The following is a 57,671-nucleotide window of genomic DNA, read 5'->3' as shown; positions in this document are numbered from 1 at the left end:
AAGGCGAGAAGGCGCTCGGACTTCTGCAGGCGCGCGTAGAACAGGTCTCCGATGGAGTCGCTGACCTTGATCAGCAGCAGCGGCCACGCCAAGGAACTGTGGAGCTGATCCGGAACGCTGATGACCAGTCCGATGATGATGAGCGCGGACAGCCCGACCGTTGATAAGCGGCATCCGAGATAGATCTGCCACCGTACTCGTCTCTGCAGGGTGACGAAGAGGCTGCGCAGCCCCAACTGGGATGCAATGAAAACAGGCGTCATCATGGCGATGAGTGTGGAATAGCGGCCGACGGCGGTCGGACCTGCCTGTTGGGCGAACAGCCAGATGATGTACCACTGGGCGCCTGCAACGGCGATGTTTCCCACAGCCACAAGGAAGAGGGCTGAACGATAGCTATTCACCTGCGGTGTCCTCCTGCTCCTCTTCCGTGTAGGTCGGCGGTTCCCTGCGAATCCGCGGGGCCGGTCTCCAGTATGTCGCCGGAAGGCCGTCGGGAGTCCCAGGTGGCATCGTCATTGCGGGAGCGGGCGCGACTCGTGCGGCATTCCGTGCTTTCTGCGCGGGGAACCGTAGTGACTCACGCTTCCAGGTTACGAACAGGCCGGCTCTCACTAGGCTGAACATGTGAGCACGAGCCCCGGACATCGAGCCTCGCCGCGATGTCGTTTCCTGCCGGTTCACCGGCCCGATCGAAAATGACGCCTGATGAAAATCACACAGTTCCTCCGCCTTCTTCGCCGGCATCTCGTCCTGCTCGTCGCCATGATCTTCGTCGGTGGGGCGGCCGGCTTCGGGATCACTGCTCTGATGCAGCCTTCCTATTCGGCACGGACCGAACTGTTCGTGTCCGTGCCGACTTCGGGTGATCCCTATGAGATGCGAATGGCCTCCGACTTCATCAAGGAGAGGATCCAGACCTACGTGGGAATGGTCGGCACCAAATCGGTCCTCGAGCCTGTGATCGCCGATCTTGATCTCAACACGACTCCGGGTGAGTTGGCCTCGCGTGTGGAGGCAATCAGCGATCCGGAGACCGTGCTCATCACAGTTCAGGCCAAAGCCGGCGATGCCGACAGCGCCGCCCGACTGGCAACGGCCGTGTCACGGAGCCTGACGGAGCGGATCAGCACGCTGGAGAATCCGGGAAAGACCGATTCTTCGGCCATCGACCTCATCGAAGCGAATCAGGCGGTGCCGCCTTCAGAACCCGACGGACCACCGCAGTGGCTGTACATTCCCCTCGGCGCACTGCTCGGTCTGGCGGCCGGAATCGCCGTCGCGGTAGTGCGCGGAACCTACGACAACGTCGTCCGGACGAAGAACGACCTGGCGGCGGTCACCTCGGCGCCTCTCCTGGCCGCTGTTCCCGAAGACCGTGAAATCACCTACCGGTCGAACAGGGACGAACCTGCGATCGGCGGCGTTCGAGGCGAATCCATCCTCAGGCTGCGGACAAATCTCCGCTTCGCTCATGTGGACGAAGACAGCACCGTGCTGCTCGTCTCGTCGTCACATCCGGGAGAAGGAAAGACCACGATCGGGATCGACCTGGCCATTGCCAGCGCGCGTGCAGGTCAGAGCGTTGTCCTCGTCGATGCCGACCTGCGTCGGCCCACGGTGGCGTCACGGCTGGGGCTCGAAGGCTCAGTCGGACTGACGACTGCCTTGGTCAGCAGACTCCGTGTCGATGAGCTGCTGCAGACCTGGGGCGAAGACGGCCTGCACGTGCTGGCTGCGGGGGAGATCCCGCCCAACCCCACGGAGCTTCTCGAAACCCGCGCAATGACCGAGCTGGTGTCCGAGCTCGCGGGCAGATTCGACCTCGTCATCATGGACGGTCCCCCGCTGCTGCCGGTGGCCGACGGCCTCGTGCTGTCAAAACTCGCGCATAGGACGCTTCTCGTCGCAGCAGCGGGAAGAGTCAGGTCGCGGACCGCAGCAGAGTCGGTTCGAGCATTGGACGAACTGGGAGCCCCGATCGGTCTTGTGCTCAACCGCGCAAAGATGTCGAGTGCAGAATTCGATCGGCACAGAGCCTACGGTATTCGCGCTGTGGTTCCGGCAATTCCGGAAGACGCGGACTGTCCGGACGGTACGGTGGATCAGGACGGATCGGCCGCCTCGGTGCCGGAAGCAGATGAGGCATCGGCAGAACCGCCGGCCGAGGCATTCGAAGGGCCGGAGACGCGGCCGATGCCCCTGGTCCGCGAAGACGGAGGCGTCTCCCGATCATGATCGCCATCTGGTTCGCCCTGACGACTGTCTGGGTGGTCATGTTGGTCCTCAGTTGGGCGATCCCGAAGTTGCGGCATTGGAGCAATGCCGTGCTCCCACTGGTGTCCCTCGTGCTCATCAACACGGTCGTCGCAGCAGTGAGCAATTATGAGATCTCCGACAAAGCGATCTATTCGATGGAGTTCCGGATCCTCAGCTTCGCCCCCGCCGACGAAATCTTCTACACCTACACCGGGGAGGGGCGAGAACCCGCCTTCCTGATCCTCAGTTGGCTCATCGGCCTGTTCAGCCATGATCCGCAAGTCTATTTCTTCGTCGTCGCACTGTTGGGCTCGACGATCATGGCTTTGGCGCTGCTGTGGCTGCTGCGCTCTGCGTGGCAGGTCACTCTCGTGTACTACATCACTTTCTGCTTCGGGTTCTTCACCGGATATTCGAGCTATCTCCTGCGGCAGGGCCTGTCATTGGTGTTCCTCATTCTCGGGATCGTTGCGCTGTGCCGGCACACCCGGCTGTGGAAGTTCCTCGTGCTGCTGGCCGTTGCCTCGCTCTTCCACTGGTCGGCGATCCCCGCAGCACTGATCATCCTCGGCGTCCGACTGTTGCCGAGGGTCCGAACCATCTTCCTCCTCGGGGTCTGGGCGCTGTTCTCGCTGCTGTTCCTGTCCGGTCTGAACGGCGCGCTGCTGGCACCGTTCGCATCGTCGTCCGAAGAGCTTGCGACCTACACGGATCCAGAGAACGCTGAACTCTACACGGGTGGGACGAACAGGTTGGACTTCTGGGCGCTCGGCCTCTGCGTCGTGATCTTCGGCTTCATCGTGCTGCGGAAGTTCGACAATCTGCCGAACTGGTACGCGCCGCTGTTCCACGCTTTCATTCTGCTCAACACGTATTACCTCGCTCTGGGATTCGTCTACTACAGCGACAGGGTGGCGGGGTACTCCTGGTCGCTCGTCCCGCTGGTCCTGACAGTGCCGGTGCTCTCGCTCACCGGGTGGAGACAGGGGTGGGGCAGCGTGGCCCTCATGATCGCTTTCATTGGATGGAGCGATTACATGGGCGTCGTCGATCGCCTGCTCGCCATGTGAAACCGTCCGACTGAATGCGGACCTGTGCGAGGCACTGGCCGAGAGTCTGAACGAGTGTCTGGGACGGGCCGGGTGCTGCGGCGTCGCGGCTCAGGCCGGTTGCGCAGCCCTGCGCAACCGGCGTTTCTGCACAGCCAACAGCCATGTGAGGGCGAACAGCGAGCGGTGTCCGATGAGGTTGTATGCGGTCCCGAAGGCCTGCTGGATCGCGCTCAGGCCAGCGGTGTTCACATGCGGTGCCGAATCCCGATAGCTTCGGGCTGTCGTCAGTTTCCTCCGCAGCGGCAGGGGGCACCCCCGGTGGTGGAGGTCTCGGGTCGACGACACTGCGTTCTTGGCGCGAATATATCCGGCCGCGGCTCGCAGCCTGGCCGAACCCAACTCGTCTGCGAATTCGGCGAGCGCATCGTTGACGGTCATCAGCTCCGCATGCTTGCCGAGATGGAACTGGCGGGTCACGGATGCCGAATTGTTCTGCCGATAGTAGTACCCGAGAAGTGGCAGATGGAGTGCGGCGACCGCCCCACGAGCGACGGCGAGGTTGAACAGCAGATCTTCGCCGAGGCGGACCCCGACGGGGAATCGTGCACCGGACATCTCCACGGTCCGGCGGCGGTACGCCTTGTTCCACACGGTGTTGAGCGACTCGTCGACGACCCTCGGGGCCAGATAGTCGGGATCGAGCACGCGCCGGGGAGGACCCTCCGAGACCTTCTCACCAGCACACACATGCCGGGGAATCAGAGCTAGGTCGTGCGACTCGGCAAGGTCATGCGAGTCGCCGGATGTCTCGAACGTGACGATGTCGACTCCGGAGCTCTTCACCCCGGCAACGGCGGTGAGGAGACAGGGGCTGAGCATCTCGTCATCTGCATCGACGAACATGATCCATTCTCCGCGGGCGATGTCGAGCGCAGCATTGCGTGCCCTCGCCGCTCCGCCGTGGTCGGCGAGAAGACTCACCACACGATCATCACGTGTGGCGAATCCTTCGATGATCGCCGGTGTGGAATCGGTGGAGCCGTCGTCGACGACGATGAGTTCGAGCTGCGGATGACACTGGTTGAGGACCGATCTCAGGCAATCCGCGAGGAACCCCTCACCGTTGAAGACGGGGACGATGACCGAGATCAGCTCATTCGCCATGGGGAATCGTCTCTGCGCCAGGCGGCACGCTTTCGCTTCCGACGAGAGTCGGCAGGAAGCGGCGTATCCCATCGGCAGCATGCGAGCAGTCGAGAAGGCTGCGGTCGAAGGGCATCGGGTCGAGCAGTCGTCCTGCGGTCCAGTCAGCGGCGATCCGAGCGGCCAGCTCGGTGGTCGCGCCGTCGGGCGCGAATCGTGCCAAGGGGATGTCGCGCACGCCTTTGACATCGAAGGCATAGCTGGGACATCCCATTGCCAGACTCTCCAACATGACTCGCGGCAGTCCCTCCCACTGCGCGGTGTGCACCAGGGCATGACTGCGTTCGATCGCTGCGGCGGCATCGCCGGGTCCGTTCGCAGTCACGATGCCTGACAGACCCCGGCTCCTGATCTCTGCGCCGATATCGGTGCGGAGCGGTCCGTCACCGAGCATCTCCAAGCGGAAGCCGATGCCGTGGTCTCGCAGCTGAGCCGCGATCTCGAGGGGGAGGTGCGGGCGCTTCCGGGGAGAGAGCTCTCCGATCCAGCAGAGCCGGAGGGGCCCCTCAGGCACCGGCCTCACCGGGAAGTCGAGCAGGTCGAGACCGACCCCGAACGACAGATGCAGGTGAGGTCGGCCGCCGAATCGGGAGGCGAACCAGCGCCGGTCGTCGGAGTTCAGAGAGATGACTCCGGCAGTGCGCGACAAGAGCGCGCGTTCGATGAGAGGCCAGACCCGATCGCCGATCGTGCGGGTCTCATTCCAGTGGAGGCCGTGGCAGAAGTAGACGACCGGGGCTGGTGTGCGAGCCAGTCTCACCAGCGCCGAGGCGGTCGCCGAGTTCGTGACGATGACGTCGAGGTTCTCGCGTTCCGACCACCGCCGCAGCCCGCCCAGAGCCTTGACCATGCCCACGTCGGGTCTGCGGGAGAGCCCGGGGATCACGGTCGCTCGAGCGGCCGACATCGGTGATCCGGCGGCGAAGCTGACATCATGGGCGTGAGCACGCCATGACTCCGCGATCTCGATGAAGAAGGAGTCCAACATCCCGCCAGTGCTGGCTAACAGTCCGATTCTCACTTCGCGCCACCATCCTTCATTCTGCGCACCCTCCGACCTCCTCAGAATATGGGTCTGACGAAGCGGGACGGCGTCGGAGCAGAGCGAACTGCGGGCTCCCGCAGGCCCGGTGCGGTTCACCCACGGAACTCAGCCATATGACCGCCGCCAAGCCTCTGACCAGCAGTTCTGGTCCCCGCTATGCTCGAGCCTGGGCGGAGATCAGGGGGCTGAGTACCGAGCGCCAGTGATGACCCGTGCGTGACAGAGTAATGACGCGAAGCTGTCCGGAGTCGACCCCCTAGTGACCGAGATGTCGGTGGGGAACTCTGGGCCTCGTGAAAACTCTCAATGGACTCCCAGAACCCCTGTCCGCTCCCGGCGACAAACGACGTCGCCGGCTCTACTCCAGCTCTCTCGGGCTCGCCTGCATCGACGCGGCAGCCGTCGTCGTGTCGTGGTTCCTCGTCGTCTCCCTCTTCGGGCGGGTCTGGGGAGGCGAGTTCTTCCTGCTGCTGCCGATGCTCATCATCGGTCAGCTCGCCCTCGGCTATCTGCTCTCGCTCTACCGGAATCGCTACGAACTCGGCTCCGACCACGAGCTGCGCAACCAGGGAATGGCTGCGGCCGTCCTCTTCACCGGCGCTGCTCTGGCAGGGGTGGTCCCCGAATATCGTGAGGACATTCCCTGGCTGCTGCTGGCTCTCCTCTTCGCGCAGGCGCTCATGGTCTTCACCCGGCAGCTCATCAGAGTCGTCAGGCAGCTGCGCCTCGTGCCCGTATCCGGAGAACCCGTCGTCATCGTCGGCGCCGGGGATCTCGGTGCATCGCTCGTCTCACAGATGATGGCTGATCCGCTCAGCCCGTATCGGCCGGTGGCGATCGTCGATGACGATCCCACCAAGGTCCGCCAGCTCATCCACGGCGTTCCGGTGCGAGGCACCACCCGCTCCATCGCCGAGGTAGTCGCTTCCTCCGGAGCCGACGGAGTGATCGTCGGCATCGCCGATGCCCCTGCGAAGGTGTTCGCGTCGCTGGTGCAGCGTCTCGATTCGGAACAGATCTGGGTCAGAGCCGTGCCCTCACCGTTGGACATGCTCTCTTCGGACGTCGGCATCGCCGACATCCGCGACCTCGACGTCACCGACCTCATCGGCCGGCCGGCGGCAGAGCCCGAGAGCGAGCAGATCTCTCAGCTCGTCGAGGGCCGCACCGTCCTGGTCACCGGTGCGGGTGGATCGATAGGCTCGGAACTGTGCCGGATCATCTCCCGCCACGGTCCCCGCCGCCTGATCATGCTCGACCGTGACGAGTCCGAGCTGCACTCACTGTGCATGAGCCTCGAGGGCCGTGCACTGATGGACTCTCCCGACCTCGTTCTCGCGGATATCCGCGATCTTCAGGCGCTCGATCAGGTCTTCGCCGAGCTCAAGCCGGACATCGTCGTCCACGCGGCTGCTCTCAAACACCTGCCGATGCTCGAGAGCTACCCGGCCGAGGGGTGGAAGACCAATGTGCACGGGTCCCTGAATGTGCTGAAAGCGGCGCAGAAACATGGTGTGGGACGGTTCGTCAACATCTCCACGGACAAAGCGGCGAATCCCAGCAGCGAGCTCGGCCGATCGAAGTTCGTCGCGGAGCGATTCACTGCTCATTTCGCTGCGGCAACCGGTCTTCCCTACGTCTCGGTGCGGTTCGGCAACGTCCTCGGCTCGCGCGGATCGGTTCTCATCTCGTTTGCGGATCAGATCCGCCGCGGTGGACCGCTGACAGTGACGCATCCCGATGTCACGCGCTTCTTCATGACGATTCCCGAAGCCTGCCTGCTGGTCCTGCGCGCCGCCGCTCTGGGCGGCAGCGGGCAGACGCAGGTGCTGGATATGGGCGAACCTGTGCGCATCGTCGATCTCGCCAAGCGGCTGATGGCGGTGGCGGGACGAACTTGCCCCATCGTCTACACAGGACTGCGCGCCGGCGAGAAGATGAATGAAGAGCTCTTCTCCCCGGAGGAACTTGGCCGAACTTCGGAAAACGGCGTGTCGTGGACCGTTGACGTGCCTCCTCTGGACCCCGAGGCAGTACCCGATCCAACGGCGTCGCTCGAGGCCATTCGCAACAGCTACCTCATCGCGGTCGATGCCGCAGGGACACCGCAGACTGCGGCCGCAGCCGCTGATGGGCATGGTGACACCGGCCCCCGGGAACCAGCGGCCGTCTCAGAGGCGCTGCCCGACATCGACCTCGACCGCGGAGCCGAGGCTCTCGGGCTGACCGCACAGGGAAGGGCATGACGGAGATGAGGATTCCCCTTTGCCTCCCCTCTGTAGGGGAGTTGGAAGAACAGGCGATCGTCACTGCTCTGCGGTCAGGCTGGGTCGCCCCGGCGGGTCCTCAGCTCGACGAATTCGAGTCGCGACTGGCAGCAGTCACCGGCCGCTCACACGTAGTGGCGGTGAGCTCCGGCACCGCCGCGCTGCACCTGGCGCTGCTGTCGCAGGGGATCGGACGCGGCGACCGGGTGGCGGTTCCGACCCTCACCTTCGCGGCGACGGTCAACGCCGTGCACTATGTGGGCGCCGAACCGGTCTTCATCGACTGCGACGAAGCGGGGCTGATGGATACGTCCGTCCTAGAAGTGGCATGCTCTGACGCGCAGTCCTCGGACCGGCCGATCCGCGCGGTTCTGCCTGTCGATCTGTATGGCAGGCCGGCCGACTATCGGCGGATCGTCCGAATCGCCGACACGGTCGGCGCCGTCGTCATCTCCGACGCTGCGGAGTCGTTGGGAGCAGGAACAGATGCCGCACCGGCCGGATCCTTCGGAGCCGTCGCGGCACTGTCTTTCAACGGCAACAAGATCGTCACGACCTCATCGGGCGGGGCGGTTCTGTGCTCCGATCTGGAGACGGCTGAACGTGTCCGCTATCTCTCGACTCAGGCGAGACAGCCGGTACTTCACTATGAGCACACCGAGGTCGGGTACAACTACCGTCTGTCGAACCTCCTCGCCGCTTTGGGCACTGCTCAGCTCGACCGGCTCGACGCGATCGTGGCGAAGAAACGCGAACATTATCAGAGCTATGCCCGGGCACTGGCGCACGTTGCAGGACTTGACCTGCTTCCCGCTGCCGACGGCAACTGTTGGATGAGTGTCCTCGTCGTCGGGCCGGAATCGGGCACAGACGCGTCAGCGCTGGGGGAGACTCTGCTGCAGCGCGGAATCGAAACACGCCCGGTGTTCAACCCGATGCACCTGCAGCCCGTTCATGCCGGTTGCGATCTGCGCTATATCACCGGTCGCGCCGAAGCGCTGTACCGCACAGGTCTGGCACTGCCGTCGAGTACCGATCTGACCACGGATGACAGAAGCACGGTTGCCGCTGAGATAACGTCGGCCATCGGAGAGGCGGTCGCAGTATGAGGAAGCGTACTGCAGTCCTGTGCGCAGGGCTCACGGTCGTCGCGCTGCTCGTCTTCGGTGCCGGGATCGGTGCCTACTACGGGTATCTCGCGATGTCCTGGAATCGGGGCGTGACGACGATCAGCGATCCCGATCTGACCGAACAGCTGAGCTCGCCGACCGAGACAGGGAAATCTCGGGATTCCTCGGCCGTCGACATACTCCTCATCGGCACCGTGAATCCGCAGGGCGATGCGGGATCTGCGGATGACGGCGCGATCGATGCCGATCTCGTCATGCTCGCCCATATACCGGCCGACCGCAGTGGAATCCAGGTCGTCTCGATTCCGGAAGACGCCTCGGCGAGTCTGCCGGGAGGCGAGAATGAGACGATCGGGTCCGCTGTCTCACTCGGCCTGCCGATGAGTGTGCGCGCCGTGTCGAACCTCCTCGGAACCGACATCGATCACGTGGTCCTCGTCGATCTGGCCATGCTCGACGTCCTGGCGGACCTCCTCGGAGGCGTCGAGGTCGAGTCGACGGCGGCATTCGAGTCAGACGGCCACGACTTCACCTCGGGTCTGAACCTGCTCGACAGCTCCTCCGCGCTCGCGTTCTTCAGCGGTCATGGTGCGCTCCCGGAAGGGGAGCTGCAGCGCGTCGCCAACCGACAGGAATTCATCCGTTCCGCCGGTTCGGAGCTGGTGTCGACGGGTCACCTGTCCGATCCGCTGAAGCTCTCGGCCGCGGTCAAGGAGATCAGCCCCTATCTGAGTGTGGACTCGGGATTCGACGCCAGCACGCTCGTGGAGCTCGGCTCGCAGCTGGGAGCTGTCCATGAGGACGACATCGACTTCATCTCTCTGCCGGTCGCTGGCGATGTCGCCGCGGTCGATGACGGCGGACAGCGTCTGGCAGACCGATACGACTTGGAGGAATTGAAACGATTCATCGCTGCCGATTCCGTCGGCGACTTCGCTGCTGGAGCGACGGTGCGACATCGATGACCAACCAAGCCGCACTGCGACTGACCGCGGACCAGTTGCGGGACCGATTCGATCTTACGCAGGATGAGGCCTCTGCCCTGCAGATCGCCAGTGGTGGCTGGGCGACTTTGGCCGGAGCCGCCGTCGACGCTGTCGAACACAGCGGACGAGGGCTGACCGAGCTCGTGAGTTCCACGGCACTGGCGGACTTCGCAGTAGCGCAGACTGACGAGTTCTCGCTGTCGCTCTCAGGTGCGGACCACCGTGCGCTCGGGGTGCTGTCACTGCTCGACGGATTCGATGACGATGTTGCCGAGGTCGCTCTGGACGTGGCCCTCGACCAATGGCCCGAGCATCTGCGCACCGACGGTCCAACACTGCTGCTGCACTTGCAGATTTCGGGTGCGGTGACCCAGGGAACCGGGGGCGCGCCGTGGCGCGTTCCGGTCCTCATCGCGGCGTGGGCTCGCAGAGTCCTCACCGAGAGCACAGCGGGTGACGGGTGCGAGACCGCGGAGATCTCCCTGGCCGAGGCGCTCACCGCACAGGTGGAATTGGCAGGGTCTCCGGAGGCCCTGCTGCTGGACAACGCGGTCACCCTCGCCCGCAGGACTCGTCAATGGAGGCTGCTCGACCGGATATTCCTCACCTGCGGGTATCCGATCTTCTACCTCTACCCCCGGTCCAGCGTGCCGGCATTCGCCCGTCTTCCGGCCTCTGCCCTGCGAGCCGTCCCGGAACTCGAAGAGATCACGACGGTGGCGACCAATGCCCAAGAGGCCCTGCTCAGCCCCGGCACCAGCGCCGAGATGGAGTTCCCGGATTCGGTCCGCGCCTGCGTGGCTCGCCTGACCGCGCCCAGGACATCTCAAGCCAAATACACAGTACAGCCAGTGCAAGGCGGCTCGGACGACGAGTCCCAGCCAGTCGAGGAGATCGGAACTTCCATGAGATTCCATACAGTTATGGACGAGATGGCACGCCTCGGAAGTGATGGGGAGCACCGCATCGCAGCTGAGTCGGGAGCTTCCTGGACCACCGGCGGAGTGGCTCGGCGTTCCTACCGGGTCGTCCGTCTGCAAGCATCCATTCACAGTGTGCTGGCCGACGATCCGGGCCGCGCGCTGGCGCTGCTGCGGTCGATCGAAGACGAAGTGAAAGAGGAAGCGGCACCGGGAGATTTTCTGGCCCCGGCAGTCATCGCATGGTCTGCTCTGGCGTCGTATCTCGCCGGAGATCAAGAGCGTGCCGATGCTGTTCTCGCTGAGTTCGCACTGTTCGACTCCCCTCCGTTCGTACAGGAGCAGATGTTCCGACCCACAGTGCTCGTCGTTCAGGCATACCGCAGTCTCGACGCCCTCAATCTTGCAGATGTCGAAGCAGTGGTGCAGCGTATGCGCGAGTATCCGGACATGGGCGAACTGTGGTACCACGTGCCGATCATCGAACGGTCGCTCATTCAGCTCGTCGCGACCACACGGTCGACTCTGCTGCGGGCAGAGGAGTCGATCGATGTGCACGCACACAGAGCCGCTGCCACGGAAAGACGGATCGAGTCGCTGGCCGCCTCACGCATCGGCATGCTCATCAGCCTCGGGCAGCTGCACCGAGCGGAGAAGCTCCTGGAGACGATCAGCGGGCCCCACGGCATCGGGCAGGTGCTCCATGCTCGTGGTGAACTAGCGGCGGGCCGCAACGGCGCGGCTGTGAGAATCGCCGAGGCACAGTACTACGAGAACCACATCTGCACTCGGGACAGGGCCGAACTCACCGGTATCAAGGCTGCGGCACTGCTTCGCCTCGGCGACAAGGAGGAGGCGCTAAACTCCTTCGCGGAACTGCTGGAGCTCTCAGCGCTCGTGGGGTCGCTGCTGCCGGTCGTTCAGATGCCCATCGTCGAACGACGTGAACTTCTCCGCGCGAGCGCAGACCGGTTGGTGTGGCAGAAGATCGTGAAGATCGTATCACCGTCGGACGGCGACGAACTCACCGCCGGAGGCGCGCCGGAGCGCTTGATCGAACGGTTGGGCAATCTCGGTTCCGCAGTGATCGGTGTGGTGGACTTTCCGACGCTCGCGCCCCGCGAGATGGTCCTGCTCGAAGGTCTCGAACGCGGCGCGAGCGTTGCCGAAATCGCCCACGATCTCATGCTGGTTCAGGGTACGGTCAAGAACAATCTCTCGTCGCTCTATCGCAAGCTCGGAGTCAACAGCCGTGATGCGGCGGTCGCGCGGGCCCGGAATCTCGGGTACCTCGACTCCGGAGGTGCGTAGGAGGAGTCGGCCGGTCCGCGCTCACTGAGCAGGGACCGGCACGCGCGCTTTCAACGTCTGCCGATCGAGTAGGTCGACGACTAGTTTCTCGGCGACTTGGCCGGCCAGCGAGAGGATTCTGGCAACGCTCTCGATGTGCCAGTAGGCGGCCGTACCATGAGCGTGGCCGGCGATGAGCGGCCCGAGGACGTAGATCCCGGAGGCAGCTCTGAACGATGAGTCCAGGACCAGGCCCGTTCGTGATGCGGAGGCACGGACGACTCCGGAACCGAGCATCTGTCGCAGCAGGGCTGAACGGGTGTCGGTCACCCGCTCGAATCCCATCCCGTTGACGACGACAGCATAGTGCGGAGCAGGTACGGTCGACGAGGACTCCACCGCCGGTGTCGAGTCGGCCGGTGGATCGACTGTGACCTGTACGCGGTTGTCCGTGATCCGAGCTTCGCGGAAGCGACCGGGAACGAAATCGATGGTGCCGTTTTCGACGCCTTCGACGAGGAGGTCGAGAGAATCACCGCCGGCACGACGCAGGAGGTCGTTGATGATCAGTCCGTACTCGGTGGCCATCGAGCATCGCTCGTAGTTGTCCATATAGGCGAGGGAAGAACCGACTGCACCGATGAGCACCGAGATCGTGGAATTGACGTTTCCGTTGTCTATTGCTGCGGTGAGTTCTGCTTTGACCGTGCGGCTGAGCTCGAGCGCACGTAATGGCTCACCCGCTCTGGCGGCGGCGAGCAGTCGGTCGAGCAGCGGCGTCGAGGCCGTCTCTCCCGGTCTGTCGTGGTGCCAGTAGTGCGGTCGTCCACGTGAGCACAGGATATGAAGACGAGACGCAGTGGCCCGGCGGAGTCGGTGCGAGGCGAGGATGAATTCCAAGGCATCGGCATTGCCGCCGACGAGGAGGATGTCGCGCTGGTCCTTCGGCAGCGAGTCGAGTCTGGCCCAGGTCCGCTCGATGACGTGTTCAAGACTCGGTTCGTGGAGGTCAGCAATGATGCCCGATTCGAGTCGGACCCCGTCGGTCACCGCACTGTCTGGGCTGGCATTGTGTTCGCCGGCGACCACGGAGAGCTCTTTGACGGGAGGCGAACCGATCGCCAGAAGCAGAGAGCGGGCATGAATCTCGAAACGGGTCGTGCCCGGTCCGTCGTGTTGGCTCAGAAGCACATCGCCATCTTCGGTGTGGGTGATTTCATCTATGTCTGCGTGGACGAATTCGACATCGGCGAAGTCGCGGGCTGTCTCGACTGCTTCGGTGACGAGCTCGGCAAGATGCTGACCGTAGAGCCGTCGGGGCAGATAGAGGCGCTCCCAGCGGCCATCTCGGATGTCGTCTTCATGGCGGAGGATCCACTCGATTTCCATGGCTTCGGCGAGAGGGGAATCCGGGGTCGATCCTTCGATAGCCCACCGCAGCATCACTTCACGTCGCTGCTCCAGCCAGGCGATGAATGCGCTGAGTTCGCGGTCGGGAAGGAAATGCTGAAGTTCTGAGATCAGTAGCGAAGATCGTCCGGAGCGATGTCCGTAGGGCAGCCCTGAGTGGAACTGCCGGTCACGATCGATGACGGTGATGCGCACGGGTGCGAGGAGCGATGCCCTGTTGTCCGATATCCGAGAGAGGATCTTCAGGAGACCGTGGGTCCCTGACGCACCGGAGCCGAGGATTGCGATATCCGTCAGATATGGAACTGAACTGCTCATCATGGTGGTCGCCTCTTTGGTGGAGTGCATTCGGCAGAGTGCGCTCAATGCGGGAGAAGCCGTCGAGGACGGCCAAGATGCTACTAGCGTAGTTCTCTGAGAAGTCATTTCGGGTGACGAATCCATACCGATACCTCGTTCTGAGGATGACTTCGCCCGGGTGCCACCGCAATCACGCCGTGACGAGATCCCGTCTCCGGAACCCGACCATGCCGGCTCCGACGAGGACGACCGTGATCGCCAGGAACGTCAGCACCGCCTCGGCGGAGATGTCCTCGGCCGGGTACTGGCCGATGTGGTTGAACACGGAGAGGTCGAGGACGGCCCCGTCGAGTTGGAGGAGCCCGCCGAACAGAGCGAGCACCGCGGAACCGGCGAAGACGATCCAGGTCAGACCCAGCAGTCGCGGCGCGAACCCGTACAGCAGGCAGGCGAGGCCGATCAGCACCCACACGGCGGCCGACTGCACGAGATGGCCGAGCACCGTCGGGCCCAGCAGGTCCCAATCGTCCAGCGAGGCGGCCGCGCCGATGCCCTCACCGATACCGGCCAGCAGCATCAGCCAGGCGGATCCGAGCAGCGTCACCGTTACCCAGGAAGCCATCCACCCGCCCCGTGAGACCGCGGTCGCGAGCACGGGCTCGGTGTGGAAGTCCTGTTCCTCGGAGCGCAGCCCTCCGACGGTGATGAGCGCGAAGGCGGCGACGATCATGGCCATGTAGAGCGCCATATAGCCGAGATAGCCGTCGACGATTCCCAGCGGTCCGCCCATGAGCTGCGTGATCTGCTCGGGCATGCCGTCGGCGCCCTCGGCCATCGCTCCGGCGAAGGACCCGAAGATCGCAGCCATGACGAGGATCCCCAGCGACCACCAGATCAGCGTCGAACGCTGCAGGCGGAAGGCGAGTCCGAACGCGGTCGACAGGCCGCGACCTGCGTGAACCCGTCCGGGTCGCTCCGCAACGATGCCCGCGCCGAGGTCGCGGCGCGACTGCACAGCCAGGGCGATGAGCAGGAGCACGACGAGGGCGGCGACTGAGTACAGCAGCGGCCACCAGCGGTCGAGAGTGAACGGAGCCGTCTGCTGAGACCATCCCAGAGGGGACAGCCAGGACAACCAGTCGAGGTCACCGCCGGCGACGGCGGACATGTCACCGAGCCCGCGGACGACGAAGCTCAGCGCCAGCACGGCTCCGGCCATTCCCGAGGCCGCCCGCGAGAACCCCGTCAGCTGCACCGTCACGGAGGTGACCCCGACGAAGACACAGCCGACCGCCGTCATCCCGGCCCCGAAGAGCAGACTCGAGGTCGCCGGATCGGGGTCAGCCTCGGAGAACTGAAGTGCCGCGGCCATGAGTGCCCCTGCCACGACGTTCATGATCACCGTGAGGATGACCGCGGCGAACAGCTGGGCATGTCGTCCCGTGACATTCGCGCGGATGAGCTCGGCTCTGCCCGTCTGCTCTTCGGCGCGGGTGTGACGGGTGACGGTGGTGATCGACATCAGACTGATGCCGATCATGAGGAACACGGCGTACATGCCGACGATGAACCGCGGCACCGTGATGTCGTCGAGCCCGTAGCCGGGTCCGGTGATGAGACCCATCACCGGATTCTTCGCGAACACGGTCATCGTCTGCAGGGTATCCGAGTCCATGACCAGAGCGATCGCATTCGCGAAGTAGGCCGTGAGTGCGGTCAGGGACAGCACCCAGATCGGCATCCGCAGCCGGTCGCGCCTGAGCATGAACAGCAGCAGGTGTCCCAGCCCGGTGAGGCCACCCCCGCCGAGGCGGCCGTCAGTTCCGCGGGGACGGGCCCTTCTGTGTGCCTGACGATGGTCGGCGGTCGAGTCCCCTGGACCCGCCTCGGTCGATGCCAGCAGATTCATGATCCGGCCTCCTTGCCGTAGTGGCGCAGCAGCAGCTGCTCGAGCGTCGGCGGCGTGGCCGTCAGCGACTCGACGTCGTGCTCGCCGAGGGTGCGCATGATGTCCGGCAGGTGAGCGGCGTCGGCGCTGAAGTGCAGCTGCGCTCCCTCGCGGACGAGGTCGTGGACTCCGGCCATCCTCGTCAGAGCGGGGATGTCCCGCTCCACTTGGGCGGTGATCGTCGTCCGCGACAGGTGGCGCAGATCCGACAGAGTGCCGGTCTCGACGATGCGGCCGGCCCGGATGATCGAGATCCGATCGGCCAGCGCCTCGACCTGGGCGAGGATATGGCTCGAGAGCAGCACCGTGCGGCCGTCCTCCTTCGCCTCGCGGATGCACTCCTGGAACACGGCCTCCATGAGCGGGTCGAGGCCCGCGGTCGGTTCGTCGAGCAGCAGGAGCTCGACATCCGAGGCCAGGGCGGAGATGAGCGCGACCTTCTGCCGGTTGCCCTTCGAGTACGTCCGGCCCTTCTTTCTGGGGTCGAGGTCGAAGCGTTCGATGAGTTCGTCGCGCTTGCGGACATCGACCCCGCCGCGGAGCCGGGAGAACAGGTCGATCGCCTCACCGCCGGTCAGCCCCGGCCACAGCTCCACGTCCCCCGGGACGTAGGCGAGTCGCCGGTGGAGTCGAACCGCATGCGACCACGGGTCCTCGCCGAGGAGGCGGATCCGTCCCGCATCGGCGCGGAGGATGCCCAGCAGGATGCGGATCGTCGTCGATTTGCCGGCGCCGTTGGGACCGAGGAAGCCGTGGACCTCACCGCGGGCGACCTCGAGGTCGAGGCCGTCGAGGGCACGTGCGCGACCGAAGGATTTGACCACCTCGGCGAGGGTGATCGCGGGTGCCTCGTCCCCGGTCCGTCGGCTGCGGGCCGTCGGAGCTGTCGTCGTTCTCATCGCTTCTCGTCTCCTTCGTCGGTGCGGTGTGCTGTCGGTGTCTCGGTGCGGTCGGAAGCCGCGGAGTACGCGGATGCGGTGTCGGGGGCGGCGGTGATGACGCCGTGGAAGTAGAGGTCGTAGAGGTGGGGTGCGAGCCGGGACATCGTCTCGGGGAAGTCCGCGGTCCCCAGCGCCATCTGCAGGCGGGACCCGAGGATCGACGGGGCCAGCGCGAGGGCGGCGATCGTTGCCGCCTGACCGCGGACGTCAGTGTCGCTGGTGCGGAATTCGTAGCCGGCGAAGCCGTGCCGGATATAGCCCTCGACGAGGTCGACGTAGTGGTCGAAATAGCGCTGACCATGATCCGAGGGATCGAGCAGCGACTTGGTGAGGTAGTCGATGTTCAGCGACATGTCGCTGCTGGCGAAGATCGCTCGCACCGCCTCGGTCGCGTAGTCGGCATTGGCCGCCTTGGCGTCCGCGATCGCCGAGAAGACGAAGTCATCGCAGGCGCGGCGCAGTCCGTCTTTCGACCCGAAGTGGTGGATGACGAGCCCGGGGGAGACGTCGGCGGCGGCGGCGATCGCACGGATCGTCGACTTCGCGAAACCGCGTTCGGCGAAGGTCTCGATCGCAGCGGAGCGGATCCGGACCGCGGTCTCCGGGGACGAATTGGGTGATCGGTTCGCTCGCGAATCCGAAGAGGTTGAACGCATGTTTAATATTAAACGCGTGTTCAATCGTCGATGTCAATGGGCGGGCTCAGAAAGTTCGTCCTCAGTCATTTACATACAACCATCTAGTTGTATGATTGGGCGCATGAAAGCCGTTCTCGACGACGAGGTCGATGCGCTGTTCCATGCATTGGCCGACCGCACCCGGCGCGATATCGTGCGCCGAGTCGCAGGGGAAGGGGTTTCGGTGTCCGATCTGGCCGCCGGCTACGACATGAGCTTCGCCGCAGTGCAGAAGCACGTCGCTGTCCTCGAACGTGCAGGACTGGTGACGAAGCGCCGAGCAGGCAAACGGCAGATCGCCCACGCAGAGGTGGGTCCGCTTCGCACCATCAGGAGCATGCTCGCCGAGCTCGAAGACCACTGGGTCGAACGAGTGCAGAGAATCGACGACCTTCTGGCCGGGCACGAACAGGCCGGGTCGTGAAGCCAACCACCACAATGCTCAGGGAGCAGCCATGCCGGTCATCGACACATTTCATGACGAAGAGACACTGACGCTGACGATCGTCGCCGAATTCGCAGCGCCGCTCGAACGAGTGTGGGAGGTCTACGCCGACCCCCGCCAGCTCGAGCAGATCTGGGGGCCTCCGACGTACCCTGCCACGGTCGTCGACCATTCGCTCGCACCCGGCGGCAGAGTCACGTACTACATGACGAGCCCGGAGGGCGAGAAGTTCTGCGGGTTGTGGGAGCTGACCGCCGTCGATCGTCCCACGCGTTTGGAGTTCCGCGATTACTTCGCCGATGAGGACTTCACGGTTGTCGAGTCGATGCCCGGAAGCAGCTGCGTCTACCGCTTCGAGGCAACCGAGACCGGGACGCGTGCCACCTATGAATCGGTCTTCGACTCGGTGGAGGGACTGCGCACAGTCCTGGAGATGGGTGTCATCGAAGGCTCGACCGGGGCGATCAACCAGATCGACGGGCTGCTGGCTCGCAGCGGAACCGCCAACCGAGCGAACTCGCAACCGAGCGAGCTCGCATAGGGCGATTCCGCGGGAGAGGAATGTTGATTCTCGCCGCTGAAATCAACATTCCTCTCCCGCAGAATGGCGCGCGGGTTCCGCATCAGGGTCGGGCTAAGCCTTCTCGCGGGCCTGCATGGAGTGGGCCGGGGCGTCCGGGCGGACGGGGATGATGAGCGCCAGGCCAACAGCCAGAACGATGAGGATGCCCAGCGTTCCCGCCCGCTGGAAGCCGAAGATCGTGATCGCCAAGGCGAACATCGCGGGCCCCAGGAAGCTCACGGCCCGTCCGGTCGTGGCGTAGAGACCGAAGTTCTCCCCGGCCGACTCCGGCGGAGTGATGCGGGCCAGGAACGACCGGCTCGACGCCTGCACCGGACCGACGCAGAAGCTCAGGATCAGGGCGCAGACCCAGAACACGGCCGCCTCGGCGCTGAAGAGGATCGGCAGCCCACCTGCGATGATGACGATGAGACCGGCGATGATGACGGGTTTCGGCCCGAGCCGATCGTCGAACCACCCGGCGATCATCGCACCGGCACCGGCGGCGACGTTCGCTGCCACACCGAGGATGATGATCTCCGAGGCGGAGAACCCGTAGCTGCCGGCGGCGAGGACCCCTGCGAAGGAGAAGATCGCGGCCAGGCCGTCCCGGAAGACCGCCGAGGCGATGAAGAACCGCAGCGTCTGATGCTCGGTCGACCACATCCGGACCAGACGACGCACGAGGCCCGCATAGTCGGAGACGAAGGCGCGGATCGGGTGTCCGCCCGAGGTGCCTTTGGCCTTCGCGCCGGGAGCCGAGAACAGGACCGGGATCGCGAAGATCGCGAACCACACCGCCGCGAGGACAGCGACGATGCGGAACCTCAGTCCCTCGGCGTCGCTGGCGCCGAGGATGCCGACCTCGGGTTGGATGACGAGGACGAGGAGGAGGACGAGGAGGACCAGCCCTCCGACATAGCCCATGCCCCACCCGAATCCGGAGACCTTGCCGACATTGTCGGGGGTGGTGATGCGGACCATGATGCCGTTGTAGGACACCTCGGCGAATTCGAAGAACACGCTGCCCACAGCCAGAAGCAGCAGACCCAGCCAGAGATAGTCGGGGGAGTCGCGGACGAAGAACAGGCCGAACATCGTGAGCACGACGATTCCGGTGTGCACGCCCAGCCACAGGCGATGCCGACCCCCGGCATCGGCCCGAGTGCCAGCTGCCGGAGCGATGACGGCGATGACGAATCCGGCCGCGGCCATCGACCAGCCCAATGCCGAGGAGCCGGCTTCCTCGGTGGCGGCGACGGACTTCGTCAGGTACGGAGCGAACACGAAGGTGATGATCACGGCATTGAAGGACGCCGAACCCCAGTCCCACAGCGCCCAATTGAATATGCGCAGGCGGGTTGCTGCTGGTGACGGCGGGGATGCGGGCATGGTGTCACTGTACTGAATCGCTGCCCGATCGGGATGAAAACTGCGAAAATAGCAGGGGAAAGCTGAATGCGACGTTGAAGCAGTCCGTGAATTGCGGCAAAGTAGATAGACGGATCTGAACTCGAAGCGAAGGGCATTATGAGCGACCCCAACGCGGACGACGGCTCCGCGACCGGCCAGCAGGCCGGCGCGACCGTTGAGGCGGACGCGGCACCAACCACCGGTGCCGACGATACGACCGCCTCCACACCGTCCGAAACCGAACATTATCTCATCGGCGAACCCGACCCCGTAGCGCTGCATCTTCCGGAGAAGCTGCATATCGGCGAGGGCGACTCCGATGCGGAGATCACCGAGAAGCTGCGCCGCCAAGGTGTGCGCATCGGCAAGGGCATGATCGCCCCGGCCGTCTTCTGGCCGGCACTGATCATCATCGTCGGAGTCGCCGCATTGGCGATTGCGCTCCCAACGTCGACCGGCGACGTGATCTCTGCGATGCAGGGCTGGGTCGTCGCCGACCTCGGCTGGTACTACATGCTGGTCGTCGGGCTGTTCGTCGTCTTCGCCATCGTCGTCGGATTCTCCAAGTACGGCAGAATTCGGCTGGGCAAGGATGGCGACCGACCGGAATTCAACATCTTCTCGTGGTTCGCGATGCTCTTCGCCGCGGGCATGGGCATCGGCCTCGTCTTCTACGGCGTCGCCGAACCGCTGACCTACGCGACGACCGGGGCGAAGCCGGGATGGCCCGACAACGAGATCGACGACGCGAAGCTGGGCATGGCCCAGACCTTCGTCCACTGGGGTCTGCACCCGTGGGCGCTCTACGCAGTGCTCGGCATGGCACTTGCCTATGCGATCCACCGCCGTGGTCGCCCCCTGTCCATCCGCTGGGCCCTCGAACCGCTCCTGGGACGTTTCGTCAAGGGGTGGGCCGGTGACGTCATCGACGTCATCGCGATCTGCGGCACGGTCTTCGGCATCGCTACCTCTCTCGGGCTCGGCGTGCAGCAGATCTCGGCCGGACTCAAACACATCGGGGTCGTCGGCGAGTACGACAACATGTTCCTCGTCATCCTCATCGTCATCATCACCTTCCTCGCCACCGCCTCGGTGGTCTCGGGCGTGGGCGCCGGCATCAAGTGGCTGTCGAACATCAACCTCACGATGGCCGGCATCCTCCTCATCACGGTTCTCGTGCTCGGGCCGACCCTGTTCCTGTTCCAGAACTTCGTCGAGTCGATCGGCGTGTATCTGGCCAATGTCTTCGACATGACGTTCGACATCGGTGCCTACACCGGTGACGAAGGCGCGGAGTGGAACTCCTCCTGGACTCTGTTCTACTGGGGCTGGTGGATCTCCTGGGCACCCTTCGTCGGCGTCTTCATCGCCCGCATCTCGCGTGGCCGCACCGTGCGCGAATTCATCGCCGGTGTGCTTCTCGTGCCGTCGATCGTCGGCTTCTTCTGGTTCTCCGTGATGGGCGGCACCGGCATCCACCGTCAGATCTTCGGCACCGGCGACCTCGTCGACCCGGAGGAAGGCGTCGTGGCCGAGCGCGTCCTCTTCGACGTGCTCGGAGACCTGCCGCTGGGCGCAGTGATGTCGGTCATCGCCATCATCCTCGTGGCGATCTTCTTCATCACTTCCTCGGATTCGGGTTCGCTCGTCGTCGACATGCTCGCCTCGGGCGGCCACCCGAACCCGCCTCTGTGGTCGCGTGTCCTCTGGGCGCTGATGGAGGGTGCACTGGCGATCGGTCTGCTCATCGCCGGCGGACTCGGAGCGCTGCAGGCCGGGTCGCTGCTCACGGCGCTGCCGTTCAGCATCATCCTCGTCCTCGTCTGCGTGTCCACGCTCAAGGCCTTCGGCAAGGAAGCGCAGAGGACGGCGGCGATCGAGCGTGCCGCGCGGTTCCGTCAGGTCGGTGAGCACCTGGCCGATGACTTCGACGAGTACCTCGGTGACAAGGTCGATGAGCGCATCGACTACCGACTCACGCGCAGTCGCGGCATCGGCGATCGGATGAAGTCGCGCTCCGGCGGAACCAGGGAGTCGCGCAAGTCCGGCCGCGACAAGGGGACGTCGACCCCCGCGGACTGACACGGCACCGTCGACGGACATTGCGCCGCCGACGGATCGAGGGCCCGTGTGACCGACTGCGAGTCGGTCACACGGGCCCTTGTCGTACCAGATCTCATCGCAGATCTCCGGCCCCGCTGTCGGCGGCTTCTGCGGCGCCAGGCGGAACGAGTAGGCTGGTGGCGAACGAGTACACCGACCCATCGACCAAGGAGCGCACATGCCCATCGCCAGCCCCGAAGTGTATGCCGAGATGATCGACCGCGCGAAGACCCAGGGCTTCGCCTACCCCGCGATCAACTGCACCTCCTCGCAGACGATCAACGCCGCCATCCGCGGCTTCGCCGAGGCCGGATCCGACGGCATCGTGCAGATCTCCACGGGCGGCGCCGAATACATGTCCGGCCCGACCGTCAAGGACCGCGTGCGCGGTGCCATCGCGTTCTCCGTCTTCGCCGCCGAGGTGGCCAAGAGCTACGACGTCAACATCGCACTGCACACCGACCACGCCCCGAAGGACGCCGTCGAAGCGTGGGTCAAGCCCCTGCTGGCCGCATCGACCGAGCGCGTGAAGAACGGCGGCGAGCCCTACTTCCAGTCGCACATGTGGGACGGCTCGGCCGTACCCCTCGACGAGAACCTCGTCCTCGCCGAGGAGCTGCTCGAGCTCTCGACGGCCGCGCACTCGATCCTCGAGATCGAGGTCGGCGTCGTCGGCGGCGAAGAGGACGGCGTCGAGAACGAGATCAACGACAAGCTCTACACCACCGTCGAGGATGGGCTGGCCACCGCGCGTGCCCTGGGCACCGGCGAGAAGGGCCGTTACCTCACGGCTCTGACCTTCGGAAACGTCCACGGCGTGTACAAGCCCGGCAATGTGAAGCTGCGCCCCGAACTCCTCGGTGAGATCCAGGAGAAGGTCGGCGCCGAAGTCGGCAAGAAGGCGCCGTTCGATCTCGTCTTCCACGGCGGTTCGGGATCGAGTGCGGAAGAGATCGCCGAGGCGGTCCGCCACGGCGTCGTGAAGATGAACATCGACACCGACACCCAGTACGCCTTCACCCGCCCCGTCGTCGAGCACATGTTCCGCAACTACGACGGAGTGCTCAAGATCGACGGTGAGGTCGGCGACAAGAAGCTCTACGACCCGCGCTCCTTTGGCAAGGCCGCAGAGAAGGGCATGGCCGAGCGCATCGTCGAAGCCTGCCAGAACCTCGGATCGGCCGGCACCAGCCTGCATAAGTGAGTCTCAGCCGGCTCAGCTAGTGGGCCGGAGCGCAGCAGGGTCTGCCTCACGAACCGACAGCGGCCGTCGCCCGATTCCGGGCGGCGGCCGCTGCGCATGCCGAACCGTCGAGAAACGGGCCAAGCGTCGAGAAACGGGTGTGGACCCCCGTGTCTCGACATTCAGCCCGTTTCTCGGTGAGATGCCACTGTGAATGGCACGAGGCCCGGGACGCCATTGTCCCGGGCCTCGTATCGTCCTGCAGATCGGCGGACGACTTGTCTGCCGATCGGACTGCCTGCCGAGTGGCCCGCAGCCCGATCGCGCTTCGCGTCAGCCTTTCGGCACCGCCTCGCCGGCCTTGAGGCGAGCCACCCGCTGATCCCAGAAGTCGGCGTTGCGCACACCGATCTTCTCGGGCTCGAACACCGGGTCCAAGCCGAGCTTGGCCTGGCGTTCGAAGTCGCGCAGGAGCTTGAACGCCGGCTGCTGCAGGATGAGGATGCCGATGATGTTCAGCCAGGCCATGAGGCCCACGCCGATGTCACCGAGCGCCCAGGCGCTGCCGGCCGTCGACATCGCCCCGACGGCGACGGCGACGAGGATGAGCAGCTGCAGAATGCGCTTGCCGACCGCGAGCACCATGGTGTTCTTGGCCTTGCCGAGCAGATACACGAGGTTGGTCTCGGCCATGTAGTAGTAGGCGACGATCGTGGTCAGCGCGAAGAGGAAGATCGAGATCGCGATGAACCCGGCGCCGAGACCGTGGATCATCGAGTCGAGCCCCGCCTGCGGCCACTTCTCGCCCGGGGTCGCTGCGATCTCCTCGGCCAGCTGGCCGCGGCCGGTGCCGATGATCGTGGTCCCGTCGGCGTCGAAGACCTTGTACATGCCGGTCGAGAGGATCATGAACGCCGTCGCCGAGCACACGAAGAGGGTGTCGATGTAGACCGATCCGGCCTGCACGAGTCCCTGCTTCGACGGGTGGGAGACCTCGGCGGCCGATGCCGCGTGCGGCCCGGTGCCCTGTCCGGCTTCGTTCGAGTAGATGCCGCGCTGGACGCCCCACTGGACCGCCATGCCGATGATGCCGCCGAAGGCCGCTTCCGGTCCCGCGTCGATGCCGAAGGCCGAGGTGAACATCAGCTGGAGGACCGGAACGATCTGATCAGCATTGATGATGGTCACGGCGATGGCCGCAATGATGTAGATGACGGCCATGAAAGGCACAGCCAGCGAAGCGAAGTGTGCGATGCGCTTGATGCCGCCGACGACGATGAAGCCCATGATGATGACCAGAGCGATTGCGGTGCCCCAGGTCGGAATGCTCCAAGCGTTCTCGACGGCGCCGGAGATCGCATTGGACTGGATGCCCGGCAGCATGAACGACATGGCGATGACGGTCACGGCGGCGAAGACCATGCCGTAGACCTTGAACAGGCCGCGAGCCTTGGTGTGGCGGTAGGCCTTCTCGATGTAGAAAGCGGGGCCGCCGCGGTACTCGCCGGTGCGAGGGTCCTGCTCCTTGAAGATCTGGCCCAGCGTGGACTCGACGTAGGACGTCGAGGCACCGAGGAGAGCCGAGATCCACATCCAGACGACGGCGCCGGGGCCGCCGAAGCCGATGGCGGTGGCGACACCGGCGATATTGCCGACGCCGACGCGACCGGCGAGCGAGATCGCCAGAGCCTGGAAGGACGAGACGCCCTCATTGGAGCTCTTGCCCCTGAACATCTGCCTGAAGATGGCGGGGATCTGGCGGATCTGCACAACCCGTGAGCGGATCGTGAAATAGACACCCGCGCCGAGGCACAGGTAGACGAGGGCGGACGACCACACCACCCCATTGAGCCAGTCGATGAAAGCGGACACGCTTCTCCATTCGTTCTTCCGTATCGGGATCGCCGACACGGTGTTGCTTGTCTAGCGTCTGTGCCGGAGCGCCGGCCCGCTGCTGAGCGACCGGAATCACGAGAGGTTCCCTAGCGGTCTCTGTGATGCACCTCATTAGTGAAGCCGATTGTCATCGGTGACGCAAATCGCATTCGCCGAGGCGGCTTCCCGTCGCGCTGCGCCGGGGCAGGACCGCCTCGGCGAATTGTTGCGAAGTCATTGCGAAGCGGATCACTTCATGTGCGTCAGTTCACTATTTGGGACGGGAACCGTATGATGTGGTGCGGATCTCTTCGAGCAAAGAAGACACGAAGAGCACTTGTGAAAGACAGGAACACCATGAAACGACGAACTGGCGCTAAGGCCGCAGCCATCGCTGCGGCGGGCGCACTGCTCCTCTCCGCCTGCTCGACCTCGACGACCGGAGGCGGTGGCGGAGACGACGAGGGCGGCATGCTCACGGTCGGAACCACGGACAAGGTCGTGGCGCTCGACCCGGCTGCGGCGTACGACAACGGAAGCTCGCTCGTCGAACAGCAGATCTACCCGTACATCCTCGCCTACAAGCCGGGCACGGCCGAGCTCAACCCCTCGATCGCCGAATCGGCTGACTTCACCGAGCCGACGAAGTACGAGGTCAAGCTCAAGGACGGGCTCAAATATGCCAACGGAAACGAACTGACCTCCTCCGACGTGAAGTTCTCCTTCGACCGGCAGCTGAAGATCCAGGACCCCAACGGACCGTCCTCGCTGCTGGGCGGCCTGAAGTCCGTGGAGACCCCGGATGAGAAGACGGTCATCTTCAACCTCAAGCGCGAGAACGACCAGACCTGGCCCGGTGTGCTGGCCAGCGCCGCCGGACCGATCGTCGATGAAGACGTGTTCTCGGCCGACAAGGTCACGAAGGACCAGGAGATCGTCGACGGCAAGGCCTTCGCCGGGCCGTACACGATCGACGGCTTCAAGTTCAACGAGCTGATCACCTACAAGGCCAACCCGGACTACACGGGCTTCATCGAGCCTGCGAAGACCGAGACCGTGCAGATGAAGTACTACTCGGACGCGAACAACATGAAGCTCGACGTCCAGGAGAACACCATCGACGTGGCATGGCGGTCGCTGTCTGCCACGGACATCGAGGACCTCGGCGAGAACGAGGACCTCAAGGTCCACAAGGGTCCCGGCGGCGAGATCCGCTACATCGTGTTCAACTACGACACGATGCCCTTCGGCGCGAAGACCGATGACGCCGACGAGAAGAAGGCGCTCGCCGTGCGCAAGGCCATGGCCGACTCCGTCGACCGGAAGGCGATTGCCAGCCAGGTCTACAAGGACACCTTCACCCCGCTGTATTCGCACGTGCCCGACGGGCTGCCCGGCTCCGACGAACCGCTGAAGTCCGAATACGGCGACGGCAAGGGCGGCGCCGATGTCGCGAAGGCGAAGAAGGCGCTCAAGGACGCCGGTGTCGAGACTCCGGTCGAGCTCAAGCTGCAGTACAACCCGGACCACTACGGTCCCTCCTCGGGCGACGAGTACGCCCTGGTGAAGGACCAGCTGGACAAGACCGGGCTGTTCGATGTCAAGCTGCAGTCGACCGAGTGGGTGCAGTACTCGAAGGACCGCACCGACGACGTCTACCCGATGTACCAGCTGGGCTGGTTCCCGGACTACTCGGATGCCGACAACTACCTCGTGCCGTTCTTCTACGACACGGACGAGACCCCGTCGTTCCTCGCCAACCACTACCGTGACGAGACGATGAACAAGGAGCTCAACGCACAGTCCTCGATCGCCGATGAGGGCAAGCGCGAAGAGGCTCTGAAGAAGATCCAGGGCCAGCTGGCCGACGAGCTGCCGACGCTGCCGCTGCTGCAGGGCAATCAGATCGCCGTGTCCGGCAAGGACGTCAAGGGCGTCGACGACACCCTCGACCCCGCGTTCCAGTTCCGTCTGGCACTGCTGAGCAAGTGATCACCCACACGAGGTGCAGGTGAGCCGATCGGGCCGCCTGCACCTCGTGGCGCGTTCGCGGTCAGCTCCGTACACCTGCGGTGACCCTCACCGAGGTGGCCGCTGTCCGTCACTCGGCCGCGAGCGCATCGAAACACATCCCAGAAGGAACACATGTCTGCTGCCATCAGCGAACCAGGGGCTGAGGCCGCCGAGACTTCGGTCGCGGTCAAGAAGCCCGCTGGGGGCGGACTGGGACGTTACGTCCTCATCCGCTTCCTCCTCATCATTCCCACTATCTTCATTCTCACCACTTTGGTGTTCTTCCTCATGCGCATCACCGGTGACCCGATCACCGCAGCGCTGGGCGGACGCCTGACGAAGGCGCAGCTGGCCGAGCGCGTCCACGCCGCCGGCTATGACCGGCCCATCCTCGTCCAGTACTTCGAATACCTGGGCAACCTGCTCAAAGGCGACTTCGGCACCGCGGTCTCCGACGGGCAGCCGGTGTCGTCGATCCTGCTCAACTACGGGGCAGCGACCGTCGAACTCGTCTTCTACGCGCTCATCGTCGCGTTCATCCTTGGCATCCCGCTGGGCATGCTCGCCGCCTACCACCGCGACAAGGCCCCCGACGCCGCGCTGCGTGTGCTCGCGATCCTGGGCTATGCGACTCCGGTGTTCTTCGCCGGCATGATCCTCAAACTCATCTTCGGCGTCTTCCTGCCGATCCTGCCGGTCGCCGGCCGTGGCACCACGGAGACCGAATACATCATGTCCGGTGTCGTCGGGCCCACGCACTTCTATCTCATCGACGCTCTGCGCATCGGCAACTTCTCCGTCGTGGCCGACGTGCTCGCTCATGCCGTGCTGCCGGCGATCGCCCTCGGCGTGCTCACCGCAGGGGTGTTCCTCAGGCTCGTGCGCACGAACCTCATCGGCACGCTCGAACAGCAGTACATCGACTCCGGCCGCTCCCGCGGAATCTCCGAATACCGCCTGGTCACGAAGCACGCCTACCGCCCAGCGCTGATCCCGATCATCACGGTCATGGGCATGCAGATCGCGCTCATGCTCGCCGGCGCCGTGCTCACCGAGACGACGTTCGAATGGAAGGGGCTCGGCTTCAAACTCGCCGAGTACCTCACCGCCCGCGACTTCGTGGCCGTCCAGGGAATCGTCGTGTTCCTCGCCGTCATCGTCGCGGTCACGAATTTCCTCGTCGACGTCATCGCCGCATTCATCGACCCGAGAGTGAGGTACTGATGTCCACTCCAGACAACCCGCAGAACCCAAGTCCGGATGAGCCGACCCAGACCGTCGCCGAGGCGGCTCCCGGCTCCGGAGCACCGACACTCGCGTTCGACGACAGAGCCAAAAAATCCTGGTTCTCCCGCCTGCCGATCGTCTCCCATCTGCGCCAGTCCGTCGGCCTGCAGCGCGGAATGCTCATCACCGGACTCATCCTCAGCGGAATCGTCATCATCTGCGCGATCTTCGCTCCTCTCATCGCCCCCTACGGCTTCAACCAGCTGGGCACCTCCGAAGGCAACTTCGGATCGAAGCTGCCTCCCGGCGGCACCCATATCTGGGGCACCACGGTCGGCGGCTACGACGTCTTCTCCCGTGTCGTCTGGGGCGCGCAGACCGCGGTCGCCGTCATCGTCGTGGCCGTGGTCATGTCCCTGTTCGCCGGTGTCATCCTCGGGCTCATCTCCGGCTACATCGGAGGCTGGCTCGACCGCATCCTCGTCGTCATCGCCGATGCCGTCTACGCATTCCCGACCCTGCTGCTGGCACTGGTCATGTCGATCGCCATCTCCGGCGGACAATCGAGTGCCTGGGGCGGAATCGCGGCGGCCGCGTTCTCGATCACGGTCGTCTTCATTCCGCAGTACTTCCGCGTGGTGCGCGCCGAGACCCTGCGGCTGAAGGCCGAGCCCTTCGTCGAATCGGCGATCGTGCTCGGTGCTTCGAAGACGCGCATCATCTCCAAGCACATCTTCCGCAACGCCACCCGCACCCTGCCGTTGATCTTCACGCTCAACGCCTCCGAGGCGATTCTCACTCTCGCCGGGCTCGGGTTCCTGGGCTTCGGAATCGAACCCACCTCGGCGTCGGAATGGGGATACGACCTCAACAAGGCACTGCCGGACGTCACCTCCGGCGTGTGGTGGACGGCGGTGTTCCCGGGCCTGGCCATCGTGCTCACGGTGCTGGGAATCACCCTGGTCGGTGAGTCGATGAACGACCTCAACGACCCGCGCCTGCGCGTGCGACGCAAAGCCAAGGTCAAGAACACCAAGCCCGCGGAGGTCACGGCATGAGCAAGCAGAAACACGAGCAGACCGCCTCGGCGACCGGCAGCATCCTCGACGTCGACGGCCTCGACGTCACCTTCTCCACCGATGGTGGGGACGTTCACGCCGTCAAGGACGTGTCGCTGTCCGTCTCGCCCGGTGAGGTGCTGGCGATCGTGGGCGAGTCGGGGTCCGGCAAGACCGTGACCGCCCGGTCCATCCTCGGCCTGCTGCCCGAGACGGCGCAGCGCTCGGGTGCTGTCGTCATCTCGGGTGCGAACGTGCTCAGCGTCTCCGCCGAAGAGCTGCGAGCCATGCGCGGCCGCGATGTGGCGATGGTCTTCCAGGAGCCGTCGACCGCGCTCAATCCCGTCTACACGGTCGGCTGGCAGATCGCCGAAGGCCTGCGCGCGCATGATCGGAAGGCGAGTAAAGCCGACCTCAAGGCGCGCGTCGTCAAGGCCATGCGACAGGTCGGGATCCCCGATGCCGAAAGCCGTTTCGACTACTACCCGCACCAGTTCTCCGGCGGGCAGAAGCAGCGCATCGTCATCGCGATGGCCTTGGCCCTGGGGGCGAAGCTCATCGTCGCCGACGAACCGACCACCGCCCTCGACGTCACCGTGCAGGCGGAGATCCTCGACCTGCTGCGCGAACTGCGCGACGAGACGGGCACAGCCATCGTGCTCATCACCCACAATATGGGCGTCGTCGCCGACCTCGCCGATCGAGTGGCCGTGATGCTGCGCGGCGACCTCGTCGAGGTCTCGTCGGTCGAACAGCTCTTCAGCGATCCGCAGGAGCAGTACACACGCGAACTGCTCGCCGCTGTGCCGCGGATCGGGTCGACCGTGGCCGGCAGTCGCAAGGCGGCCGCCGCCGAGGCGGGTGAGACCTCGGCGGGGACCGCCTCGGCGAAGGAAAGGGACGCGCGCGAATCGATCGTGACCGCCCGCGGTCTCGACATCGTCTACCCGGGCGGCATCGGCAAGTCGGACTTCCACGCGGTGAAGAAGGTCAGCTTCGACATCAAGGCCGGCGAGGTCTACGGACTCGTCGGTGAATCGGGGTCGGGCAAGACGACGATCGGACGTGCGATCGCGGGCCTGACCAGGGCCAGCGGCGGCAGTCTCGAAGTGCTCGGGCACGAGATGGTCGGGTTCAAGGAGCGTGAGTTCTCGAAGATCCGGCGACGGATCGGGTTCGTGTTCCAGGACCCGGCGGCGTCGTTCAACCCGCATCTGTCGATCGGGGAGTGCATCGCCGAACCGTTCGCGATCCACCGGCGGGAGATGAGTCCGTCCGACCGGTCGCAGCGAGTGCTCGAACTTATCGATTCCGTGCAGCTGCCGAAGGCGTATGCGGCACGATATCCGCATGAGCTCTCCGGCGGTCAGCGGCAGAGGGCGTCGCTGGCGCGCGGTCTGGCGCTCGATCCGGAGCTGCTCATCGCCGATGAGCCGACCTCCGCACTGGACGTGTCCGTGCAGGCGAAGGTGCTCGAGCTCTTCGTCGAGCTGCAGAACCGCTTCGACTTCGCGGCCCTGTTCATCAGCCACGACCTCGCCGTCGTCGATATGCTCTCCGACCGCATCGGGGTGCTCTTCCACGGCGAGCTGGTCGAAGAGGGCACGGGTGAGCAGGTGCTCGGATCACCGGACAACGACTACACGAAGCGCCTCATCGCCTCGCTCCCGGTCCCGGACCCGGCCGAGCAGGCGGAACGCCGCGAGCTGGCAAGAACCCTCCGCCCGTAATTACTACCTGACGGCGGCCCAGCAACCTCGCGCCAGGTTGCTGCGCCGCCGTCAGGTAGTAAGGGGGTCAGTTGGTGTCGGCGATGAAATCGAGCATTCCGGCCTGGTTGACCGGCAGGGCCAGCAGGCGGTCGAGTTCGGCCTCGTCGGGGTCGATTCCGAGGATGCGCATCGAGTACTGAGTGAAGTCGCGCTCGATCATGTCAGGCGTCAGGTCGCCGGTCGGCCGGTACCACAGCGAGAGCGAGTTGCAGATCGAGTGGATGGCGCGAGTGGCCAGAGCCGCACTGCTGACACGGAACGTTCCTGCGTCGATGCCTGACTGGACGATATCGCCCATGATCTCGCGAGCCTCTCGCTGGAGACCCTTGACGCGGATGGCGTTGTCGCCGGTGAGCCGTTCGGTATCGCGCAGCAGCACGGTGGAGACCGAGACGTTCTCCATTCGGTAGCGGGCGAGGTAGCGCACCGCCACGGCCAGCTGGTCGACAGGATCGTCATCGACGTCGTTGATGACCGCCCGGCAGTGTTCGACGTACCAGGTATACGCTGTGTGGACGAGTTCGTAGAGCGCTTCCTGTTTGGACGGGAAGTAGTAGTAGAGCGCAGAGAGGCTCAGACCTGCTGTCTGCGCGATGTCGCGGATGGACGCGCCGTCGAATCCTTTGTCCGCGAAGGTGTCCCTGGCCGAGCGGAGAATATTGTTACGGCCGTTGGTTGAGCGCACGATGACCGGACTCCTTGCCTAGTTTTCCGTCGAAGCCGACTTTTTAACGAACAGTCTTTCACTTGCCCAACGACCTTACACGACAGGCACCCCGTTCGGGCCCGATTTCTTGGGGGAACTACGGTATCACCGTGTTCGGCGTCCGTTGCGACTGGTTGCGGATTTCGTGGGACCCCCCGTCACCGGAACAGTGATCGAGCAGTGCCTGGTCAGTGACCTGACCCGGCCTCAATCAGTGACCATGGTCACTTTCGATCAGGGAATGATTGAGTGTTCAACAATGTTGGTGACGGTGGAGCTGCACGCGATCCGGTGCGCCGAGGTCGCAGGCTCTGCCCGTGAACTCGACCGCCATGGCCGCCCGGCCGGCGGGCACCGCTCAACGAATTGAGGACGCATATGCTCAACATTGCCATCATTCCCGGAACTTCCCGCCCGCAGGCGCTCAACCCGCAGATCGTGAACTGGGTCGAGCAGCAGCTGGTTTCCAATGATGATGTCCGTGCCGAGGTCGTCGACTTCGGCAGCTTCGACCTGCCCCTCCTCGACGAGGTCGTGCCCGCGGGTGCGAAGATGTACGCCAACGACCACACGAAGGCCTGGGGCGCGAAGCTCGAAGAGTTCGACGCCTTCATCTTCGTCACCCCCGAGTACAACCACTCGATCTCCGGCTCGCTGAAGAACGCCCTCGACTTCGTCGCCACCGAGTTCAACCACAAGGTCGCCGGCATCGTCAACTACGGCGCCGACAAGGGAGTGCGCGCCGCTGAGCACCTGCGCCACATCCTCGCGAACTACAAGCTCGCCGTCGTCCGCGACCAGGCGTCGTTCTCGATCTTCACCGACGTCGCCGACGGCACGTTCGCCCCGACCGAGGTCTCGGCCGCCCCGTTCGCCTCCATGGTCGACGACATCGTCGCCTGGGGTGAGGCACTGAAGTCCGTGCGCGAAGCCGGCGCCGAGGAGCAGGCCGCCTGAGCCCGCCCGCGCAGCTGAGCTGAGTCAGGCCCGCCGGTCACCCGACCGGCGGGCTTTGTCGTCCCCGCGTCGACCGACACCGTCCCCGCAGCGACCGTCGCCGTCGTCAAAGCAATCCCTCACCGAGGCGGCCCCACCCGACCGTGCACAGTGACCGTCCCCACACTTGCGTTAGAGTCGCAGTGATCAATCGTTCACTCTGCGATGCAAAGGACACTCATGGATCTCACGAACACCTTCGCCCTCGTCACCGGCGGAGCCTCCGGTCTCGGCCGCGCCACCACCGAACGCCTCCTGGCCGCCGGAGCCCAGGTCGTCATGGTCGACCTCAACGCCGAGGTGGGACAGCAGGCCGCCGCCGAACTCGGCGACTCCGCCCACTTCGTCACCGCCGATGTGACGAACGAAGAACAGGTTCAGGCCGCCGTCGACACCGCCACCGGGCTCGGCGCCCTCCGTCTGGTCGTCAATTGTGCCGGTGTCGCCACCCCCGGAAAGCTCGTCTCCCGCAAGGGCCCGCTGCCGCTCGAAGCATTCCAGAAGGTGCTGAACATCAACATCGTCGGCACCGTCAACGTCTGCCGCCTCGCCGCCGCAGCCATGCAGAACCAGGAAGCGGACGGCGAAGAGCGCGGAGTCATCATCAACACCGCATCGGTGGCGGCCTTCGACGGCCAGATCGGCCAGATCGCCTACTCGGCGTCCAAGGGCGCCGTGGCCGCGGTGACCCTGCCGATGGCCCGCGAGCTCGCCGCCAGCCTCATCCGCGTCGTCACCATCGCCCCCGGCATCTTTGAGACCCCGATGATGGCCGGTCTGCCCGCCGAGGCGCAGGAATCCCTCGGCAAGTCCGTGCCGCACCCGGCCCGCCTGGGCAAGCCCGCCGAGTACGCCCAGCTCGTCGAATCGATCGTCGCCAACCCGATGCTCAACGGGGAGACGATCCGCCTCGACGGCGCCATCCGCATGGCCCCGAAATGATCGGCTGACACCATCACCGAGGATGCCCTCCTTCCCCGAGGAATTCCTCGCCGAGGATCGCCCAACCGACAGAGCCGCCCGTCTCCGCAGTCGCGGAGGGGCGGCTCTGCTGTTGAGTGGAATTGTCAGCGGCGGGCGTTGACGAGCAGCGCCAGCTGCACCCGCGAGGTCACCTCGAGCTTGTCGAAGATGCGCGCCAAGTGGGTCTTCACCGTCGCCGTCGAGACGAACAGCGACCGCGCCACCTGCGCGTTCGTCATACCCTGCGCGACCGCCTCGGCGATCTCCCGCTCCCTGGTCGACAGATTTGCCAGCGGATCCACACTCGGCGCCGAGGCGGCCGGACGGGACGACATCAACGTGGCCAGAGCGGTCGCCGACAGGGTGCGCGTGCCGTCGGCAGCCGCGCGAACGGCGTTGATGAGCTCTTCCGGCGGGGTGTCCTTGAGGATGTAGCCAGCCGCCCCGGACTGCAGGGCGCGGTGGATGAAATCGTCGGTGCCGAAGGCCGTGAGCATGAGCACCTGCGGATGTTCGGGATCGGACAGCAGCGTCTGCGCTGCTTCGAGGCCGTCGAGTCGGGGCATCCGGATGTCCATGAGCACGAGGTCGGGACTCAGCCGACGGGCGAGGTCGATGGCTTCGACGCCATCGACTGCCTCGGCGATGACGTCGATATCGGTCGCCGCGCCGAGGAGGAGCCGGAGGCCCGAGCGCATGAGCGATTCGTCGTCGGCGATGAGAACCCGAATGCTCATGGCTGCGTCTCCTGCTCGTCGGGGGAATCGGTCGATTCGGTCATACTCAGAGCGTCGCCGTCGGTGAAGATGTCGGCTTCGACGGGGATGCGGGCGCGGAGGGTGAACTCCGGGGTCGTCGTCACGGTGAGATCGCCGCCCATGGCCTCCATTCGCTCCCGCAGGCCGAGCAGTCCCAACCCGGATCCGGAGACGAGCTGCTGCGCTCCGGCGCGGAAGGCCGGAGCCAGACCTGTGTGCGGATTGCTGGCGACGAGCACGAGGTGACCGTCGGCTTCGTCGAAGCCGACCTTGATCGTCACCGTCTGGCCGGGAGCGTGCTTGACCGCGTTCGTGATCGCCTCCTGGACGAAGCGATAGATCGTCGTCTGTTCGAGCGCCCCGCACCGGTGGAGAGCTTCGGCAGTCACCGGTTCGAGGTAGCGCAGTTCGGCGGTGTCGCCCCTGGCCGCGACGAGGCGGTCGATGTCGGGGTCGATGACCGTGCCCTGATCGTCGCTGCGCAGCATTGTCAGCACTTCGCGGAGTTCGACGCCGGAGCGGCGGGCGGCATCGGCGATGAGGCGGGCGCTTTCGCGGACCTCATCGGGGTCGAGGTCCGCCCGCACGGACAGCGCACCGGAGTACATCGCGATGACGGACAGGTGGTGGGACAGCGAATCGTGCATGTCACGGGCGATACCGCGGCGCACCTCGGCGATGGCACGGTCCTGCCGTGAGCGTTCGCGCAGCAGGGTCTGCGCGGCGGAGTCGATGATGCCCTGCTCGCGAGATCCGCGGATGACGCCGATGATGACGAACACGGCGTAGATGACGCCGCCGAGGACGAAGATGGGAAGCTCGAAGGCTCCCGCCGCCTGCGGGGTGAGGATATAGGTGGCTGAGAAGGATACCAGCGTGGCGGCGAGTGCGCCGAAGTCGAGTGCCCAGCTGCGCCGGGCCGACAGGGAGACGAGCATGATCGAGGCCGCGATGGCACCGAGGGTGCTGACTGTGCCGATGAGGATGCCGATGATTCCGACGGTGACGGGAATCCAGCCGCCCGGACGGCGCTGGAGCGATTCGACGGATCCGTCAGCGGCGAGGTATTCCTCACCGCCGCGGCCGGAGACAGTGAGGAACTCGCGCAGCTTCTCTGCGGCCAGGACCTTCGGTCTCAGCTGAGTGCGCGGAACTCGGCGTCCGTCGAACGCGAGGACGATGGGCAGGCAGACGAGACCGACGAACCCGAAGGCGAGATGGACGAGGAATTCAAAGAAGAGCGCGTCATCTTGGGCTTCTGCGCTCTCAAGATCCGGCCATTCGATTCCGACGACGATGAAGAGCAGGAGCACACCGGTGACAGCGGAGATGCCGGTCCAGAGGAGGGCTCGCGCGAGCGGGCGGCGGGCGGGGCGAGATGTCACCCTTCGACCCTACCGGGGCGAGGGCTGTGAGGCTGTCGTCCGAAAGGATGAGTTCTGGCAGGAACTGTGGACGCAGGAGCCCGGACGGAATTGTTCTGACGTGCGCATTCACCCGATCGGATGACACGAATCATGCCCTTGACCGATGGTGGGCTGCCGCCGGTTTCGAAAGGGTGGAGACATGAGAAATCAACCCCACACACTGCACTACCATCGTCAGTTCGCCGCGCTGCCGGACAACAGGTGGTTCAAGCCGATCCTCGTGGCCCTCCTGACCCTGGTGTTTTACCTCATCGCCATAGTGGTTCTGTTCGTCGGCTTCTTCATCTGGGCACTGTTCGCCCTCGGCGCCGACGGTGACTTCAACACATGGTCGGACCAGCTCATCGATATGAACACGACCGCGGGTGTCCTCTTCGGGCTCGTCAGCGTCATCCTCATGTGGCCGGCCGCCGAGCTCGCGACCCTGTGCATCTACCGGCGCTGGTTCTCCTTGATGATCTCGCTGCGCGGCGGCATGCGCTGGGGGCGCCTCAGCCTTTATCTGCTGGTCGGCGCGGCCGTATGGGTGGTCTGCGCGATCGTCATGGTCATCTTCTCCGACGGAGCGATGGGCAACCTGACCTCGGGAATCGTATGGAACAGTCACGTGCTCGCCATGCTCATCGCAATCATCCTCCTCGTTCCCTTCCAGGCGACGGCCGAGGAGATCGTCTTCCGCGGCCTGGCCATGAACATCATCGGCTCATGGCTGCGTCACCCCGCGTGGGCCGTGTTCATCCCCGTGCCGATCTTCGTCGTCGGCCACGTCTACGACCTGCCGGGACTCATCGACGTCGGCATCTTCGCCGTCATCGTCGGCACCCTGACCATCATCACCGGCGGTCTCGAGGCGGCAATCGCCTTCCACATCGTCAACAACGTCTTCGCGTTCGGTCTGGGCGTGCTCGCCGGTGCCGACCTCAATGCGACGAGCGCCCCCACAGTCGAGGTCGTCATGTCGATAGCGGCTCCGATCGTCTTCGGCATCATCGTCGTCCTCGATCATCTCCGCCGAGGTGGATCGATCTTTCGCCGAGGCGGCCCGACCGACCGTGAACCGATGCGTCCCCTCGAGGACAGCCCAGAGAACGAGGAAACCACGGTGGACAGCGATGTGAATGCCGACACCGAAACGAAAGCGAACCTGTCATGAGCTACTACAGCGAGCTCGCCCAGAACCTGCGCCGGCGCGGTTGCGAAGAGGACCAGGTCCTCACCGTCCTCCACGAGGTCAGAGACAGAGCGGAGGCGGCAGGGACGACACCCGACGCCGAGTTCGGCACCCCCGAAGAGAAAGCCTCAAAGCACAGCGGGAAGCGCGCACGGTCCACGGGCCAGGCGACGCTCAACGTGTTCGGATTCGTGGGCGTGTGCTGTGTGGTCGTCTACGCCATCTGGCCGGGACTGTTCGACTTCACAAACCCTGTGCTGTCGAACTTCGCCGGCATGATCGCGCTCCTCATCCTGCTCGTCCTCGGCGCCTTCGTCGCAGGTTTCATCGACTCTCGTCTGCCGAAGGGGTTCGAGGCTCCGCGGTCAGAAGCCGATCGATGAGCTCATCTGCAGTGATGCCCTCGGCCCGCGCAGCGGCGTTGATGTGATCGAGCGTCGAAGGCGACAGGGCCGGCGCTGGTTGGGACGACGGCTCGGACGACGACGGTTGAGTCGATCGGGCTGACGTCTCGCCGGCGCGGTCGGCGCGCGCAGGCTTCGTCCCGGCCCTGAGCAGCAGCGAGGTCAGCGGCACGACGACGACCCCGAGTGCGGCGAGGATCCACACGATCCCGTTGAGGCGGGTCAGCCACTCGAGTTCCCACGCCGACTCCACCCAGATCGTGACGAGAACCAGGCTCGTGCCGAGGCCAAGCAGGCCGAGCGTGATCGGCAGCCCGATCCGCACCACCCAGGACCGGGGCACCAACAGCAGAATGAGCGCGGATATCGAGGCGACAGCGGTGACGAGGGCGAACGAGGACAGGGCTTTGAACAGGGAGTCCCAGACATCGTAGTTGTCCGGATCCGCATACGGATCACCCCAGAGGAACCACAGACTCAACGCCATCGTGACCGCAGCCATGCCGATCGTGACGATCCCGAACCACTGGGTCCGGCGACCGATGAGCGTGGCGCCGCAGAACGCTGCGACACTGACGGCGCCGGTCAGAGCCGTGGTGCCGATGACTTTATACGTCGTTTGGGACTCGATGTCGCCGAGGAGGACGATGATCCCGCCGGCCGCTGCCAGGCTGAAGGCCACGACGATGACGATGGCGATCGTGCGCCGCAGGATACGCACCGATTGTCTCGGTGCCTTCGGATCCGACGCCGAGGCGGTCGCCGACGAGGGCGGAGGTGCAGAAGCGGCGGGAGGCGGCTGTGTCATGGGGCGACAGTCCTTTCAGAAGGGAAAGCAGGAGGGGATTTCCAGTATGGCACCGGATGCTCGACACGTACCTGAGGCGGTGTTGAGTCGGTCCCACCTGCAGGCTCCCGTCCAAGGCTTCGACGCGTTCGCGCATCCCCTGATGCCGAAACCTCCGCCTAGGTGGCTGTGCTCACCCGCGTCCGTCCCCGTGAACACTCACGTCTCGAGGATCTTGTCGAAGCTGGGACTGCGCGACCGTACCCAGATCGTCGTCGCCGCCGACGACTCCGGGCTGGTCGTCGCCGGGAACTGGGCGGCGCGGCTCGGCGAGGGGCGTGTGCGGGGGACGCCGGCTCGTTGACTACTCGCGGGCGAAGCCGGCGCCGAGGTCCTTGACGATGGTCTCCGCCGATCCTTCCTGGGCGCTGCGGTAGCCGGTTCCGGCCCACAGGTGCAGGCTGTACGGGTCATCGGCCTTCTTCGCCGCGGCCCGGAACTCCTTGGTCAGATGGTGCACCGCCGGATAGGCGTCGACGGCGATCGGGTCGAACGTCCGCACGAAGTCATTGACCAGCGCACGCGCTGGCCGTCCCGTGAATGCCCTGGTCAGCTGGGTCTCTGTGAACTCGTCGGCGGCGAGTGCGGCCCGATGTGTCGGAGCTGTTCCCGCCTCGTCGGAGCGCAGCAGCAGGGTGCCGACGACGACGGCGCTCGCCCCCGCGCCGAGGAGGTCGCCGACCATGGCCTCGCCGTCGACTCCGCCTCCCGCCGCCACGGGCAGGTCCACCTCGGCGAGGATGTCACGGACGAGATCGACGGTCGCGCGATCTTCGATCTCACGCGTCGGATCGGCGGTGCCCGAATGCCCGCCGGCCCGCGGACCTTGGACGACGAGCCCGTCGACCCCGACCTCGGCGGCCGCACGAGCCTCAGCAACCGAGGTCACCGTGGCGACGACCTGAGTGCCGACGGCGTGGAGGCGGTCGACCGCCTCGGCGGTGGGCAGATTGAACGTGAACGAGACCAGGGGGACGGGGTGCTCGGTGAGCAAGTCGAGCTTGTCGTCGAAGTGGTCGTCGTCCTCGACCGGTTCGGGATCGAGCGTGATCCCGCGGGCGGCAGCGGACGGTTCGAGTGCGGTGACGAAGTCGGTGAAGGCCTCGCGATCGACGGGGACGGGATTCGGGGCGAAGAGGTTGACGCCGAAGTGCGAGGTCGCTTCACGCATCCTCTCGACGAGAGGAGCGAGAGCCTCGGCGGTGAGGTAGCCGCCGGCGACGAAGGGGAATCCGCCGGCCCGGGCGACAGCTTCGGTGAGTTCGGGTGTCGTCGTCCCACCGGCCATGGGGGCACCGATGATGGGCAGTGATGTCTTCGCGAAGGCGATCGTCACGGTTCTCTCCTCTGATCGGCGGGCCCTCGCTCGGCGTCTGTCGCCGAGCGAGGCGGCCGCGTGGTCGGGCGTGCGCACCGCCATTCTCACACGATCGGCCGCGGCGAGTTTGAGGTGACCGGTGGACGGTATCCCTCGGAAGTATCGGTCGGCGGGGGAGAGACTGTCCCTGGCAGTCCTCGCCGGTGCCGGCATCGCCGTCGACGTTCTCGCCAGAACGACTGGGAGCCATGAAACGAGGACGAGGGCCAGTCCAGTCAGGCCGATGCAGTGAGAGACCGTGCCGGATTCGCGACGACCGCTACCTCGGCGCGGGAGGTCCTCACCGACTCCGCGGATCTGTTTGACCTGTCTCACCCCGACCGACCGCTGGAGAACCTGCTGTCGTCCGCACACGGGTGCGTCGGTATTCGCTGACAACGAGCGCATCGCCTCGGCGATTCTCGACGCTGTGTCGGCGGCGTCCGACCGTCGGGAGCTCCTCGCCGGGTGAACGGCCGAGACCGGTCGCCGCGGGGGCCGGGCACCCGGGACAGTGAGCCGCCTCGGCGAAGAACGGGCGTCGGTAGGGCCACGGTCACATGGGACGGCGAGCCGACTCGGCGGGTGATGGTGACGTTCTGCGTCGAAAGATGACGGACATTATGACGTGGAATGACCGCGCGCGTCATGGAGCTCGCGCGTGGCGTCCGCGGCAGATCAGACTGATGGTGACCGCAGAAGCAGCGGTCACCATCAGCGAAGGAAGGATCCGCCGTGAGTTCATTTGCCACCGAGCCCACAACACCCGCCGGAGTCTCGACCCGATCGGTGCACTCGGGAGCTATGCCCGAAGCGCACACCGGTTCGGTTGTGGCTCCGATCTTCCAGACCTCGACCTTCATGATGGACACCCCGGGCGACACTCGCGCAGGCTTCGACTACGCGCGCACCGGCACCCCGAACCGCAGCGACCTCGAAGAGGCACTGTGCGAACTCGAGAATGCGACGTTCGCAGCCGCGGTCAACTCAGGCACGTCCGCCGAAGTGGCGGTGTTCTCCGCGCTGCTGGGACCCGGTGATGAGATCATTCTTCCCCGCGACGTCTACGGCGGCACGTACCGTCTGCTGAAGAACGAATACGAACGGTGGGGCGTGGGCATCCGCACCGTCGACCTCACTGATACGACTGCGCTGGCGGCCGCAATCAGCGAGAAGACCGCGATCGTGTGGGTCGAGACGCCGAGCAACCCCGGCCTCGACATCGTCGACATCGCCGAGACCGCTCGGCTCGCGCACGAGGCGAACGCGCTGCTGGCCGTCGACTCGACGTTCGCGACCCCGATCCTGCAGCGCCCGCTCGACCTGGGCGCCGATCTCGTCATCCACTCGACGACGAAGTTCATCAACGGCCATTCCGATGTCATCGGCGGTGCCGTGCTCGCCGGTGACGGCACCACCTGCGCCCGCGCCGCCGAGGTGGTCGGGCGTCTCGAGAGCCACCTGGCCTCCGTGGGCCTGGGGATCGCCCCCTTCGACGCGTGGCTGACCCGGCGCGGGATCAAGACCCTGCCGGTGCGGATGAAGGCCCACTGCGAGAACGCGCAGGCCGTGGCCGAATGGCTGGAGACACGCGATGAGATCGCCGAGGTGCTCTACCCCGGACTGCCTTCCCACCCGGGGCATGAGGTGGCGAAGGCGCAGATGAACGGGTTCGGGGGAGTGGTCTCCCTGCGCACCGACACCGAGGAGCGTGCGCTGGCGCTCGTGAAGAGCACGAAGCTGATCACCCTGGCCGAGTCGCTCGGCGGAGTCGAGTCCCTGATCGATCATCCCGCGACGATGACGCACCTGGCCGTGGCCGACTGCGAGCTGAGCATCGACGGGGCGTTCATCCGCCTCTCGGTTGGCATCGAGGACATCGACGACATCCTCGCCGACCTCGCGCAGGCCCTCGACGCCACGTCCGGTGATGCGGGCACGAGTTCTGCCGACGGCGCCGCACATACCGCTCCTGCAGGACAGCATCACGTCTCGTCTCCAGCGGCTGTGGTCCCCGTATAGCCGACGGCATCACGTACCGGGAGCGGCACTTCCTCCCGGTGCTTCGGCATCCCTCACCCTTAGTGGGAAGCCACCTCGTTGCAGTGGGGTGATTCGCCGCGAAAGGTGAGGGATGTGCGGTTGGTGTCCGCGGTCACAGGGTGTCGGGAAAACCCGACGTGGGGTCGGAGGTCTTCGTGCTGTTCGCGGCCCTGCGGCTCCCGTAGCGTTATTGCTATGAGTGAGAAGACCCCCGAGAACCCGCAGGATCAGGAGCCGTTCGGCCCCGACCCGCAGGAGACTCACACGCCTGAGCGCGAAGAGTTGATCAGCGCCGCAGACATCGTCAATGCACCGCCGACCACCGAGGTCGATGCAGAAGCGGTCGACGAACCGACCGCACGTGAAGCAGGAGAGTTCCGGACGAAACCGGTCGATCCCGCCGTGCCGTTCGCGACGGGTTCGACCCGAGTAATGGGAGCCGGTGATCAGTCTCAGAGTCCTGGCCACCCGCCGAACTATCCCGCCCCACCCGCCTACGCCCCTCAACCCGGACCAGCCCCACACCCCGGCCAGCAGTTCTCCGGGCCGGCTCCCACCACATACCCCGGACAGCCCGCACCGAACGCCCGGCCCATGCCGGCCGCACAGCCGATGCCACGCCCGCGCCCGCCTCGGCGAGTGAAGCCCAAGCGTGAACCCGTCGCCTACGCGCCGGTCACCGGCTCGCTGCCGCTCAGCCGGGACGAGGTCACCGAGATCCCTGCCGACGGCCCGATCACCTGGCCCAAACGTCCCACCGGACTCATCGGTGTTGCCAACCTCGTGCTCTCCGCCGTCCTCGCCGTGATCTGGGCGTGGATCCCGCTTGGACTCCTGTTCACCGGAATCGGCGGAATCTTCGCCCTCGGCCTCGGCGTCCTCGCCCTCCTCGTCTGGGTCCTCGTCCAGCAGAGCGCGAACAACGCCGAACGCTACCGGGCCGAACTCATCTACTCCGATAAGATCCCCGTCCCGAAGATCGAAAGCAGCAATCGCGACCCCGGCTTCGGGCGGTTCCTCCACAACCGCTGGCTGCAGGTGAAATCCGGTGCCTTCTGGCGCTCGACCGCCCACCATTACATCAAGATGCTCCTCGGGGCGATCGTCGTCGCCGGCACCCTCGCAGGCATCTGCGGATCGATCTTCGGCATCTTCGCGGCCATCAACCCGCACGGAGTCAACACCTTCTTCATCGGAGAGTCCATCGACGGGTCGGCCCGCATCGGTGTGGCCATCGGCTCCGTCATCGTCCTAGCCAGCTCCCTGGCCATCCTGTGGTTCGCCCCGCTGCTCGACCGCGCCCTCGACCGGGCACTGCTGGCACCGGCCCGCACCGTCGCGCTGCAGGCCGAAGTCACCGAACTCGACCGGGCCCGCATGGCCGGTCTCGAAGCGGCCGCCGCCGAACGTCTGCGCATCGAACGCGACCTCCACGACGGAGCCCAGCCCCGCCTCGTCGCCCTGACCATGACCTTGGGGATGGCGAAGACGAAGATCGACTCCGATCCGGAGAAGGCGAAGGAACTCGTGGCCGAAGCCCACACCGAAGCCAAGGGCATCGTCAACGAACTCCGCCAGCTGGCCCGCGGAATCCACCCCGCCGTCCTCACCGACCGCGGACTCGACGCCGCTGTGTCCGCACTGGCCGGACGGTCGACGATCCCCGTCGACGTCGATGTCCGTCTCGACGGCCGGATCGGGCGCGAAGCCGAAGCCGTGTCCTACTTCGTCGTCGCCGAATGCCTGACGAACATCGCCAAACACTCCGGCGCCACTCGCGCCAGCGTGTTCATCGCCCCGATCGAGACCGGCGTGCAGATCGTCGTCACCGACAACGGCCACGGCGGTGCCCGTGTCGACCGCACCGGCCGTCACACCGGGATCGCCGGTCTCATCGACCGGGTCGAAGCCGCTCGTGGCACACTGAACCTGACCAGCCCCGCAGGTGGGCCGACGACTGTAGTTGTGGAGGTGCCATGCGCATCGTAATCGCTGAAGACTCTGCCGTTCTGCGAGCCGGACTCGAAAGGCTGCTCGCCGACGCCGGACACGAGGTCATCGCCGCCGTGCCCGACGCCAACGAACTCCTCGCGGTCGTCCACAACGACCCGCCCGACCTCGCCGTCATCGACGTGCGCATGCCGCCGACATTCACCGATGAGGGCATCCGCGCCGCCGTCCTCATCCGCAAGCAGAACCCGGACGTCAAGGTCCTCGTGTTCAGCCAGTATGTGGAGGAGCAGTACGCGTCCGAACTCATCGCGGAGAACACCGGCGGCTTCGGCTACCTGCTCAAAGACCGTGTCGCCGACGTCGACGACTTCCTCACCGCCGTCGACGAGGTGGCAGGAGGCGGCACCGTCCTCGACCCGGAGGTCGTATCCCAGATCCTCGTGCGCACACGCAAGAAGGACGGACTGTCGACCCTGAGCCCCCGCGAACTCGAAGTCCTCCAGCTCATGGCCGAAGGCAAGTCCAATGCCGCGATCGCCCGCACCCTCTACCTCAGCGCCGGTGCCGTTGAAAAGCACATCTCCTCGGTGTTCACGAAATTCGGCCTCACCGCCGACACCTCGGAGAACCGCCGCGTCCTCGCCGTCCTCACATTCCTCGGAGCTTAGAATGCCTGCCACAGTCCGCATCAGCGACTCCGCCCGCGTCGGTCTGCGCGCGGTCCTGATCATCCTCGCCGCCGTCGTCCTCCTCATTCCCGTCATCGTCAGCACCGCCCACAGCGCCTCCCGCCTCGACTACGGACGGATCGAATCGTCCGAATCGCTGCCGACGGCGATGAAGGAACTCAAGATCGGCCTCGATTCCGGCGGTGCCGTCGAGATCAAGACCGCCGACGTCGCCGAGGCGACCGCAAAGCTCACCGGCACCGGTCCCCGCGACAGCTCCGCGAACCTCGAGGTCGACAGCCGCGCCGATACCGCCGAGGTGGCCGTGAAGAACGGTGGGAAACTCGAGAACACCCGGCTGACCGTCACCATCCCCACCACAGAGGCGAAAGACCTCGCCCTGGACTTCGACGGCAACTACGGCCGGTTCGATGTCACCGGTGACTTCGCCGAGATCAACGCCGACACCGGCGGTGGCACCGCGAGCGTGACCGGTTCGGCACAGAAGGTGCGGACCACGAGCGATTGGGGCGCGACCTACCTGGACGGAGAATTCGGGACCGTGTCGGCCAAGACCGGGGTCGGTGCCATCGAAGGTGAGAACCTCACCGTCAGCGACCGCATCGACGTGGTCAGTTCGACGGGAACCGTCGACCTCGACTTCACCAATCAGGCGATGCCCACCGGCGGAATCATCGCGAAGACCGAAGAAGGCTCGATCGAGATGCGAGTGCCGAATCTCAATCTCACCTCGGAAGAGCTGGATGAGGACTTCTTCTACCGGATCAACGCGAAGTCCAACGACGGCACCGTCGACCTCGCCTCCGATCTGAAGAAGTACGATGTGGCGGACGATCCGAAGGAAGCCGAGGGCAAGACCCTCGTACCGATCTCGGCCACAGCCGACACCGGCAGGGTCACGGTCAACCAGAACTGAGAAACGACCGGCGCACGGGCGGACTCGACTGCGGGTCCGCCCGTGCGGCGTCCGGGGCTGCCGTCGACGAATGGCTGCGCTCGGTCTGAGATCCGGGGCGGGCCACCTCGGTGGCGGTATCATCCTGTCCGGAGGTGGACATGGATTGGATGGAATTCGGGCTCGACGGGGTCGACGCGGTCAGGGTCGTCGTCTCGTGCGTCGTCTTCTACGTCGGGATCATTCTGCTGCTGCGCATCTTCGGCCAGCGCACGCTGTCGAATCTCTCCAGCTTCGACCTGGCCCCGGTCATCGCCATCGGGGCGATCATCGGCCGGGCCATCCTCGGTGACACCCCGACCCTCGTCGCCGGCGTCCTTGCGCTTGCCACCATGCTCGTCCTGCAGGCGCTGAGCGGGTACAGCCGCCGTTTCGGAATGCTCGCCAAAGTCGTCTACTCACCGGCCGTCGTGCTCATGGCCGGATCCGAGATCCTCACCGACAACCTCGCGAGGACCCATGTCGATCACGATGAACTCGTCGCGAAGCTGCGCTCGGCCGGGATCCGCAATTTCGGCGAGGTCGCCTGCGTGATCCTCGAATCGACCGGTCAGATCAGCGTCATCCGCCGCGGTGCTCCCATCGACGAGGAGATGCTCGCCGACGCCATCGGAGCCCACCGTGTGCCCCGTGAGGGGTGAGATTCAGTCGGGCCCTTGTGATCGGTCGAGCCCGAGCACCTTCGCGCCGTTGGTCCACAGCACCGAGCGCATCCAGTCGTCGCCGAGTCCCAGAGCGGCCAGGCCCGCGATCTGGTCGACGTAGGGGTAGGGAATGTTCGGGAAATCGGAGCCGAGGATGACCTTGTCCTCAAGTCCGGCCAGGCGTTCGCGGTAGGCGGGGGTCACCTCGGCGGGGGTGGAGAAATACCCGGAGGCGAACATCGTCGTGTCGAGATGGACATTGTCGAAACGTTCGGCGAGATCGGCGAACTCGTCGTACTCGGGCATGCCCATATGGGCGATGACGAACTTCAGCTGCGGGAACTTGCTCAGGACGTTCGCCACCGCCTGCGGTCCGGTGTACGTGCCCGGCAGGGGAGCAGAGCCGGCGTGGATGACGATCGGCACTCGGGCCTCTTCGAGAGCCTTCCACGCGGGGTCGAGGACCTCGTCGTCGGGAGAGAACACACCGACCTGGACGTGGACTTTGAACAGCTTCGCCCCGGCGGCAAGCGCGGCCGGAACGTAGTCGGCTGATTCGGGTTCGGCATAGAGGGTGCCGCAGTGGATGACGTCGTCGTGGGCGGCGGCGAACTCGGCGTTCCATTCGTTGAGCCACGCGGCCATTCCGGGTTTGTGCGGGTAAGTCAGGGCCGGGATCGCGCGCAGGCCGAGCTCGCGGACGATATTCAGGCGGGTGCCCGTGTCGTACCGGTAGTTGATCGGCCAGTCGCGGCCGTAGTTGTCCGCGGCATTGTCGAAGTACTCCCACACCTTGTCGAGCACGTTCTGCGGGAGAAAACGGACGTGGATGTCAGCGAGGCCGGGCAGGCCGAGGGCGCGGATATAGTCGGGGACCTCGACATCGGTGCGCGGGGGAGTGGTCATCGTGTCCGGGACCACGAAGGTGCGACCGATCGTCGTTTCCGGGGCAGGGTTCACGGTCGGGGGAGTGGGTGCGGTCTGGGCGGCCGAGGGGGTCTGAGTCGCTGCGTCATCGGAGTCGTTCATGGCCCCACTCTATGACCTCGCCGCCCGGGTCTTCACGGGTGGTCGGTCTTCAGCGCTCGTCCATGCCCGACGCATAGACTGCCCGCATGAGCCTGCGCGATCCGTTCACGATCCCCACTCCGTTCCAGGTCAGACCCGTGGGTCAGGCGCCGTACTGGACTCCGGGGCAGACCGTGACCTGGACGTTCCGTCGTTTCGATTTTGACCGCGACCTCGCCGAGGTGGCCCGACCGATGCGGGTCATCGCCGACGGGCCGTCCGGTTCAATTCTGTGGTTGGCAGGGGGTACGCCGACGCAGGAGACCCGCATCGTCGGATGGGAGAGCACGAACGCCCACGATGTGCCGTTGCAGGCGCGGTTCCGTCCCATCGCCGAGGCGCCCACCAGGATCAATGTCGAGGGCACGTGGCGGGGCCGCGGGGTGCTCAAGATCGTCCCGCCGAAGGTTCCGTTCTCCGTGTGGGTGCTGCTCAAAGATGCTGTGGACGGTGTCGATCGTGCTGAGCCCGGCGGTGTGCGGGCCGAGTGGTACATCAATCTCGAGGCCACGCACGTCCGCAGCGATGATGCGCTGTTCACCAGCGATCACATCCTCGACATCACCTTCCCGACCGCCTCGATGCCACTGCACGCCGCGGACGGTCGGCTCGATCCGACCGGTGCCGTGTTCAAGGACGTCGACGAACTCGCCGCTGCGGCGAACTTCGGGGCGTGGCCGAGGGAGTGGTCGGAGGTCATCCGGGACAATGGCAGCCATCTGCTCGACCACCTCGGCGATTTCGGTTGGGCCTTCGACCCCGAATGGGAGACCGTGGCCCGCGACCTGGTGGGCAAGGCCCGGTTGGGGGCCGCCTCGGTGTCAGAAAAATCGTTCGATCAGGAACATCGGCGACCGCAGAATGGTTGTTATGACCGACAGCATCGGTGATCGTCGCGGATGCCCCTGTCGCCCCACTCAAGCACACAAGCGAAGAATGATCTGCTGCTGAAAGGAACCGTCTCCATGACGACCAACCATCGGATTCGCCTGAACTCGCGCCCCGTGGGCGCTCCCACTGCGGAGAACTACCTGCTCGACGAGGTGCCTGTGCCGACCCCGGGCGAGGGCCAGGTGCTGTTGCGCACGCTCTACCTTTCGCTCGACCCGTACATGCGCGGGCGGATGTCGGATGCGAAGTCCTACGCCAAGCCCGTCGAGGTCGGCGATGTCATGGTCGGCGCCACCGTGTCCGAGGTCGTCGAATCCAATGCCGAGGGCTTCGCCGCTGGTGAGATCGTGCTCGGCTACGGCGGGTGGCAGGAGTATTCGGTGGAGTCGACCGGGCATCTGCGCAAGATCGACCCGGAGCTCGCGCCGATCTCCACCCACCTCGGTGTGCTCGGCATGCCCGGGTTCACCGCGTATGCGGGTCTGCTCGAGATCGGTCAGCCCAAGGCCAGCGAGACCGTGGCCGTGGCCGCCGCGACCGGGCCCGTCGGGTCCGTCGTCGGACAGATCGCGAAGATCAAGGGGGCGACCGCCGTCGGCATTGCCGGCGGTCCGGACAAGGTCGCCCACCTCGAGGAACTCGGCTTCGATGTGGCACTGGACCACCGGAGCGGGAACCTGCGGCAGGAGCTGAAGGACGCGGTGCCGCAGGGCATCGACGTCTACTTTGAGAACGTCGGCGGGGAGGTCTTCGACGCTGTGCTGCCGCGGCTCAATACGTTCGCTCGCGTGCCCGTCTGCGGTCTTGTCGCCAACTACAATCTCACCTCGCTGCCCGAGGGGCCGGACCGTTCGGGAGCGCTCATGGGCAGCATCCTGACGAAGTCGCTGCTGGTCCGCGGCTTCATCCAGACCGAGTTCGCCGAGCGTCTCACCGGTCAGTTCCTCGAGGACATGAGCGGCTGGCTCAAGGAGGGCAAGGTTCGCTTCCGCGAGGACATCCGTCCCGGTCTCGACAAGGCCCCCGAGTACTTCAACGATCTGCTCACCGGCGGGAACTTCGGCAAGATGGTCGTCGCCGTCGGCGCCGAGAGCTGAGGCTTCTGGCAATGCGGACTTGCCTGGCGGTCACTTGACTGTGGGTGCCGGGCAGGTCGCTTGCTTGCCGCGCTGCGTCTTGCAGACCGTCGAGTTGTCAGACTGATCGCTCAGGGTCGATCGCGATGACGGAAACGGGGCTGCCTGTCTGTGCCGCTGTTCGCGGCGGCGAAATCTCACCAGTTGAGGGGTTGATGTCGGAGACCGACACCGAATCACTGTCTTCGTGTGCAGTCACCAGCTGATCGTCGATGACAGTAATGAAGCGCGGTGTGCGTCCCGAACATTTTTCGAATCTGGCAGCTTTGGGGGCGCCATCTTGCGTAACCAAGAATGCGGCGAGTGAATCGTCTCCTCGGTTGGAGACATAAATCCGAGACCCACTTGTGGTTCTGACTCCGACGATGCCGGCGGCTGTTGAATCGTGGCCCCAGCTCTCCCCGGGTAAGGTCGACGAGACTGCAACGGGAGAGAGCGAGTGGCTCTCTTTGATTTCGCAAGTACGCAAAGTCGAGTCGAGTTCACCGACGAGGTGAAGCCGAGATGGGTGGCAAACGTCGAATATCGCGTGCCTGGGTCCAGTACCGGATTCGAAGGTGAGAACGTCGATGACTCGGGGCGTCGAGCGGTTGAGGTCGATAGTGAAGACTCGGTCTGTCCCCTTATCCGGGACGTATGCGAAACCGTCGTCGGTGAGGAGTATTTGGTGCGGATGCGATTCTGATGCACCGTGGCTCTGCCCGAGCGAATTGAGGTCGACGACAGAATCGACTTCGCCGAGGCTTCCATCGTCATCGATGGGCAGTGCAGCCAGGGTGCCCGAAGCGTAGTTGGCGATGATGAGCCTACGGTCGGTGGTGACAACGGCGTGGACTGGATTGCTTCCGCCACAGTCCAAGGTCGAGGTCAGTGAGAGCATTCCTTCGGGATCGCAGCGGAGAGCGGAGACGTGGTGACCATCACCGTGCAGCGCATATACGATACCGGGATCACCCGCCGTGAGCCAGGACGGATTCGTCAGCGGCAGATTGGCCAGATAGGTCCACGGTTTCTGCGAGCCGGAGCGCGACCAAGAGGAGACTCCGACGCCTCGAGCGTGTCGTTGTTCGGTCGTTCTCGAGCCGATGAGGATCAACTCGGTCATACGAAGCTCACTACGGTGGCAAGGAGAATCGTGATCAGCAGTGCCACGACTGAGACGACCGCCGTCATCAGTGTCATCGACTTCAAAGCCCCACGTGTGGTGAGGCCGAGAAGCGAAGAGAACATCCAGAAGAAGTTGCTGTTGAAATGGACCGCGAATACGGCGCCGGCGGAGATCGCCAACCCGATGATGACCGGCGGAGCGTCGATGCCCGCGGTCGCAGGGCCGATGATCCCTGCGGCGGTGATTGCGGCGACATTGATCGACCCGATCGCCACGTGCAAGACCGCGGCGATGATCCACGAAAGGACTACGGCAGCAATGATTCCTATTCCGGCTTCGGCCGAGAAAAGGCCCGTGAGCACGTCGCTGAGTTCGGTCTTCTTGATCACTGCCGCGAGCGAACCACCGAGTCCGGTAATGAGAAGGATGTTGCCGGAGGTCTCCAAGCCCGTGCCGAATGCGAAGTCCGTTGCTTTGCGACCGGCGGTGAAGCGAGAGAGCACATACGCATAGACCAGACCGACGAAGAGGGCGAACACCGGTTCGCTGAGGAACTCGAGGACCGTGTTCTCGATTCCGAAGGTCCGAGCTATTGCACCGCCGGCGATGAAGACGATGGGAATGAGCACCGACAGCATGGAGACTCCGAGAGGAGGGTTTCGGCCCGACCCTGTCTCCGAAACGGCGCTGTCGGGCTCAGCTAAGACGTCATCAGAAGTCTCGTCTTTCTCCGTATTCCACCACCCGCGGCGCAGAAGCCCCGCGTAGAGCAGCAGGCTGAGCAGAGTAGATGACAGTGCGATGATGAGACCCCAGAGCAGCGAAGTGCTCAACGGGACGTTGAGAAGCCCTGCAATGGATACGGCACCTAGGCCGGGCGCGACGAAGACGACTCCGACAGGTATTCCGACCACCAGGGCACCGGCCATCAGCCCGAGGCCGTTTCGTCCCAGTCGAGATGACGCATTGCGCGCCAGCGGTGCGGCGAGCACCAGCTGAACATCTGGATAGATAGACGGGAAGAAGGCGTTGAGCGCCAACGCCATGGCATAGGGAAGTCTCCTCGGCCCGAAGAATTGGACGAGCATATCGACGGTCTTTCGAAGTGCGCCGAGCTGATTGAGCAGTGCTCCTATGAGCACCCCGAACCCGATGAGGAGGCCGACATCGACCATGATGTCGCCGAAGCCTTCGGCGAGAGCGGTGACGGATCCGGCGAGACCGAGGCCGCCGGCGATGCCGATATAGAGTGCGCCGACGACCAGCGCAATCACCGGATTGACCTTGGCCCAGATGATCATTGCGACCATGATGATGATGGCGATAGCTGTGTGGATGACGATCATCGTTCGTTCCTTTGAGTTGAGATGTGGACGATCACGGCCCGATCCTTGGGGTCAGAAGATCTGGTAGGCACCGATCAGCCCGGCGACGGCGAGCATGACGAGTGCGACGACGGTGCCGGGAATGAGTACCTTGCGGAAATGATCGCCGAGGTTGACGTTGGCCAATCCGATGAGCAGAAGGAACGATGCAACCAGAGGGCTTGACTGGTGCAGCGACTGCCCGACGAGCGAGGCCCGTGCCATCTCGACTGGGGAGATTCCGAAGTGGCTGGCGGTCTCCGACAGGATCGGCAGGACGCCGAAGTAGAAGGCGTCGTTGGTGAGTATGAACGTCAGCGGAATGCTGAGGACGCCGGCGATCACCGGCATGAAACCGCCGACTCCGTCCGGAATGATCGAGACCAGCCATCGTGCCATCGCATCGACCATCCCCGTGCCGCCCATGATTCCGGTGAGAACCGAGGCGGCGAAGATCATGCCCACGACGCTGACCACACTTTCTGCATGAGCGACGATCTGCTCCTGCTGCTCCTTGATCCGTGGGAAGTTCACAACGAGAGCGATGGCAGTTGAAGTCATGAAGATGACCGCCGGCTCGGTGAAGTCGAGCACGAGAACGACCATGACAGAAATGACGAGCGCGAGGTTGAACCAGATCAGCTTCGGCCGCGCCTTGGGACGCTCGAGGAGGTCGACGGTGCCCGGTTCACTCGTTGCGCCGTCACCTGAGCTGTTCGGAGGGGCGGCCTCCGCGCGCGCAGTCCATCCACCGTGCCCAGCAGAATCATCAGAGGACGCGTCACCATAGTGAGCCTCGAGGCTGACTGTTCCGATCCGTCGCCGTTCGGACAGTCCCAGCAGATAGGCCACGACGATGACGGCAATGAGCCCCGCGGCGATTGCCGGGGCCATCGGTATGAAGATGTCGATGGGGGAGACGTTGAGTGCCGCCGAGGCCCGTGAAGTCGAACCGCCCCACGGCACGGTGTTGAGCACACCATTGGACAGAGCCGCGACGACTGTGAGCACGACCGGACTCAGGCCCAGCCGCAGATAGAGCGGCAGCATTGCTGAGGTGACGATGATGAACGTCGTCGAGCCATCCCCATCCAGAGACACGACCGAGGTCAGCAGAGCTGTGCCTACGACGAGCCTGACCGGGTCGTCCTTGACGAAGCGCAGAATCAGTCGCACGAGTGGGTCGAAGAGTCCGGTGTCGATCATCGTGCCGAAGAAGATGATCGCGAAGAACAGCAAAGCTGCTGTCGGTGCGAGTTCGAGGACGGCGTCGACCACCATGTCGCCCATGCCAAGTCCGGCACCCGTGAATGCACCGAAAATCAGCGGGATCAGTATGAGTGTGGCAATCGGAGTGGCTCGTTTGCTCATGACCAGATACATGAACACAGAAACCATGGCGAAGCCGAGGATGACGAGCATCGTTGCTCCTTTTCAAGTTGGTGTCAGGTCGTCGGTGCAATGGCCTCGGACCAATAGGTATTCAAATAGGTATACGCAGGTGCGTACTACAATATACACATGAGTGATTTGGAGCACCAGTCCACGGTTGGAGGTCGACTCGCGAAGACCGATGTGGTCTATCGGGACCTGCGGGAAGCGATCGAGTCCGGAGAGCTGGTTCCCGGGCAGTCGCTGCCGGAAGCGTACATCGTCGAGCGGACCGGAGCCTCCCGGACGCCCGTGCGCGAGGCTCTGCGTCGGCTGGCTGCCGAACAGCTCGTTGAGATTGCTCCGCGCAGGGCCCCGGTCGTCTCTCGTCTTTCGCTGCGGCAGGCGAGAGCGATCTTCGAATATCGCAGGCTGCTCGAGCCTGCTGCCATCAAGCTGATCGTCGGTAGATTCGCGGACGAGCCGGGCCTGGCTAGCCGATTCAAGGCGCTGCGTGAACAGTTTGCCGAGCTGGTCGGGCGTCCCTATTCCGCCGAGTTCGCCGAGGAGTTCGCCCGGCTGGCAAGGACCTTCGACGAATTGGTCATCGAGCTGACGCCGAATGAGTTCCTGGCGCGCGGAATCGTTGATCTCCGCCCGCAGGCGCGCCGATTGCGGCGTATGGCGCACGCCGACATCGCCCGTCTGCAGGAATCTGTACGGGAACACATCGATATGTGTGCCGCCATCGTGGACAAGGATGCCGAACGCGCGATGAGTGCGTGCCAGCAGCATCTCTTCCACGTTGATCGAGCGATCTTCGACGCGCTCCTGAAATCGACTGCCGGGCGTGGTGCGGACGTCGATATCGCGCCCTAGCCGATTACTTCTGCAACCACAGATTTCCGGTCGTCACGACCTGGGATCCGGGGACCACGTCGGTCTCCACTGCCTTCCGCCATTCACAGTAGTGCGGAGTCTGTCGATGCGCTTCGTGGAATGCCTCGGGGCTGGCATAGCGCTCATAGAAGGCGAAGACGAGCTTCTCTGGGTCGAGCTCGATGACGTCGAACGACAGGCAGCCGGGCTCGTCGGTGACCGACGCTGCGGCATTGGCCGCGATCGCCTCGCGGAAGTGCGTTTCTCGTTCAGCTATGACCTGCAGGGTGACCCATACGCTGTACATGATCTTCCTTCCATCTTGAATTAGGTATACCCAAGTGTGTACCGTAATGGTCGAGTGGACAAATCATCACGTTCGAAAGTGAGCCCCATGAGCACAACAACGACGTCGTCGCGAGCACGGACCGACGCGGAACGGTGGATCGAGTTCGCCGCATCTGTCCTCCGCTTCCACGGGGTACCGGACGCAGATGCAAATCTCGTCGCCGGCTCTCTGGTCCAAGCTGACCTATGGGGGCACCAGTCCCATGGTCTGCTCCGTCTGCCCTGGTACGTTGCTCGCCTGCGCACCGGCGCGATGAAGGCGAAGTCGGAACCGAGCGTGGTGGCGGACACCGGTGGCATGCTCCTCCTCGACGGAGACGACGGCATAGGTCAGGTACTCACGGACAGGATCGCACGCGAAGCTGCTGACCGAGCACGTACGAACGGGATCGGCGCAGTGGGAGTGCGGAACTCCAACCATTTCGGCATGGCCATGTACTACACCCGACGCATCGCTGCAGAAGGATTCGCCGCCATGCTCTACACCAATGCCTCACCCGCCATGGCTCCCTGGGGCGGCCGTGAAAAGCGGATCGGTACGAACCCCTGGTCGATGGCCGCACCCTATGGCGACAGCCAGATCGCCCTCGACATCGCAAACACGGCCGTGGCCCGCGGGAAGATCTACCTCGCCGACCAGCGTAGAGAAGACATCCCCGACGGCTGGGCTCTCGACGCCGAAGGGCGGAGGACCACGAACGCCGCCGAGGCGATCAACGGGGTGATCCTGCCGATGGCCGGACACAAGGGGTATGCCATCAGCCTGATGATGGACATCTTCACTGGTGCGCTCCTCGGCGGTGCCGTGGGCACTGACATTCACGGTCCTTACGAAGCCGACAAGAAGAGCGGTACCAGTCATCTCTTCATCGCCGTCGATCCTCGCGCACTGGGAACGGCAGAAGAATTCGACGCCCGCATCGCCGAGCTCGTCGGACAGATGCACTCGACACCTCTCGCCCACGGACACGACCAGGTCTTCCTGCCGGGCGAGATCGAAGACCACAACGCCGCAACGACGATCCGCCTCGGCGGAATCGAATATCCGGAACAGACCTGGAAAGACATGGAGGAACTCGGCAGTGAGGCCTCTGTCGATCTTCCCTGACCTCTGACCGACCAATTCCACCTCTGACAAGGAGCTGCCAGTGCCGACATCCATCAACCCCGCTACCGGGGACGAGCTGACCACCATCGACTTGCACACTGCGGAGTACGTAGACCACGCCCTCGACGCCGCAATGCGAGCCCAGGCGAGTTGGGGTGAGCAGCCGATCAGTGAACGTACCCAACTGCTTACTCGCATCGCCCAGGAACTGCGGGACCGCGTCGACGAGGCGGCCGAACTCATAACCACGGAGATGGGCAAACCCGTCACCGAGGCGCGGGCAGAAGTCCTCAAGTCCGCGAAGACTCTTGATTACTACGCGGACAATGCCGCCCGATTCCTCGACTTCGAAGAGATCGAATCCGACGCCGAGACGTCGGGAGTCGTCTTCGATCCGCTCGGAGTCGTGCTGGCGATCATGCCGTGGAACTACCCGTTCTGGCAGTTCTTCCGATTCGCCGCCCCTGCCCTTGCGGCAGGCAATGCGGCCATCCTCAAGCACGCGAACAACGTCGCCGGCTGTGCCCTGCTCATCCAGGAGATCATGGACGCCGCAGGCACTCCGGAAGGCTTGTTCCGTGCCATCATCGTCGACTCGAGCGACGTCCGCGGAATCATCGAGGATCCCAGGATCGCGGCTGTGACTCTAACCGGTTCGACTGAGGTCGGTGCGCTCGTGGCATCGCAGGCCGGCGGAGTGTTGAAGAAGCAGGTTCTCGAACTTGGCGGCTCTGATCCCTTCATCGTCCTCGCCGATGCCGATATCGACGAGGCAGCCCGCGTGGCAGTGAAATCGAGGTTCAATACCACCGGACAGTCGTGCGTGAACGCCAAACGCTTCATCGTCGAAGAAACGATCGCCGAGGCGTTCGTCGAGAAGTTCACCACACGGGCCAAGGCCCTTATCGTTGGTGATCCGCGGGACCCCGATACGCAGATCGGGCCGATGGCCAGAGAGAATCTGCGAACCGAACTCCACGATCAGGTGGAGCGGACCATCGCCGCCGGTGCGACCTGCCTGATCGGCGGGGAGCTGCCCGACGGCCCGGGGTTCTTCTACCCGCCGACGATTCTCGACGGCGTAGCACCAGGCAGCGCCGCATTTGGCGAGGAGACGTTCGGCCCGGTTGCCTCGGTGACTCGCTGTGCCGACGTGGACGAGGCGGTCCGTCTGGCCAATGACACCGAATTCGGTCTCGGTGCGACGATCTTCTCCCGCGACGTCGAGAAGGCCTCGGTGCTGGCCCGGAAGATCCAGGCAGGAGCCGTATTCATCAACGGGCAGGTCGCGTCGGATCCGCGGTTGCCCTTCGGCGGCATCAAGCGCTCCGGCTACGGGCGCGAGCTCTCAAGCTACGGAATCAGGGAGTTCGTCAACATGAAGACCCTCTGGGTCGGAAAGGAATCGGCATGACCACGAGCATCACTTCGCAGCCCACGCACGTCCTGCGTCCCGACGAGCTGCCACAGAAGAATCGAGGTGGAGGAGCTCGAACCGTGCCACTGGTGACGTACGGTCGTGGGGCGACGAGCTTCCTCAACGGAACGACTCAGTTCGACCCCGGTGCGAAGATCGGTCATCATACCCATAATGTCGCCGAATCCGTCATGGTTGTCGACGGTACCGCCATCGTCGATATCGACGGTCAGCGGACCCGTTTGAACACCTTCGACACGACGTTCGTGCCGGCAAACATCCCGCACCACTTCGAGAATGCTTCGGACGAAGCGCCGATGCGGATCTTTTGGACCTACGGTTCGATCGATGCCACGAGGACTCTGGTGGAAACCGGGGAATACGGTCGCATCGACGGTGAATCCGCCGATAGCAGCGGCCCAGCGGGAGCCGACTCGGTTGAAGAGGATGCCGTCTTCACCATCAAGGAAGGCCGCGAAGCCGACTTCGAGGAGGGAGTCCGCCAGGCCGTCCCACTCTTCCAAACTGCGACAGGGGCACGGACGCTCACGCTTAAGCGCTCTGTCGAACGTCCCGGCGTCTACCACCTCACCATCCGGTGGGACTCGGTTGAGGACCACAATGTCGGATTCCGCGAGTCCGAGGCGTACAGCAAATGGCGAGAACTCGTCAGCGACTGCTTTGCGGCCGATCCGCAGGTCGAGCACCTGTCAGAGGTGCTCACGGGGTTCTGAAGTCGATTCGTCCGGATCCGAACAGACTTGCTTCCGGTTCACTTCGTTCTGTTTGACGACTGGGATACGTCCACAACTGATTGCTGAGCGTTCCGCTGAATTATGGCCGCCGAGATCGTTTGCGCGGCCATACCTCATCGGGCTCACCCGAAGTGAGCGAACATCTCGGCAGGGTCGAGACCGAAGCTCAATGCGAGGCTGAGCACGATGCGGGCCCTGCGGGCATCGAGGATACCGGCGGGGACGAGTCCCGCC

The 57,671-nt window shown here is 64.7% G+C and carries 49 protein-coding genes (1 of these 49 running past the window's edge); 30 read left to right on the top strand and 19 right to left on the bottom strand.

Annotation, left to right across the window (positions count from 1 at the left end):
- Positions 1–404: the start of a lipopolysaccharide biosynthesis protein gene (locus AD89_RS0111365; RefSeq protein ID WP_155807421.1), read on the bottom strand. Its footprint begins 865 nt before the window's first position; the window shows 404 of its 1,269 coding nt (coding positions 1–404); its start codon is at positions 402–404; the stop codon falls past the left edge of the window.
- A 304-nt stretch (positions 405–708) separates the two neighbouring features.
- On the opposite strand from AD89_RS0111365, the gene AD89_RS0111360 reads away from it, so the two are divergent.
- On the top strand, positions 709–2,238 hold the full coding sequence (locus AD89_RS0111360) for a polysaccharide biosynthesis tyrosine autokinase (RefSeq protein WP_025778949.1): 1,530 nt from the start codon (positions 709–711) through the stop codon (positions 2,236–2,238).
- On the top strand, positions 2,235–3,329 hold the full coding sequence (locus tag AD89_RS0111355; RefSeq protein WP_025778947.1) for an EpsG family protein: 1,095 nt from the start codon (positions 2,235–2,237) through the stop codon (positions 3,327–3,329). Before AD89_RS0111360 ends, AD89_RS0111355 begins: the two co-directional genes overlap by 4 nt.
- A gap of 90 nt (positions 3,330–3,419) precedes the next feature.
- On the opposite strand, the gene AD89_RS0111350 is transcribed toward AD89_RS0111355, so the two are convergent.
- Positions 3,420–4,475, bottom strand: coding sequence for a glycosyltransferase family 2 protein (locus AD89_RS0111350; RefSeq protein ID WP_025778945.1), 1,056 nt, complete (start codon positions 4,473–4,475; stop codon positions 3,420–3,422).
- Positions 4,465–5,502 (bottom strand): glycosyltransferase, encoded by a 1,038-nt coding sequence (locus AD89_RS0111345; protein WP_025778944.1) that lies wholly within the window; start codon positions 5,500–5,502, stop codon positions 4,465–4,467. The genes AD89_RS0111350 and AD89_RS0111345 overlap by 11 nt, the downstream gene beginning before the upstream one ends.
- 350 nt (positions 5,503–5,852) lie before the next feature.
- Here AD89_RS0111345 and AD89_RS0111340 point away from each other — a divergent pair, with 350 nt between their 5' ends.
- From AD89_RS0111340 to AD89_RS19330, 4 genes are read left to right on the top strand one after another with little or no spacing between them, the layout of a single operon-like run.
- The gene (locus AD89_RS0111340; protein ID WP_025778942.1) at positions 5,853–7,805 is read left to right on the top strand and encodes a nucleoside-diphosphate sugar epimerase/dehydratase; all 1,953 of its coding nucleotides are present in this window, start codon (positions 5,853–5,855) and stop codon (positions 7,803–7,805) included.
- 41 nt (positions 7,806–7,846) lie between these two features.
- Positions 7,847–8,935 (top strand): aminotransferase class I/II-fold pyridoxal phosphate-dependent enzyme, encoded by a 1,089-nt coding sequence (locus AD89_RS0111335; protein ID WP_231488598.1) that lies wholly within the window; start codon positions 7,847–7,849, stop codon positions 8,933–8,935.
- Entirely contained in the window at positions 8,932–9,921 is a 990-nt protein-coding gene (locus AD89_RS0111330) for an LCP family protein (protein WP_025778938.1), read from the top strand. The genes AD89_RS0111335 and AD89_RS0111330 overlap by 4 nt, the downstream gene beginning before the upstream one ends.
- Positions 9,918–12,173: a helix-turn-helix transcriptional regulator gene (locus AD89_RS19330; protein ID WP_025778936.1), complete on the top strand. Its 2,256-nt coding sequence runs from the start codon at positions 9,918–9,920 to the stop codon at positions 12,171–12,173. The genes AD89_RS0111330 and AD89_RS19330 overlap by 4 nt, the downstream gene beginning before the upstream one ends.
- A gap of 21 nt (positions 12,174–12,194) precedes the next feature.
- Here AD89_RS19330 and AD89_RS0111320 read toward each other — a convergent pair whose 3' ends face one another.
- The 4 genes from AD89_RS0111320 to AD89_RS18490 form a co-directional block, all read right to left on the bottom strand.
- Complete coding sequence (locus AD89_RS0111320) at positions 12,195–13,883, bottom strand: FAD/NAD(P)-binding protein (RefSeq protein ID WP_197021743.1); 1,689 nt, start codon at positions 13,881–13,883, stop codon at positions 12,195–12,197.
- Positions 13,884–14,052: 169 nt separating this feature from the next.
- Complete coding sequence (locus AD89_RS0111315; protein ID WP_025778932.1) at positions 14,053–15,771, bottom strand: ABC transporter permease; 1,719 nt, start codon at positions 15,769–15,771, stop codon at positions 14,053–14,055.
- A complete protein-coding gene (locus AD89_RS0111310; RefSeq protein WP_025778930.1) occupies positions 15,768–16,709 on the bottom strand; it encodes an ABC transporter ATP-binding protein in 942 nt (313 codons plus the stop codon). Before AD89_RS0111310 ends, AD89_RS0111315 begins: the two co-directional genes overlap by 4 nt.
- Positions 16,706–17,407, bottom strand: a complete 702-nt coding sequence (locus AD89_RS18490) for a TetR/AcrR family transcriptional regulator (protein WP_025778928.1) — start codon at positions 17,405–17,407, stop codon at positions 16,706–16,708. The genes AD89_RS0111310 and AD89_RS18490 overlap by 4 nt, the downstream gene beginning before the upstream one ends.
- A gap of 103 nt (positions 17,408–17,510) precedes the next feature.
- Here AD89_RS18490 and AD89_RS0111300 point away from each other — a divergent pair, with 103 nt between their 5' ends.
- Positions 17,511–17,852 (top strand): ArsR/SmtB family transcription factor, encoded by a 342-nt coding sequence (locus AD89_RS0111300; RefSeq protein ID WP_025778925.1) that lies wholly within the window; start codon positions 17,511–17,513, stop codon positions 17,850–17,852.
- 31 nt (positions 17,853–17,883) lie between these two features.
- Complete coding sequence (locus tag AD89_RS0111295; protein WP_025778923.1) at positions 17,884–18,414, top strand: SRPBCC family protein; 531 nt, start codon at positions 17,884–17,886, stop codon at positions 18,412–18,414.
- A 93-nt stretch (positions 18,415–18,507) separates the two neighbouring features.
- On the opposite strand, the gene AD89_RS0111290 is transcribed toward AD89_RS0111295, so the two are convergent.
- Complete coding sequence (locus AD89_RS0111290) at positions 18,508–19,827, bottom strand: MFS transporter (RefSeq protein ID WP_025778921.1); 1,320 nt, start codon at positions 19,825–19,827, stop codon at positions 18,508–18,510.
- 138 nt (positions 19,828–19,965) lie between these two features.
- On the opposite strand from AD89_RS0111290, the gene AD89_RS0111285 reads away from it, so the two are divergent.
- The gene (locus tag AD89_RS0111285) at positions 19,966–21,930 is read left to right on the top strand and encodes a BCCT family transporter (protein WP_025778919.1); all 1,965 of its coding nucleotides are present in this window, start codon (positions 19,966–19,968) and stop codon (positions 21,928–21,930) included.
- 199 nt (positions 21,931–22,129) lie between these two features.
- Entirely contained in the window at positions 22,130–23,155 is a 1,026-nt protein-coding gene (gene fbaA, locus AD89_RS0111280) for a class II fructose-bisphosphate aldolase (RefSeq protein ID WP_025778918.1), read from the top strand.
- Positions 23,156–23,467: 312 nt separating this feature from the next.
- Here the strand turns inward: fbaA and AD89_RS0111275 are convergent, their stop codons facing one another.
- Positions 23,468–25,006, bottom strand: coding sequence for an alanine/glycine:cation symporter family protein (locus tag AD89_RS0111275; RefSeq protein WP_025778916.1), 1,539 nt, complete (start codon positions 25,004–25,006; stop codon positions 23,468–23,470).
- A 360-nt stretch (positions 25,007–25,366) separates the two neighbouring features.
- Here AD89_RS0111275 and AD89_RS0111270 point away from each other — a divergent pair, with 360 nt between their 5' ends.
- The 4 genes from AD89_RS0111270 (at position 25,367) to AD89_RS0111255 (ending at position 31,037) form a co-directional block, all read left to right on the top strand.
- Complete coding sequence (locus AD89_RS0111270; protein ID WP_025778914.1) at positions 25,367–27,001, top strand: ABC transporter substrate-binding protein; 1,635 nt, start codon at positions 25,367–25,369, stop codon at positions 26,999–27,001.
- 153 nt (positions 27,002–27,154) lie between these two features.
- A complete protein-coding gene (locus AD89_RS0111265; RefSeq protein ID WP_025778913.1) occupies positions 27,155–28,246 on the top strand; it encodes an ABC transporter permease in 1,092 nt (363 codons plus the stop codon).
- Positions 28,246–29,307 carry an ABC transporter permease gene (locus tag AD89_RS0111260; protein ID WP_025778911.1) on the top strand — a complete coding sequence of 354 codons (1,062 nt, stop codon included), beginning with the start codon at positions 28,246–28,248 and terminating at the stop codon, positions 29,305–29,307. Before AD89_RS0111265 ends, AD89_RS0111260 begins: the two co-directional genes overlap by 1 nt.
- Entirely contained in the window at positions 29,304–31,037 is a 1,734-nt protein-coding gene (locus AD89_RS0111255; protein WP_025778910.1) for a dipeptide ABC transporter ATP-binding protein, read from the top strand. Before AD89_RS0111260 ends, AD89_RS0111255 begins: the two co-directional genes overlap by 4 nt.
- Positions 31,038–31,104: 67 nt before the next feature.
- Here the strand turns inward: AD89_RS0111255 and AD89_RS0111250 are convergent, their stop codons facing one another.
- On the bottom strand, positions 31,105–31,764 hold the full coding sequence (locus AD89_RS0111250) for a TetR/AcrR family transcriptional regulator (RefSeq protein WP_025778909.1): 660 nt from the start codon (positions 31,762–31,764) through the stop codon (positions 31,105–31,107).
- 399 nt (positions 31,765–32,163) lie between these two features.
- On the opposite strand from AD89_RS0111250, the gene AD89_RS0111245 reads away from it, so the two are divergent.
- Positions 32,164–32,742: an NADPH-dependent FMN reductase gene (locus AD89_RS0111245; protein ID WP_025778907.1), complete on the top strand. Its 579-nt coding sequence runs from the start codon at positions 32,164–32,166 to the stop codon at positions 32,740–32,742.
- A 219-nt stretch (positions 32,743–32,961) separates the two neighbouring features.
- On the top strand, positions 32,962–33,723 hold the full coding sequence (locus tag AD89_RS0111240; RefSeq protein ID WP_025778906.1) for an SDR family NAD(P)-dependent oxidoreductase: 762 nt from the start codon (positions 32,962–32,964) through the stop codon (positions 33,721–33,723).
- Between the two features lie 125 nt (positions 33,724–33,848).
- On the opposite strand, the gene AD89_RS0111235 is transcribed toward AD89_RS0111240, so the two are convergent.
- Positions 33,849–34,481, bottom strand: coding sequence for a response regulator (locus tag AD89_RS0111235; RefSeq protein ID WP_025778905.1), 633 nt, complete (start codon positions 34,479–34,481; stop codon positions 33,849–33,851).
- Positions 34,478–35,887 carry a sensor histidine kinase gene (locus AD89_RS0111230; RefSeq protein ID WP_025778904.1) on the bottom strand — a complete coding sequence of 470 codons (1,410 nt, stop codon included), beginning with the start codon at positions 35,885–35,887 and terminating at the stop codon, positions 34,478–34,480. Before AD89_RS0111230 ends, AD89_RS0111235 begins: the two co-directional genes overlap by 4 nt.
- Before the next feature lie 181 nt (positions 35,888–36,068).
- On the opposite strand from AD89_RS0111230, the gene AD89_RS0111225 reads away from it, so the two are divergent.
- Both AD89_RS0111225 and AD89_RS0111220 read left to right on the top strand, forming a co-directional pair.
- Positions 36,069–37,082 carry a CPBP family intramembrane glutamic endopeptidase gene (locus tag AD89_RS0111225; RefSeq protein WP_025778902.1) on the top strand — a complete coding sequence of 338 codons (1,014 nt, stop codon included), beginning with the start codon at positions 36,069–36,071 and terminating at the stop codon, positions 37,080–37,082.
- Positions 37,079–37,483 carry a hypothetical protein gene (locus AD89_RS0111220; RefSeq protein WP_025778900.1) on the top strand — a complete coding sequence of 135 codons (405 nt, stop codon included), beginning with the start codon at positions 37,079–37,081 and terminating at the stop codon, positions 37,481–37,483. Before AD89_RS0111225 ends, AD89_RS0111220 begins: the two co-directional genes overlap by 4 nt.
- Here the strand turns inward: AD89_RS0111220 and AD89_RS0111215 are convergent.
- On the bottom strand, positions 37,425–38,312 hold the full coding sequence (locus AD89_RS0111215; protein ID WP_025778898.1) for a hypothetical protein: 888 nt from the start codon (positions 38,310–38,312) through the stop codon (positions 37,425–37,427). The genes AD89_RS0111220 and AD89_RS0111215 overlap by 59 nt on opposite strands.
- 214 nt (positions 38,313–38,526) lie before the next feature.
- Between AD89_RS0111215 and AD89_RS20495 the strand changes: the two genes are divergently transcribed.
- Positions 38,527–38,655, top strand: coding sequence for a hypothetical protein (locus tag AD89_RS20495; protein ID WP_269320688.1), 129 nt, complete (start codon positions 38,527–38,529; stop codon positions 38,653–38,655).
- Here the strand turns inward: AD89_RS20495 and AD89_RS0111205 are convergent, their stop codons facing one another.
- Positions 38,656–39,771 carry an NAD(P)H-dependent flavin oxidoreductase gene (locus AD89_RS0111205; RefSeq protein ID WP_081770446.1) on the bottom strand — a complete coding sequence of 372 codons (1,116 nt, stop codon included), beginning with the start codon at positions 39,769–39,771 and terminating at the stop codon, positions 38,656–38,658.
- 672 nt (positions 39,772–40,443) lie between these two features.
- On the opposite strand from AD89_RS0111205, the gene AD89_RS0111195 reads away from it, so the two are divergent.
- The 5 genes from AD89_RS0111195 to AD89_RS0111175 all read left to right on the top strand — a co-directional run bounded on the left by AD89_RS0111195 (position 40,444) and on the right by AD89_RS0111175 (position 45,989).
- Positions 40,444–41,730: a trans-sulfuration enzyme family protein gene (locus AD89_RS0111195; protein ID WP_025778892.1), complete on the top strand. Its 1,287-nt coding sequence runs from the start codon at positions 40,444–40,446 to the stop codon at positions 41,728–41,730.
- 216 nt (positions 41,731–41,946) lie between these two features.
- Complete coding sequence (locus tag AD89_RS18485) at positions 41,947–43,740, top strand: sensor histidine kinase (protein ID WP_025778889.1); 1,794 nt, start codon at positions 41,947–41,949, stop codon at positions 43,738–43,740.
- Positions 43,728–44,372 (top strand): response regulator transcription factor, encoded by a 645-nt coding sequence (locus tag AD89_RS0111185; RefSeq protein ID WP_025778887.1) that lies wholly within the window; start codon positions 43,728–43,730, stop codon positions 44,370–44,372. The genes AD89_RS18485 and AD89_RS0111185 overlap by 13 nt, the downstream gene beginning before the upstream one ends.
- 1 nt (position 44,373) lies before the next feature.
- Positions 44,374–45,309, top strand: coding sequence for a hypothetical protein (locus AD89_RS0111180; RefSeq protein WP_025778885.1), 936 nt, complete (start codon positions 44,374–44,376; stop codon positions 45,307–45,309).
- A 140-nt stretch (positions 45,310–45,449) separates the two neighbouring features.
- The gene (locus tag AD89_RS0111175) at positions 45,450–45,989 is read left to right on the top strand and encodes a DUF421 domain-containing protein (protein WP_025778883.1); all 540 of its coding nucleotides are present in this window, start codon (positions 45,450–45,452) and stop codon (positions 45,987–45,989) included.
- A 3-nt stretch (positions 45,990–45,992) separates the two neighbouring features.
- Here the strand turns inward: AD89_RS0111175 and AD89_RS0111170 are convergent, their stop codons facing one another.
- Complete coding sequence (locus AD89_RS0111170; protein WP_331279723.1) at positions 45,993–47,021, bottom strand: amidohydrolase family protein; 1,029 nt, start codon at positions 47,019–47,021, stop codon at positions 45,993–45,995.
- Positions 47,022–47,107: 86 nt separating this feature from the next.
- Here AD89_RS0111170 and AD89_RS0111165 point away from each other — a divergent pair, with 86 nt between their 5' ends.
- The gene (locus AD89_RS0111165) at positions 47,108–47,950 is read left to right on the top strand and encodes a DUF402 domain-containing protein (RefSeq protein WP_025778879.1); all 843 of its coding nucleotides are present in this window, start codon (positions 47,108–47,110) and stop codon (positions 47,948–47,950) included.
- A 75-nt stretch (positions 47,951–48,025) separates the two neighbouring features.
- Entirely contained in the window at positions 48,026–49,048 is a 1,023-nt protein-coding gene (locus AD89_RS0111160; RefSeq protein ID WP_025778877.1) for an NADP-dependent oxidoreductase, read from the top strand.
- A 97-nt stretch (positions 49,049–49,145) separates the two neighbouring features.
- On the opposite strand, the gene AD89_RS0111155 is transcribed toward AD89_RS0111160, so the two are convergent.
- From AD89_RS0111155 to AD89_RS0111145, 3 genes are read right to left on the bottom strand one after another with little or no spacing between them, the layout of a single operon-like run.
- On the bottom strand, positions 49,146–50,192 hold the full coding sequence (locus tag AD89_RS0111155) for a lactonase family protein (protein ID WP_025778875.1): 1,047 nt from the start codon (positions 50,190–50,192) through the stop codon (positions 49,146–49,148).
- Positions 50,189–51,541 (bottom strand): GntP family permease, encoded by a 1,353-nt coding sequence (locus AD89_RS0111150; protein WP_025778873.1) that lies wholly within the window; start codon positions 51,539–51,541, stop codon positions 50,189–50,191. Before AD89_RS0111150 ends, AD89_RS0111155 begins: the two co-directional genes overlap by 4 nt.
- 51 nt (positions 51,542–51,592) lie before the next feature.
- Positions 51,593–52,981 (bottom strand): CitMHS family transporter, encoded by a 1,389-nt coding sequence (locus tag AD89_RS0111145; protein ID WP_025778871.1) that lies wholly within the window; start codon positions 52,979–52,981, stop codon positions 51,593–51,595.
- A 99-nt stretch (positions 52,982–53,080) separates the two neighbouring features.
- Between AD89_RS0111145 and AD89_RS0111140 the strand changes: the two genes are divergently transcribed.
- Positions 53,081–53,809, top strand: a complete 729-nt coding sequence (locus tag AD89_RS0111140) for a GntR family transcriptional regulator (RefSeq protein ID WP_025778869.1) — start codon at positions 53,081–53,083, stop codon at positions 53,807–53,809.
- 4 nt (positions 53,810–53,813) lie between these two features.
- On the opposite strand, the gene AD89_RS0111135 is transcribed toward AD89_RS0111140, so the two are convergent.
- Positions 53,814–54,116 carry a putative quinol monooxygenase gene (locus AD89_RS0111135; RefSeq protein ID WP_025778867.1) on the bottom strand — a complete coding sequence of 101 codons (303 nt, stop codon included), beginning with the start codon at positions 54,114–54,116 and terminating at the stop codon, positions 53,814–53,816.
- A gap of 87 nt (positions 54,117–54,203) precedes the next feature.
- Here AD89_RS0111135 and AD89_RS0111130 point away from each other — a divergent pair, with 87 nt between their 5' ends.
- From AD89_RS0111130 to AD89_RS20150, 3 genes are read left to right on the top strand one after another with little or no spacing between them, the layout of a single operon-like run.
- Positions 54,204–55,265 (top strand): Ldh family oxidoreductase, encoded by a 1,062-nt coding sequence (locus AD89_RS0111130; RefSeq protein ID WP_025778865.1) that lies wholly within the window; start codon positions 54,204–54,206, stop codon positions 55,263–55,265.
- Positions 55,266–55,305: 40 nt separating this feature from the next.
- Positions 55,306–56,679, top strand: coding sequence for an NAD-dependent succinate-semialdehyde dehydrogenase (locus tag AD89_RS0111125; protein WP_025778863.1), 1,374 nt, complete (start codon positions 55,306–55,308; stop codon positions 56,677–56,679).
- The gene (locus AD89_RS20150; RefSeq protein WP_081770438.1) at positions 56,676–57,416 is read left to right on the top strand and encodes a cupin domain-containing protein; all 741 of its coding nucleotides are present in this window, start codon (positions 56,676–56,678) and stop codon (positions 57,414–57,416) included. Before AD89_RS0111125 ends, AD89_RS20150 begins: the two co-directional genes overlap by 4 nt.
- The last annotated feature ends 255 nt before the right edge of the window (positions 57,417–57,671 follow it).

Source organism: Brevibacterium sp. VCM10 (genome assembly GCF_000583215.1).
Lineage (GTDB): Bacteria > Actinomycetota > Actinomycetes > Actinomycetales > Brevibacteriaceae > Brevibacterium > Brevibacterium linens.
This window is presented reverse-complemented; position numbering and strand designations above follow the sequence as displayed.

Coding starts and splice junctions, on each gene's coding strand:
- AD89_RS0111360 (WP_025778949.1), top strand. CDS start 709: ATGAAAATCACACAGTTCCTCCGCCTTCTTCGCCGGCATCTCGTCCTG.
- AD89_RS0111355 (WP_025778947.1), top strand. CDS start 2,235: ATGATCGCCATCTGGTTCGCCCTGACGACTGTCTGGGTGGTCATGTTG.
- AD89_RS0111350 (WP_025778945.1), bottom strand. CDS start 4,475: ATGGCGAATGAGCTGATCTCGGTCATCGTCCCCGTCTTCAACGGTGAG.
- AD89_RS0111345 (WP_025778944.1), bottom strand. CDS start 5,502: ATGTTGGACTCCTTCTTCATCGAGATCGCGGAGTCATGGCGTGCTCAC.
- AD89_RS0111330 (WP_025778938.1), top strand. CDS start 8,932: ATGAGGAAGCGTACTGCAGTCCTGTGCGCAGGGCTCACGGTCGTCGCG.
- AD89_RS19330 (WP_025778936.1), top strand. CDS start 9,918: ATGACCAACCAAGCCGCACTGCGACTGACCGCGGACCAGTTGCGGGAC.
- AD89_RS0111320 (WP_197021743.1), bottom strand. CDS start 13,883: ATGATGAGCAGTTCAGTTCCATATCTGACGGATATCGCAATCCTCGGC.
- AD89_RS0111315 (WP_025778932.1), bottom strand. CDS start 15,771: ATGAATCTGCTGGCATCGACCGAGGCGGGTCCAGGGGACTCGACCGCC.
- AD89_RS0111310 (WP_025778930.1), bottom strand. CDS start 16,709: ATGAGAACGACGACAGCTCCGACGGCCCGCAGCCGACGGACCGGGGAC.
- AD89_RS18490 (WP_025778928.1), bottom strand. CDS start 17,407: ATGCGTTCAACCTCTTCGGATTCGCGAGCGAACCGATCACCCAATTCG.
- AD89_RS0111300 (WP_025778925.1), top strand. CDS start 17,511: ATGAAAGCCGTTCTCGACGACGAGGTCGATGCGCTGTTCCATGCATTG.
- AD89_RS0111295 (WP_025778923.1), top strand. CDS start 17,884: ATGCCGGTCATCGACACATTTCATGACGAAGAGACACTGACGCTGACG.
- AD89_RS0111290 (WP_025778921.1), bottom strand. CDS start 19,827: ATGCCCGCATCCCCGCCGTCACCAGCAGCAACCCGCCTGCGCATATTC.
- AD89_RS0111285 (WP_025778919.1), top strand. CDS start 19,966: ATGAGCGACCCCAACGCGGACGACGGCTCCGCGACCGGCCAGCAGGCC.
- fbaA (WP_025778918.1), top strand. CDS start 22,130: ATGCCCATCGCCAGCCCCGAAGTGTATGCCGAGATGATCGACCGCGCG.
- AD89_RS0111270 (WP_025778914.1), top strand. CDS start 25,367: ATGAAACGACGAACTGGCGCTAAGGCCGCAGCCATCGCTGCGGCGGGC.
- AD89_RS0111265 (WP_025778913.1), top strand. CDS start 27,155: ATGTCTGCTGCCATCAGCGAACCAGGGGCTGAGGCCGCCGAGACTTCG.
- AD89_RS0111260 (WP_025778911.1), top strand. CDS start 28,246: ATGTCCACTCCAGACAACCCGCAGAACCCAAGTCCGGATGAGCCGACC.
- AD89_RS0111255 (WP_025778910.1), top strand. CDS start 29,304: ATGAGCAAGCAGAAACACGAGCAGACCGCCTCGGCGACCGGCAGCATC.
- AD89_RS0111245 (WP_025778907.1), top strand. CDS start 32,164: ATGCTCAACATTGCCATCATTCCCGGAACTTCCCGCCCGCAGGCGCTC.
- AD89_RS0111240 (WP_025778906.1), top strand. CDS start 32,962: ATGGATCTCACGAACACCTTCGCCCTCGTCACCGGCGGAGCCTCCGGT.
- AD89_RS0111235 (WP_025778905.1), bottom strand. CDS start 34,481: ATGAGCATTCGGGTTCTCATCGCCGACGACGAATCGCTCATGCGCTCG.
- AD89_RS0111225 (WP_025778902.1), top strand. CDS start 36,069: ATGAGAAATCAACCCCACACACTGCACTACCATCGTCAGTTCGCCGCG.
- AD89_RS0111220 (WP_025778900.1), top strand. CDS start 37,079: ATGAGCTACTACAGCGAGCTCGCCCAGAACCTGCGCCGGCGCGGTTGC.
- AD89_RS0111215 (WP_025778898.1), bottom strand. CDS start 38,312: ATGACACAGCCGCCTCCCGCCGCTTCTGCACCTCCGCCCTCGTCGGCG.
- AD89_RS0111205 (WP_081770446.1), bottom strand. CDS start 39,771: ATGGCGGTGCGCACGCCCGACCACGCGGCCGCCTCGCTCGGCGACAGA.
- AD89_RS18485 (WP_025778889.1), top strand. CDS start 41,947: ATGAGTGAGAAGACCCCCGAGAACCCGCAGGATCAGGAGCCGTTCGGC.
- AD89_RS0111185 (WP_025778887.1), top strand. CDS start 43,728: ATGCGCATCGTAATCGCTGAAGACTCTGCCGTTCTGCGAGCCGGACTC.
- AD89_RS0111180 (WP_025778885.1), top strand. CDS start 44,374: ATGCCTGCCACAGTCCGCATCAGCGACTCCGCCCGCGTCGGTCTGCGC.
- AD89_RS0111175 (WP_025778883.1), top strand. CDS start 45,450: ATGGATTGGATGGAATTCGGGCTCGACGGGGTCGACGCGGTCAGGGTC.
- AD89_RS0111170 (WP_331279723.1), bottom strand. CDS start 47,021: ATGAACGACTCCGATGACGCAGCGACTCAGACCCCCTCGGCCGCCCAG.
- AD89_RS0111165 (WP_025778879.1), top strand. CDS start 47,108: ATGAGCCTGCGCGATCCGTTCACGATCCCCACTCCGTTCCAGGTCAGA.
- AD89_RS0111160 (WP_025778877.1), top strand. CDS start 48,026: ATGACGACCAACCATCGGATTCGCCTGAACTCGCGCCCCGTGGGCGCT.
- AD89_RS0111155 (WP_025778875.1), bottom strand. CDS start 50,192: ATGACCGAGTTGATCCTCATCGGCTCGAGAACGACCGAACAACGACAC.
- AD89_RS0111150 (WP_025778873.1), bottom strand. CDS start 51,541: ATGATCGTCATCCACACAGCTATCGCCATCATCATCATGGTCGCAATG.
- AD89_RS0111145 (WP_025778871.1), bottom strand. CDS start 52,981: ATGCTCGTCATCCTCGGCTTCGCCATGGTTTCTGTGTTCATGTATCTG.
- AD89_RS0111140 (WP_025778869.1), top strand. CDS start 53,081: ATGAGTGATTTGGAGCACCAGTCCACGGTTGGAGGTCGACTCGCGAAG.
- AD89_RS0111135 (WP_025778867.1), bottom strand. CDS start 54,116: ATGTACAGCGTATGGGTCACCCTGCAGGTCATAGCTGAACGAGAAACG.
- AD89_RS0111130 (WP_025778865.1), top strand. CDS start 54,204: ATGAGCACAACAACGACGTCGTCGCGAGCACGGACCGACGCGGAACGG.
- AD89_RS20150 (WP_081770438.1), top strand. CDS start 56,676: ATGACCACGAGCATCACTTCGCAGCCCACGCACGTCCTGCGTCCCGAC.